44 protein-coding genes (1 of these 44 running past the window's edge) are annotated in these 57,671 nt (G+C 71.8%); 33 read left to right on the top strand and 11 right to left on the bottom strand.

From position 1 onward, the window contains the following. On the bottom strand, positions 1–781 hold the 5' portion of the coding sequence (locus tag HLI28_RS12235; RefSeq protein WP_171247850.1) for a DNA recombination protein RmuC. It extends 749 nt beyond the left edge of the window; the window shows 781 of its 1,530 coding nt (coding positions 1–781); its start codon is at positions 779–781; the stop codon falls past the left edge of the window. A gap of 81 nt (positions 782–862) precedes the next feature. On the opposite strand from HLI28_RS12235, the gene HLI28_RS12230 reads away from it, so the two are divergent. The 8 genes from HLI28_RS12230 (at position 863) to HLI28_RS12195 (ending at position 7,036) form a co-directional block, all read left to right on the top strand. Continuing rightward, positions 863–1,657 carry an ATP-binding cassette domain-containing protein gene (locus tag HLI28_RS12230; RefSeq protein ID WP_171247849.1) on the top strand — a complete coding sequence of 265 codons (795 nt, stop codon included), beginning with the start codon at positions 863–865 and terminating at the stop codon, positions 1,655–1,657. After that, on the top strand, positions 1,627–3,231 hold the full coding sequence (locus tag HLI28_RS12225) for a hypothetical protein (RefSeq protein ID WP_171247848.1): 1,605 nt from the start codon (positions 1,627–1,629) through the stop codon (positions 3,229–3,231). The genes HLI28_RS12230 and HLI28_RS12225 overlap by 31 nt, the downstream gene beginning before the upstream one ends. 75 nt (positions 3,232–3,306) lie before the next feature. After that, a complete protein-coding gene (locus tag HLI28_RS12220; RefSeq protein WP_343035820.1) occupies positions 3,307–4,332 on the top strand; it encodes a GNAT family N-acetyltransferase in 1,026 nt (341 codons plus the stop codon). Positions 4,333–4,449: 117 nt separating this feature from the next. Next, a complete protein-coding gene (ychF, locus tag HLI28_RS12215) occupies positions 4,450–5,535 on the top strand; it encodes a redox-regulated ATPase YchF (RefSeq protein WP_171247846.1) in 1,086 nt (361 codons plus the stop codon). 33 nt (positions 5,536–5,568) lie between these two features. Further along, on the top strand, positions 5,569–5,850 hold the full coding sequence (locus HLI28_RS12210) for a type II toxin-antitoxin system RelE/ParE family toxin (RefSeq protein ID WP_171247845.1): 282 nt from the start codon (positions 5,569–5,571) through the stop codon (positions 5,848–5,850). Then, complete coding sequence (locus HLI28_RS12205) at positions 5,837–6,139, top strand: HigA family addiction module antitoxin (RefSeq protein WP_171247844.1); 303 nt, start codon at positions 5,837–5,839, stop codon at positions 6,137–6,139. Before HLI28_RS12210 ends, HLI28_RS12205 begins: the two co-directional genes overlap by 14 nt. Beyond that, on the top strand, positions 6,136–6,657 hold the full coding sequence (locus HLI28_RS12200) for an AAA family ATPase (RefSeq protein ID WP_171247843.1): 522 nt from the start codon (positions 6,136–6,138) through the stop codon (positions 6,655–6,657). Before HLI28_RS12205 ends, HLI28_RS12200 begins: the two co-directional genes overlap by 4 nt. A 172-nt stretch (positions 6,658–6,829) precedes the next feature. Beyond that, positions 6,830–7,036 carry a dodecin family protein gene (locus tag HLI28_RS12195; protein ID WP_171247842.1) on the top strand — a complete coding sequence of 69 codons (207 nt, stop codon included), beginning with the start codon at positions 6,830–6,832 and terminating at the stop codon, positions 7,034–7,036. Between the two features lie 27 nt (positions 7,037–7,063). Here the strand turns inward: HLI28_RS12195 and HLI28_RS12190 are convergent, their stop codons facing one another. From HLI28_RS12190 to HLI28_RS12165, 6 genes are all read right to left on the bottom strand, one after another. Then, on the bottom strand, positions 7,064–7,864 hold the full coding sequence (locus HLI28_RS12190) for a 2-oxo acid dehydrogenase subunit E2 (RefSeq protein WP_171247841.1): 801 nt from the start codon (positions 7,862–7,864) through the stop codon (positions 7,064–7,066). After that, positions 7,861–9,297, bottom strand: coding sequence for a serine hydrolase domain-containing protein (locus HLI28_RS12185; RefSeq protein ID WP_171247840.1), 1,437 nt, complete (start codon positions 9,295–9,297; stop codon positions 7,861–7,863). Before HLI28_RS12185 ends, HLI28_RS12190 begins: the two co-directional genes overlap by 4 nt. A gap of 61 nt (positions 9,298–9,358) precedes the next feature. Next, entirely contained in the window at positions 9,359–10,039 is a 681-nt protein-coding gene (locus HLI28_RS12180; protein WP_171247839.1) for an SDR family oxidoreductase, read from the bottom strand. Between the two features lie 9 nt (positions 10,040–10,048). Further along, a complete protein-coding gene (locus tag HLI28_RS12175) occupies positions 10,049–10,705 on the bottom strand; it encodes an ArsR/SmtB family transcription factor (RefSeq protein ID WP_171247838.1) in 657 nt (218 codons plus the stop codon). Next, positions 10,698–12,026 carry an MFS transporter gene (locus tag HLI28_RS12170; protein ID WP_171247837.1) on the bottom strand — a complete coding sequence of 443 codons (1,329 nt, stop codon included), beginning with the start codon at positions 12,024–12,026 and terminating at the stop codon, positions 10,698–10,700. The genes HLI28_RS12175 and HLI28_RS12170 overlap by 8 nt, the downstream gene beginning before the upstream one ends. A gap of 75 nt (positions 12,027–12,101) precedes the next feature. Further along, a complete protein-coding gene (locus HLI28_RS12165) occupies positions 12,102–12,809 on the bottom strand; it encodes an MBL fold metallo-hydrolase (protein WP_171247836.1) in 708 nt (235 codons plus the stop codon). A 74-nt stretch (positions 12,810–12,883) separates the two neighbouring features. Between HLI28_RS12165 and HLI28_RS12160 the strand changes: the two genes are divergently transcribed. The 21 genes from HLI28_RS12160 (at position 12,884) to HLI28_RS12060 (ending at position 43,455) form a co-directional block, all read left to right on the top strand. Then, positions 12,884–13,408 (top strand): WHG domain-containing protein, encoded by a 525-nt coding sequence (locus HLI28_RS12160; RefSeq protein ID WP_171247835.1) that lies wholly within the window; start codon positions 12,884–12,886, stop codon positions 13,406–13,408. 429 nt (positions 13,409–13,837) lie between these two features. After that, positions 13,838–15,679, top strand: coding sequence for an ABC transporter substrate-binding protein (locus tag HLI28_RS12155; protein ID WP_171247834.1), 1,842 nt, complete (start codon positions 13,838–13,840; stop codon positions 15,677–15,679). Positions 15,680–15,774: 95 nt separating this feature from the next. After that, positions 15,775–17,292, top strand: coding sequence for an ABC transporter permease subunit (locus HLI28_RS12150; RefSeq protein WP_171247833.1), 1,518 nt, complete (start codon positions 15,775–15,777; stop codon positions 17,290–17,292). Positions 17,293–17,337: 45 nt separating this feature from the next. After that, the gene (locus HLI28_RS12145; RefSeq protein WP_171247832.1) at positions 17,338–18,246 is read left to right on the top strand and encodes an ABC transporter permease; all 909 of its coding nucleotides are present in this window, start codon (positions 17,338–17,340) and stop codon (positions 18,244–18,246) included. Continuing rightward, the gene (locus HLI28_RS12140) at positions 18,246–20,000 is read left to right on the top strand and encodes an ABC transporter ATP-binding protein (RefSeq protein ID WP_171247831.1); all 1,755 of its coding nucleotides are present in this window, start codon (positions 18,246–18,248) and stop codon (positions 19,998–20,000) included. Before HLI28_RS12145 ends, HLI28_RS12140 begins: the two co-directional genes overlap by 1 nt. 8 nt (positions 20,001–20,008) lie before the next feature. After that, entirely contained in the window at positions 20,009–22,834 is a 2,826-nt protein-coding gene (locus HLI28_RS12135; RefSeq protein WP_171247830.1) for an FtsX-like permease family protein, read from the top strand. Continuing rightward, entirely contained in the window at positions 22,831–25,626 is a 2,796-nt protein-coding gene (locus HLI28_RS12130) for an FtsX-like permease family protein (RefSeq protein ID WP_171247829.1), read from the top strand. The genes HLI28_RS12135 and HLI28_RS12130 overlap by 4 nt, the downstream gene beginning before the upstream one ends. A gap of 18 nt (positions 25,627–25,644) precedes the next feature. Continuing rightward, on the top strand, positions 25,645–26,526 hold the full coding sequence (locus HLI28_RS12125; RefSeq protein WP_171247828.1) for an ABC transporter ATP-binding protein: 882 nt from the start codon (positions 25,645–25,647) through the stop codon (positions 26,524–26,526). Beyond that, positions 26,526–27,209, top strand: coding sequence for an ABC transporter ATP-binding protein (locus HLI28_RS12120; protein ID WP_171247827.1), 684 nt, complete (start codon positions 26,526–26,528; stop codon positions 27,207–27,209). Before HLI28_RS12125 ends, HLI28_RS12120 begins: the two co-directional genes overlap by 1 nt. Before the next feature lie 227 nt (positions 27,210–27,436). Then, a complete protein-coding gene (locus HLI28_RS12115) occupies positions 27,437–29,059 on the top strand; it encodes an ABC transporter substrate-binding protein (protein WP_171247826.1) in 1,623 nt (540 codons plus the stop codon). Positions 29,060–29,284: 225 nt separating this feature from the next. Next, the gene (locus tag HLI28_RS12110) at positions 29,285–30,211 is read left to right on the top strand and encodes an ABC transporter permease (RefSeq protein ID WP_171247825.1); all 927 of its coding nucleotides are present in this window, start codon (positions 29,285–29,287) and stop codon (positions 30,209–30,211) included. Continuing rightward, positions 30,204–31,187, top strand: coding sequence for an ABC transporter permease (locus HLI28_RS12105; protein WP_171247824.1), 984 nt, complete (start codon positions 30,204–30,206; stop codon positions 31,185–31,187). Before HLI28_RS12110 ends, HLI28_RS12105 begins: the two co-directional genes overlap by 8 nt. Beyond that, positions 31,184–32,935, top strand: a complete 1,752-nt coding sequence (locus HLI28_RS12100) for a dipeptide ABC transporter ATP-binding protein (RefSeq protein WP_171247823.1) — start codon at positions 31,184–31,186, stop codon at positions 32,933–32,935. The genes HLI28_RS12105 and HLI28_RS12100 overlap by 4 nt, the downstream gene beginning before the upstream one ends. A 103-nt stretch (positions 32,936–33,038) precedes the next feature. Then, the gene (locus HLI28_RS12095) at positions 33,039–34,835 is read left to right on the top strand and encodes a BCCT family transporter (protein ID WP_171247822.1); all 1,797 of its coding nucleotides are present in this window, start codon (positions 33,039–33,041) and stop codon (positions 34,833–34,835) included. Positions 34,836–34,890: 55 nt separating this feature from the next. After that, complete coding sequence (typA, locus tag HLI28_RS12090) at positions 34,891–36,801, top strand: translational GTPase TypA (RefSeq protein WP_171247821.1); 1,911 nt, start codon at positions 34,891–34,893, stop codon at positions 36,799–36,801. Positions 36,802–36,809: 8 nt separating this feature from the next. Further along, positions 36,810–37,772: a PIG-L family deacetylase gene (locus tag HLI28_RS12085; RefSeq protein WP_171247820.1), complete on the top strand. Its 963-nt coding sequence runs from the start codon at positions 36,810–36,812 to the stop codon at positions 37,770–37,772. Positions 37,773–37,782: 10 nt separating this feature from the next. Then, positions 37,783–38,196 (top strand): DUF6113 family protein, encoded by a 414-nt coding sequence (locus HLI28_RS12080; RefSeq protein WP_343035819.1) that lies wholly within the window; start codon positions 37,783–37,785, stop codon positions 38,194–38,196. 99 nt (positions 38,197–38,295) lie between these two features. Next, a complete protein-coding gene (locus HLI28_RS12075) occupies positions 38,296–40,623 on the top strand; it encodes a VanW family protein (RefSeq protein ID WP_216077703.1) in 2,328 nt (775 codons plus the stop codon). Further along, the gene (locus tag HLI28_RS12070; RefSeq protein WP_171247819.1) at positions 40,623–41,513 is read left to right on the top strand and encodes an ACT domain-containing protein; all 891 of its coding nucleotides are present in this window, start codon (positions 40,623–40,625) and stop codon (positions 41,511–41,513) included. Before HLI28_RS12075 ends, HLI28_RS12070 begins: the two co-directional genes overlap by 1 nt. Further along, a complete protein-coding gene (locus HLI28_RS12065; protein WP_343035818.1) occupies positions 41,510–42,445 on the top strand; it encodes a prephenate dehydratase in 936 nt (311 codons plus the stop codon). The genes HLI28_RS12070 and HLI28_RS12065 overlap by 4 nt, the downstream gene beginning before the upstream one ends. Continuing rightward, on the top strand, positions 42,442–43,455 hold the full coding sequence (locus tag HLI28_RS12060) for a prephenate dehydrogenase/arogenate dehydrogenase family protein (RefSeq protein WP_171247817.1): 1,014 nt from the start codon (positions 42,442–42,444) through the stop codon (positions 43,453–43,455). The genes HLI28_RS12065 and HLI28_RS12060 overlap by 4 nt, the downstream gene beginning before the upstream one ends. An 83-nt stretch (positions 43,456–43,538) precedes the next feature. Here HLI28_RS12060 and HLI28_RS12055 read toward each other — a convergent pair whose 3' ends face one another. Then, positions 43,539–43,835 (bottom strand): DUF6725 family protein, encoded by a 297-nt coding sequence (locus HLI28_RS12055; RefSeq protein WP_171247816.1) that lies wholly within the window; start codon positions 43,833–43,835, stop codon positions 43,539–43,541. A 70-nt stretch (positions 43,836–43,905) separates the two neighbouring features. Between HLI28_RS12055 and fdxA the strand changes: the two genes are divergently transcribed. From fdxA to HLI28_RS12040, 3 genes are all read left to right on the top strand, one after another. Then, positions 43,906–44,223 (top strand): ferredoxin, encoded by a 318-nt coding sequence (fdxA, locus tag HLI28_RS12050; RefSeq protein ID WP_171247815.1) that lies wholly within the window; start codon positions 43,906–43,908, stop codon positions 44,221–44,223. A gap of 13 nt (positions 44,224–44,236) precedes the next feature. Beyond that, on the top strand, positions 44,237–45,385 hold the full coding sequence (gene dapC, locus HLI28_RS12045; protein WP_216077702.1) for a succinyldiaminopimelate transaminase: 1,149 nt from the start codon (positions 44,237–44,239) through the stop codon (positions 45,383–45,385). A gap of 171 nt (positions 45,386–45,556) precedes the next feature. After that, entirely contained in the window at positions 45,557–46,858 is a 1,302-nt protein-coding gene (locus HLI28_RS12040; protein ID WP_171247814.1) for a citrate synthase, read from the top strand. 183 nt (positions 46,859–47,041) lie between these two features. Here HLI28_RS12040 and HLI28_RS12035 read toward each other — a convergent pair whose 3' ends face one another. Both HLI28_RS12035 and dapD read right to left on the bottom strand, forming a co-directional pair. Then, a complete protein-coding gene (locus tag HLI28_RS12035) occupies positions 47,042–47,929 on the bottom strand; it encodes a hypothetical protein (protein ID WP_343035817.1) in 888 nt (295 codons plus the stop codon). After that, positions 47,929–48,897 (bottom strand): 2,3,4,5-tetrahydropyridine-2,6-dicarboxylate N-succinyltransferase, encoded by a 969-nt coding sequence (gene dapD, locus HLI28_RS12030; RefSeq protein ID WP_171247813.1) that lies wholly within the window; start codon positions 48,895–48,897, stop codon positions 47,929–47,931. Before dapD ends, HLI28_RS12035 begins: the two co-directional genes overlap by 1 nt. Before the next feature lie 38 nt (positions 48,898–48,935). Here dapD and dapE point away from each other — a divergent pair, with 38 nt between their 5' ends. Further along, positions 48,936–50,081: a succinyl-diaminopimelate desuccinylase gene (gene dapE, locus HLI28_RS12025; protein WP_171247812.1), complete on the top strand. Its 1,146-nt coding sequence runs from the start codon at positions 48,936–48,938 to the stop codon at positions 50,079–50,081. Between the two features lie 95 nt (positions 50,082–50,176). Here dapE and HLI28_RS12020 read toward each other — a convergent pair whose 3' ends face one another. Then, positions 50,177–57,445, bottom strand: a complete 7,269-nt coding sequence (locus HLI28_RS12020) for a SpaA isopeptide-forming pilin-related protein (RefSeq protein WP_171247811.1) — start codon at positions 57,443–57,445, stop codon at positions 50,177–50,179. Positions 57,446–57,671: the final 226 nt, after the last annotated feature.

The raw sequence follows: 57,671 nt of genomic DNA, 5'->3' as shown, positions 1-57,671 counted from the left end.
TGCCGCCGGCCAGGTTCACGACGAGGTCGGGGCGCAACGTCTCGCCGTCGTCGTTGGTCGCCTGGACCTGGACGTCGAAGTCGACCTGCTCGATCATGCCCGCGGCCTCGACGACACGCTGGAGCTGCAGCTCGCCCCAGGCGCCGCGCTCCTGCGAGGAGCGCAGGGCGGTCACCAGGTCGCTGGTGCCCTTGCGCAGCTCGCCCGAGACGTCGGCGAGGCTGCGCATGTTCTCGGTGAGACGAGAGTCGAACTCGATGCGCCGCTTCTCCTGCTCGGCCACCTCCGTGCGGACCTTCTCCAGGCTCTGGCCGATCGGGTCGACGAGCGCCTTGAAGGCCTCCTCGCGCTGGGCGAGGGCCTCGTCGTGCCGGACGGTGGACTGCTTGAGGCGCTGCTCGGCCAGCTCCAGGAACTGACGGTTGGAGGACGACAGGGCCTCGCCGGCCAGCGAGCGGAACTGCTGGGCCATGCGCTCCTGGTCACCCTTGACCTCGGCCACCTGGCGCTCGGCCTGCTCGCGCACCGCGGTCACCTCGCGCTGGTGGCGCTGCTCGGCCTCGGCCACCCGGCGGTCACCGTCGCCGCGCGTCAGCTCCACCTGCTCGCGCAGGTGGGCGATCTCGCGGCGCGCTCCCTCGAGCTCGCTGTGCAGGCGGACGGTCTCGATCTCCTCGGAGCGGTTCCGTCCGACGGCCCGCGAGGAGTGCCAGAGCCACCCGAGCACCACCCCCACCGCGAGGGTGCCGAGTGCGAGCAGCAGAGCGGTCGTCGTCTCCATGCACGCCAGGCTGCCACGGCCCACCGACAGGACGCGGACGACCCACCGTGAGCAGGTGCGACGGAGGGCTACGGTGGGGCCGTGACGCATCCCGCCGTGCCCCCCGACACCACCGCGGCCCTCAGCCTGCGGGGCCTGTGGAAGCGGTTCGGCCAGAAGATCGCCGTGGCCGGGATCGACCTGGACGTGCCCGCCGGCTCGTTCTACGGGCTCGTCGGGCCGAACGGCGCCGGCAAGACGACGGCGCTGTCGATGGCCACCGGTCTCCTGCGACCGGACTTCGGGACGGCGCACGTGCTCGGCGTCGACCTGTGGGCCGAACCGGACCGGGCCAAACCCCTGCTCGGGGTGCTGCCGGACGGTCTGCGGCTCTTCGACCGCCTCACCGGCGCCCAGCTGCTGACCTACGCCGGGCTGCTGCGCGGCCTCGACCGCGACACCGTGGCCCGGCGCAGCGAGGACCTGCTGGCGGCGATGGACCTCACCGCCGACCGCGACACCCTCGTGGTCGACTACTCCGCGGGGATGACCAAGAAGATCGCCCTGGCCGGCGCGATGATCCACGCGCCGCGCGTGCTGGTGCTCGACGAACCGTTCGAGGCCGTCGACCCGGTCAGCGCGGCCAACATCCGCGACATCCTGCGGCGCTACGCCGACGACGGCGGCACCGTGGTCGTCTCCAGCCACGTCATGGACCTCGTGCAGCGCATGTGCACGCACGTGGCGGTCATCGCCGGCGGTCACGTGCTCGACACCGGCACCGTCGACGCCGTGCGCGGCGGGCAGAGCCTGGAGGACCGGTTCGTCGACCTGGTCGGGGGCCGCAAGGAGTCGGGAGGCCTGGAGTGGTTGCGCACCTCGTCCGACTCAAGCTGACCCTGCTCGGCAACACCCTGCGCCGCAGCGTGTGGCACACCATCGGGCTCGTGGTGGCGACGCTGTACGGGCTGTCCCTGGTGTTCCTCGGCGTGGGCGCCGCGGTCGTGGGCGGCCGGGCCGACCCTGTGCTGACCGGGCAGTTCGTGACGCTGGTGGGCTCCGTCGTCGTGCTGGGCTGGTGGGTCGTGCCGTTGTTCGCCTACGGGCTGGACGCGACGCTCGACCCCCTTCGGTTCACGACCTACGCGATCCCGCGCCGGCAGCTCGTCGCGGGGCTGGCCGCGGCCGCGCTCGTCTCGGTGCCGGCCCTGGTCACGTCGCTCGCCGCCCTCGGGGTCTCCTTCGCCTGGGCCTCCGACCCGGTCGCCCTGGTCGCGGCGCTCGCGGGCGCCGTCCTGGGGGTCGGGCTGTGCGTCGTCGGGGCGCGGGCCACCACGGCGCTCTGCGCGCCGTTGCTGGAGTCACGGCGCTACCGGGAGGTCCTCATGGTCGTCGCGGTGATCCCGCTGCTGGCGATCGGTCCCTTCTTCGCCTGGCTGTCGTCGAGGACCGCCGCACGGGGCGAGGTGACGGTCGGTCCCGACGAACTCGTGCCGTCGGCCCTGGCGCCGGCGGCACGCGTCCTGGCCTGGACGCCGTTCGGGGCGCCCTGGTCGATCCCGGCGGCGGTGCACGACGGCGCGTGGGGACTCGCCGGCGCGCGGGTGGCCGTCGCGGCGGGGACCCTGGCTCTGCTCGCCGTGATCTGGGACCGGGCGCTGGCCCGGGCGCTGGTCAGCCCGCGCGGAGGTGCCGCCGCGGGAACGGCCCGGGGGCTCGGATGGTTCGACCGGCTGCCCGCGACGCCCATGGGCGCCGTGGCGGCGCGGTGCGCCACCTACTGGCTGCGGGACCCGCGGTACGCGACGTCGCTGGCGGTCGTCCCGCTCCTTCCGGTGGTCCTCGTGGTCGTCGGAGTCTCCAGCGGGTCGGGTGCCGGGCTGCTCGTGCTCGTGGTCCCGGTCGTGGCGTTCGTCCTCGGCTTCGCGGTGTCGAACGACGTCGGCTACGACAACACCGCCTTCGCGCTGCACGTGGCGACCGGCGTGCCGGGTCGCGCCGACCGCTGGGGGCGCATGCTGCCGGTGCTGGCGCTCGGTGTCCCGCTCGTGGCCGCGCTGTCCGTCACGAGTGCCGGGGTCGCCGGGCGGTGGGACCTGCTGCCCGCGTTGCTCGGCGGCGGCGTCGGGGTGCTCGGGGCCACGCTGGGCACCTCCAGCGTGGCCTCGGCGCGCCTCGTCTATCCCGTACCGAGACCGGGCGAGAGCCCCTTCCGGAAGCCGCAGGGCGCGACCGTGGCGACGCTGGTGGCGCAGATGGCCGCGGTCGCCGTCATCGTGGCCCTGCTCCTGCCGACCGTGGGAGCGGGTGTCGCGGCAGCCGTCACCGGGGCCGGAGCATGGTGGTGGGCCACCGGCGTCGTCGGCGTCGCCACCGGCGGGGCCGCCGTCGTCATCGGTGCGCGGTGGGGCGCACGGGTCTACGAGCGGCGTCTACCCGAGCTGTTGTCGCAGGTCAAGAACTTCGCTTGACGGTCCCCGCGCTCGGGCGTGTCGGGTCGACCTGGAAGAATGGGTGTCGTGAATCCCGAGAACGACCGACCTTCCGTGACGCTGCCCGAGGGCTGGACGGTGGTGGTTCCCGACCTTGCCGACGTGCCCCGGCTGGGCGAGCTCCGGGCGCTGCAGGCCGCACCACACACCGGATCCGACACCGTCGACACCGCCCAGATCGAGAACGAGGTCGCCGGCGCCGCCTCCTGGACGCGGCGGCACCTGGCCGTCAAGGACGCTGACGACGTGATCCGTGCCTGGGCCCACGCCCACGACCGCGCGGCCGGCCGCAGCGTGCTGGGCATCGAGATCGACCGGACGCTGCCCGAGGGCACGCAGGACCTCCTCGCGGCCTGGTGCTACGCCGAGCTCGCCGAGATCGGCCGGGAGATGGCCCAGCTCCGCGGTGAGTCCACCACCCAGCTCGACGCCGGCGCGTTCGCCGGTGACGACCGGCTGCGCGGGTGGCTCACCGACGCCGGGTTCCGGCACGTGCGCACCTGGTGGCAGATGTCGCGTCCGGTCACGCCCGAGGACGCCGAGCCGGGAGCCTTCCCGGAGCCGAAGCCGGGGGTGACGATCCGGCGTGTCGCCCAGCACGACAACGGCATGCCCGTGGCCGAGGACCTCAACGCCGTCCACCAGGTGCTGGAGACCGCGTTCACGGACCACTTCAACTCCTACCAGGAGTACTTCACGGAGTTCGTGCAGCGACTGCGCGAGGACCCGGGCCACCGCTGGGACCACTGGTGGCTCGCCTGCGCTGACGTCCCCGACGACCCCGAGGCCGAGGAGTTCCCGGCCGGTGCCCTCGTGGGGTCGGAGCTGGCGCCCGACGCCTCCGGGGTGCGGGGGACCTACATCGACTACATCGGTGCGCTCGCCGAGGCGCGGGGTCGGGGCGTGGCGACCGCGCTGCTGGCCGCGGTGATCTCCGACGCGGCAGCCCGCGGGCGGAACCGTGTCGGCCTGGAGGTCGACGCGGACAGCCCCACCGGCGCCGAGTCGCTGTACACGAAGCTGGGCTGGCGCACGAAGTACGTCACCGAGTCCTGGCACCGGGACATCGACGTCGACTGACGCCGTCCTCCCCGGGGATCGACCTGTCCGGACCGGGATCGACACGCCGTCGATCCCGGCCCCGAGGGGTCGATCTCACAGGGGTCGGGGTCCGCGTGGCGCGTAGGATGGGCCGACGTGGCACTCACTATCGGCATCGTCGGCCTGCCCAACGTCGGCAAGTCCACGCTCTTCAACGCACTGACCCGGAACTCCGCGCTCGCGGCGAACTACCCGTTCGCGACGATCGAGCCCAACGTCGGGGTGGTCCCGCTGCCGGACGAGCGGCTGGGCAAGCTCGCCGAGATCTTCTCCTCGGACCGCGTGCTGCCGGCGACGGTGTCGTTCGTCGACATCGCCGGCATCGTCAAGGGCGCCTCCGAGGGCGAGGGCCTGGGCAACCAGTTCCTGGCCAACATCCGCGAGGCCGACGCGATCTGCCAGGTGACCCGCGCGTTCGACGACGGTGACGTCATCCGCGTCGAGGGGTCCACCGACGCCTCCGGCGACATCGAGACCATCTCCACCGAGCTCATCCTGGCCGACCTCCAGACGCTCGAGAAGGCGCTGCCGCGCATGGAGAAGGAGGTCAAGATCAAGAAGGGCGACCCCGTCCTCTACGCCGCGGCGAAGAAGGCCCAGGAGATCCTCGAGGAGGGCACCACCCTCTTCCAGGGCGCGGCCGCCGCCGGCCTCGACCTCGCCGAGGTGGCCCCGCTGCAGCTCATGACGGCCAAGCCGTTCATCTACGTCTTCAACACCGACGACGCCGGGCTGGCCGACGAGGCCATGCAGGCGAAGATGCGCGAGCTCGTCGCGCCGGCGGAGGCGATCTTCCTGGACGCCAAGTTCGAGGCCGAGCTCGTCGAGCTCGAGCCGGACGAGGCCGCCGAGATGCTCGCCGAGACCGGCCAGGAGGAGTCCGGCCTGGACCAGCTCGCCCACGTCGGCTTCGACACGCTGGGTCTGCAGACGTACCTCACCGCCGGGCCCAAGGAGGCCCGCGCGTGGACGATCCGCAAGGGCTGGACCGCGCCGCAGGCGGCCGGTGTCATCCACACCGACTTCGAGCGCGGCTTCATCAAGGCCGAGGTCATCTCCTTCGAGGACCTCGTCGAGGCCGGCTCCGTCGCCGCCGTGAAGGCGGCCGGCAAGGCGCGCGTCGAGGGCAAGGACTACGTCATGCGCGACGGCGACGTCGTGGAGTTCCGGTTTAACGTCTAGCGTTATTGACGGACTGCGTCATACACTGGTGTCGTGATCAGATCGTTCGGCGACAAGGAGACCGAACGGTTGTGGCGTCGTGAGCGCGTGCCATCTATCGATCCGAGGATCCATCGCGTCGCGCTGCGCAAGCTTCGTCAGGTGGGATCCGCAGAGGTGCTCGAGGACCTCAGGGTTCCACTCGGCAACCGGCTCGAGGCACTGAAGGGCGACCGAGCTGGTCAGCACAGCATCAGGATCAACGACCAGTGGCGGATCTGCTTCGTGTGGACCGACGCCGGACCGGAGGAGGTGCAGATCGTTGACTACCACTGACAAGATCGAACCGATCCACCCGGGCGAGGTCCTCATGGAGGACTTCATCGAGGGCTTCGGCATCACGCAGAACAAGCTCGCGGTGTCGATCGGGGTTCCGCCGCGGCGGATCAACGAGATCGTGCACGGCAAGCGGGGGATCACAGCGGACACCGCGCTGCGCCTCGCGAAGTACTTCGGCACGTCGGCGGAGTTCTGGATCAACCTGCAGAGTCACTATGAGCTCGACCGCGCAGAGGACATCGCGGGGGAGCAGATCTCTTCGATCACCCCGCTGAAGATCGCGTGACCGGGCATCTCATCGTGATCTCCGGTCTTCCCGGCGTCGGGAAGACGAGCGTTGCCGAGATCGTCGCGGCGCGTACGGGGTCGGTCCACCTGTCCATCGATGCGGTCGAGGAGTCGATCCTCGCCTGTGGTCTGCCGCGAGGTCGGCACGTCGGCGTCGCTGCGTACGAGGCGGTCGGCACGATGGCGGACCTGAACCTGCGACTCGGTCGAAAGGTCATCGTCGATGCGGTCAACGACAGCGAGGAGGCGCGGCAGACCTGGCGTGCCGCGGCGTCGTCCAATGAGTCGCGTATCGACTTCGTGCATCTGGTGATCAGTGATGCGCTGGAGCACGAGCGGCGGGTCACCCACAGAGATCGCGGCTTCGCACATGTCGGCGAACCGACGTGGGCCGACGTGCAGCATCGCCGTGCCAGTTACGCTGCGTGGTCCGATGCCGTGGTGGACGTCGACACCCTGGAGCGGACCACCGACGAGGTTGCTGATGTTGTCGTCGCCCGCCTCAGTGTGCGGTGACGTGGTGTCAACGATGATGGCCGTACGCGTGGGCACGTGGTGGAGTTCCGCTTCAACGTGTGCGGCGACAGCTTCCCCACGCACAGCGTGCAGGGCGGTACCTGACATCATGGAAAGGTCCGAGGGAACAGCAATCATTGACGGATCCAACTCTTAATGGTGAGAGGTTGTCATGAGCGTGTACCGGGTGATCGACGTGATCGGGACGAGCTCCTCCTCCTGGGAGGAAGCTGCGGCAGTGGCCATCAAGACCGCGAAGGGATCGCTGCGCGACATCAGAGTGGCTGAGGTGACCCAGCAGGACGTCGTCATGGGTGATGGCGGGGAGCTGGTCTACCGGACCAGGCTCCAGCTGTCGTTCAAGTACGAGTCGGAGTAGCCAGATCGCCGGTGGCGACCGGGGTGTTCACGAGCCGTCCGGGTCGACCAGTCCGTGGGCCTCGTCGAGCAGGTGCGTGAGGCGGTCGACGAACTGCGCGGCCGGGGCTCCGTCGACGACGTCGTGGTCGAGGCTGACGGTGAGGCTGACGTGACGTCGGTTCACGAGCTCACCGTCGGTCAGGACGGGCCGCGGTCCGATCCCGCCGACGGTGACCATGAGCGGTGCGGGGGCGATGGGGATGCCCCACCCGAGGCTGCGGCCGAACATGCCGACGGAGCTGACCGCGATCGTCCCGCCGAGCTTCTTGGACCAGGAGGGGCGGCGGAAGACCGCGCGCCACAGCGGCGTGCGCAGCACGCGGGGGAGCCGGGCGAAGAGCAGCGTCCCGCGGAGGCGGCGTCGGTCCACCTCGCCGCCGTGCCGGGCGGCACGGATCTCCCGCGTGACCCCCTGCGCCGTCCTGCTCTGCGCCGCACGGATGATGCGGGACTGGACCACCCGGGTGCCGTCGTCCAGCGTCTGGTCGAGCTGGACGTTGACGTCGACGTCGTCGAAGAGCACCAGTCGCCGTGAACCCCACCGGTGGGCCTGGAGCCCCGGGTCCTCGCCGACGGCAGTGGCCACGCAGGCGATGATCCAGCCCGTGACCGAGACGTCCGGGGACCGGTGGATGATGTCCAGGGCGCGGTCGACGTCGACCTCCACGAGCCCGTGGATGGTGTGCTGCCGGTGCCCTGCCTGCAGCACGTCGACGTATGCCCGGCGCACGGGCGGGAACCGCTGGATGCTGTATCCGCGCTGCTCGGGGTTGTCGTGCGACCTCATCGCTGGTCGCGTCCCCGCCGGTACGCCGTCAACGGCATGACCTCCAGGTGCATCGCCATCCGGCCCGACCCGGGATCGGGGCCGAACACCACCCGGATGGGGGAGAGCCCGGCGGGGGACAGGTCGAGGCGGAACGTGAAGGGGTCCGCCGGGTCGTCGGGCGTCAGCTCGACCCCGCGGTAGAGGAACGGAACCGGGTGCAGGCACCGCAGCACGAGCCGGCCCCGGCGGACGAGCACCTGGATCCCGGCCCCGACGACGGAGCGCAGCCGCAGGTCGCCGAGCGCGCCCGGGAGCGTGTACGTGCCGCAGACCTGGTCCCAGACCTCGGGGCGCTGGGCGACATGGGTCCGCACCGCGGCGGGTGGCACGCCCAGAACCTTCCGCAGGAGCGTGCCGGCCTCGTCGGGGACCCAGAACATGCCCAGCCGTGCCCCGGTCACCACGAGGAAGACGGCGGTCCTCGCGTCGGGGGCGAGGACCAGGACGGAGTCGAAACCGGGGATGATCCCCTGGTGCTCGGCGGTCGAGTGCTCGCCCAGGCGCCCGCGGAAGAACGCGAGGCCCATCCCGGGGATCCGTGGGTCCGGCTGGTAGTGCGGAGCGACCATGTCCGCGACGGTCGCGTGTGCCAGCGCGCGGCCGTGCGCGTTCGCCCCGCCGCCGACCAGTGCCTCGGCGTACCGCAGCATGTCGACCGGCGTCGACCAGGCGGCCGCCGCGCCGATGGTGGCCATGTTCGTCACGGGCACCGGGCGTGGCCCGCGCGCCGTCAGGCGGTAGCCGGTGGCCCGCCGCGGGTCCCCGGGCCGGGACTGGTCCAGGTCCGTGCTGGTCATGCCCCACGGCGCGAAGACGTGCTCCGCGAGGTGGTCGGCCAGCGGGGCGTCGGTGACGTCCTCGACGATCTGACCGAGGGTGGCGGGACCGTGATTGGTGTAGCAGAACCGCGTCCCGGGCTCGGCCACGCCGTGCAGGACACCGCCGTAGTAGTCGCCCAGTGACGGCGCGGGGACGTCGGCCGGTGTGCTCTCCCCGAAGTCGGGGCGGACGGCGTGACGCAGCGACAGCGACTCGGGGAGCCCGGCGGTGTGGGTCAGCAGCTGCCGCACCGTCAGGGGCGGGGAGTCCGGCGTCGGCGGTTCGAGGCGGAAGCTGCGCAGGTAGTCGTTCGCCGGGGCGTCGAGGTCGACGAGGCCCCGTTCCACGAGCTGCATGACGGCGACGCCCGTGAAGGTCTTGGTGATTGACGCGACGCGGAAGGCGGTGTCCGCCGAGACCGGGGAGTCGGTGGCCAGGTCGGCGAGGCCGCTCGTCGCGAGCTGCGTCGTGACGCCGTCCTCGACCAGGCCGAGGGCGATCCCGACCGCCGCCCGGCGGTGCCGGATCGCCTCGACCTCCGCGTCGAGGTCGATCGCCGTGGCTGCCGACATGTGGTCAGGATAGGCACCGGCGTCGGCACCCGCCCGTGGCGTGGGCGCCCCCGCGCGGGGGTCAGCCGAGGCTCCACCCGCCGTCGGTGGCGATCACCGATCCCATGACGTACGACGACTCCGGCGAGGCCAGCCACCACAGCGCCGCGGCCGCCTCGTCGGCACCGCCGAGGCGCTGCGCGGGCACCTCGCGGCGCACGGCCTCCTGGAACTCCGGGTCGGCCACCGTCTCGGGCGGGAAGTAGGAGGGGTTCTCGATGAAGTTCGGAGCGATGCCGTTGACCCGCACACCGCGACCGGACACCTCCCACGCCACGCTCCGCACGAGAGCGGCCTGGGCGGCCCGCGCGGCCTCGTACCCCGCGATCGGGTTCGACGCGGTGCGCAGGGCGGTGGCCGACGTCGGCACGACGACCCAGCCGCGCCCGGCCTCGAGCATCGGGGGCAGGCAGGTCGCGAAGATCCAGTACAGCGGCCGCACGAGGCGGGCGTGCAGCTCGTCGACGACCGCGTCGTCGTACGCGGTCACGGGCGCGACGGTGATCGGGGCCTCGAGGTTCGCGACCACGACGTCGAAGGGACCCTCCGCGGCGACGACCGCCTCGAGGTCGGCGCGCGAACGCAGGGGATCGCTCAGCGCGGTGACGTCCTCGCCCTCGGCGGTGAACCGCTCGACGGCGGCCGGCCCGAGGAACTCCTCGGCGTCGGTGATCAGGACGCGGCGGGGTGCGTGCGATGCCATCGTCGGAGGCTACGTCCCCACCAGGAGTCCGGCCAGCCGCCACTCGAGCGCCCCGTCGACGGCCCGGCGGGCCTCGAACCCCTGCTCCACGAGCAGCCGGGCGGCGTCGTGGGCCAGGACGCAGTAGCGGCCGCGGCAGCAGGCGACGATCTCCGCGTCCCGGGGCAGCTCGGCGAGCCGCCCGGCCAGCTCCTCGACCGGGATGTTGCGGGCGCCCGGCAGGTGCGCCGCGTCGAACTCCGCCCGGGGGCGGACGTCGAGCAGCACCGTGTCCGTCTCCTCGAGGCGACGCCGCAGCTCGGCGGTGCCGACGGCCTCGGTGTCCTCCGGTCCCAGGTAGGCGCGGCGCGCGACGTCGGTGTGCGGCCGGCGGTGCTGGGCCACCTGGCGCAGGGTCGCCCACAGCGCGGCGACGTCGTCACCGGCCAGCGCGTAGTAGATCCGCTTGCCGACGCGGCGGGTGGTGACCAGCCCGGTCTCGCGCAATTGCTGCAGGTGCGCCGAGCAGGTGCTCGTGCCGAGCTCGGCGGTGGCGGCGAGCTCCTCGACGCTGCGGGGCCCCTGCGCCAGGAGGTCGAGCAGCTCCAGTCGTCGCGGGCTGCCCAGGACCTTGCCGACGGCGGCGAACTCCGCGAAGAGGGCGTCCTTGGCCCGGCGCTCACCCATGGTGCTCCTCCGGGGTACCCGGGGGCGCCGGGTCCGGCGCCCCGGTGCGCTGAAGGGTCTCGTACATCCGTACCGCGACGACGAGGCCGGACGCCGCGGTCAGCGCGGCGACCGTCCAGACGGCGGCCCGGACGCCGAGGAGGTCGGCCACGGCGCCGGCCAGCAGCGCCCCGGCGACGAAGCCGCCGTCACGCCAGAGCCGGTAGACGCCGACGGCGCGGGCGCGCCAGGCCGGGTGGGCGACGTCGCCGACGGCGGCCAGCAGGGTGGGGTAGACCATGGCCGTGCCGGCGCCGAGCAGGACGGCGGCCACGGCCCAGGCCGAGAAGTCGTCGGCGAGGGCGACGAGTCCGAGGGCGAGCGCCTGGAGCACCATGCCCGCCACGATGAGACGTTTGCGTCCCCACCGGTCGGAGAGGGCGCCGGTGACCAGCTGCCCGACGCCCCAGACGGCCGGGTAGAGCGCGGCGAGCACGCCGATCCGTCCGACGGACAGGCCGGCGCCCGCGAAGAGGATCGGGAACAGGCCCCAGGCGAGGCCGTCGTTGAGGTTGTTGACCAGACCGGCCTGGCTGGCCGAGGACAGCGCGCGCTCGCGGAAGCTGGTCTGGGTGAAGACCTGCCGGTCCGTGAGGTCCGCGTGCAGGTGGTCGTGGCGGCCGTCGGATCGGGGTACGTGCCGGGTCGCCTCGAGCCGGGCGTGCCCCCGGGTCTCGCGCACCAGGAGCGTGGACAGGCCGAGACCGACGGCCGCGAACGCGATGCCGAGCAGGAAGGGTGCCGGGCGCAGCCCGTAGGCCTCGGCGAGGTAGCCGGTGGCCAGCGCGGTGACGCCGACGGCGGCGTACCCGGCCGCCTCGTTGAAGCCCATGGCCAGCCCCCGGCGGGCGGGTCCCACGAGGTCGATCTTCATCACGACGGTGGTGGACCACGTCAGGCCCTGGCTGACGCCCAGCAGGACGTTGGCGGCGATCACCCAGCCCCAGGTCGGGGCCCAGATGAGCAGCAGGGGGACAGGCAGGGCGACGAGCCACCCCGCGATCAGCACCGGTCGGCGGCCCCAGCGGTCGGCCCAGGTCCCCGCGACGTAGTTGACGGCGGCCTTGGCGAGGCCGAAGACCGCGATGAAGGTCAGGCCCGCCGTGTAGGCGCGCAGTCCGAACTCCTGCTCTCCGAGTAGCGGCAGCACGGTGCGCTCCTGGCCGAGCATCCCGCCGACCAGGGCGTTGACGGCGACGAGCAGGACGAACTGGGGCGCGTTCTCGCGCAGCCCGAGGCGGACGGGTCGTGGGGTCGACCAGGGCGGGGTACGGGTGCTCACCGACAAACCTTCGTTTCGTCATTCCATGGATTGATGGAATGACGATATCAGCAGCGTTCCGGGCCGGAGAGTGCCTCAGGCGGCCCGCACCGCGGCGGCGATGTCGCCCGGGGACCCGTGCCACGGAGTGCCGTGCCCGGGCAGGACCCAGGACGCCTCGATCCCCGCCAGTCGTTCCAGGGAGGCCAGGGCCGCTGCCGGGTCGTCCGTGAAGGGGGCGGGCTGGGCGCCCTCGCGCCCGGTGAGCACGTGGCGGGTGGTGAGTGCGTCGCCGACGAACACGGCGTCCACGGCCGGCACGTGCACCGCGATGCTGCCGGGGGAGTGCCCGGGCAGCCCGACGACGACCGGGCGGCCCGGCAGGTCGAGCGTCTCGCCGTCGGTGACCGTCACGACGTCCTGCACGTACCGGGTCCGCAGCCCGTTCTTGGACAGGCTGTAGGCCAGGAAGCCGACCATCGGGCCGAACCGTGCGGGACCCATCGAGACCTTCGGCTTCTCCCCGGTGCGCACCCGGTGTGCATCGGCCTCGTGGACCAGGACCGGGACCCCGGCCTCGCGGCGCAGACGTTCGGCGAAGCCGATGTGGTCGGAGTCGCCGTGCGTGAGCACGACGCCGCGGACGTCGGAGAGCGGGCGGCCGATCGCGTCCAGCTCGCGGTGCAGGTCGCGCCAGTGGCCGGGCAGCCCGGCGTCCACGAGCGTGATCCCCTCCGGCAGGTCGACGAGGTAGGAGGCGACGATGTCGTTGCCCAGGCGGTGCAGGTGCGGTGCGATCTTCATGGCGGACCTCTCTCGATTGACAAGGCTACGGTACGTAGCCATCATGGCTAACGTCAATAGCCAAGGAGGCGGACGTGCCGACACCCCGACGCACGACGAACGAACAGGTCGTCGCCGCCGCGCAGGAGGTCCTCGAGTCCGCCGGGCCGGCGGGCCTCACGATGCAGGCCGTGGCCACGCGTGTCGGTGTCCGCGCACCGTCGCTCTACAAGCGGTTCCACGACCGGGAGGCGTTGGTCGCCGCCGTGAGCCGGGCGTCCGTCGAGGAGCTCGGCCGGTGCCTCGAGGCAGCGGCACCCGAGCTCGAGGCTCTCGCCGTCGCCTACCGCGCCTTCGCCCATGAACGGCCCGAGGCGTTCCGGCTGATCTTCGCCGTCTCGGCCCCGCAGGAGGTCCTGCGGCGCGCAGCGGGGCCCGTCGTGGACGCGTGCGCCCTCGTCGTCGGTGAGGATCACGCGCTCGACGCGGCCCGGTTGTTCACCGCGTGGGCCACGGGGTTCCTGCAGATGGAGCTCGCCGGAGCGTTCCGGATGGGCGGGGACATCGACCAGGCCTTCGACTACGGCCTGCGCCACCTCGTGGCCGGGCTGCGGGCCTGACCTCGCCCGCCTCGGGGCGGGCACCCTCGGCCCGCACCGGACGCCGGTGTCCGGTCAGCGGGACTCGTCCGGCGAGGACGGCGGATCGGCCGTATGGTCACGGAAGGGCGTCGCTGTCAAAGCGGCTCGACAGGCGCAATTCCCTCCATCATCGCCATTCCATAACATGGAAATAGGACGAATATGTGATGGAATCTGAACGGTGTTTCTTCGCGGTTTCGGCGCAACCGCCGCGTTCGTCGCCCGTGATTCTTGGCAGTCTCAGATCCATAACGATCACCGCGAATTCCGAGAAGTGGTATTTCCACCTTCCGGCGGCTGGGTACGGTGTGGCGAACACCACGGACCCTCCGGCGGTGAGGTTGGCCACTCGTAGCCCGAGCGGTCGGTCACGCCTGGCGGGGGGCCCTTCCCATGAGGAGGAACCCAGTGAAGATCAGGCGTGCAAGCGCGGCCGTCGCGGCCGTCGCCACCGGCGCACTCCTGCTGTCGGCCTGCTCCAGCCCGGCAGCGGACGACCAGCCGGAGACCGAGGAGTCGATGGCGGAGGAGTCCGCCGACACCGAAGAGATCAGCGACCCCTGCAAGGTCGACACCGGTGTCACCGAGTCCGCGGACGGCGAGATCCAGTACTCCGCCGGCGAGGTCCAGTGGGCGGGCTACAACGGCCTGCTGCCGGACACCTACTCGACGTACAACTCCGTCGTGAATGACCGCATGATGGGCGGCTTCATGTACTTCGGCGTCGACGGCACCATCTGCCAGGACGAGGAGTACGGCACGTTCGAGGCCATCTCCGAGGACCCGCTGCAGGTGGAGTACACCCTCGCGGACGACGCCGTGTGGTCCGACGGCACCCCGATCACCTACGCCGACTACCTGCTCGACTGGGCCACCCAGGCGATCACCGCCGACGGCGCGGTCACCGAGGACGCCTCGGAGGAGCCGCTGTTCAACCACGTCTCCGGCCTGACCCTGGGCGACTACGTCCCCGAGGGCCCCCAGGCGGACTCGGCGGACGCCAAGTCGTTCCAGTACGACTACGAGCGCGTCTACGCCGACTGGCAGCTCAACGTCTCGAGCGCCTTCCCGGCCCACATCGTGGCCGAGGAGGCCGGCGTCTCCGTCGAGGAGCTCGTCACCGCCATCGAGGAGCTCGACATGTCGGTGCTCGAGCCGGCCGCCGAGTTCTGGAACACCGGCTGGCTGTCCTCGACCCCGGGCGAGCTGCCCGACCCGGCGATGGTCCCGGTCTCCGGTCCGTACATGCTCAAGGAGGACGGCTGGATCGCCGGTCAGTCCATCACCCTGACGGCCAACGAGAACTACTGGGGCACCCCGCCCGCGACGAAGGAGCTCACGTTCCGCTTCGCGGCCGCGGACACCCACGTGCAGGCGCTGCAGAACGGTGACCTCGACGTCATCGAACCGCAGGCCACCGTCGACACGATCCCGCAGCTCGAGCAGATCGGCTCGTCCGTCGAGGTCCTCACCGGTCAGACCCTGATCTGGGAGCACCTGGACTACAACTTCGGTGACAGCTCGGTCTTCACCGACAACCTGGCCGCCCGCGAGGCCTTCGCCTACTGCGTCCCGCGTCAGAAGATCGTCGACGACCTGATCGCGCCGGTCGACGAGAACGCCGTCGTCATGAACGCCCGCGAGGTCTTCCCGTACCAGACCGAGAAGTACGACGAGGTCACGGCCGAGTCCTACGACGGCCGCTACGACGAGGTCGACCTGGAGATGGCCACCGAGAAGTTCGAGGAGGCCGGTCTCGAGGAGGGCACCGAGATCCGCATCGGTTACTCCGCGCCGAACCCGCGTCGTTCCGACGAGGTCGCCGCCATCAAGTCGTCCTGCGACCAGGTGGGCTTCGACATCGTGGACGCCGGTGACCCGGAGTTCTTCGCCGCCGGTGGTGCGCTGGAGACCGGTGACTGGGAGATCGCCCTGTTCGCCTGGGCCGGTTCCGGCCAGATCGCCTCCGGCCAGAACATCTACGCCTCGGGCCGCCCGCAGAACTTCGGCGGGTACTCGAACGAGACGGTCGACGAGGCCTGGGAGACCCTGGCCTCGACGGTCGACGAGTCGGTCCACCTGGAGCAGACCAAGGTGATCGAGAAGGAGCTGTGGGACACCCTGTACGGCATCCCGCTGTTCGCTCACCCGGGTGTCGTCGCGCACTCGGCCGACCTGGAGAACGTCCGCTTCACCGCGGCCCAGGACGGGATCGTCTGGAACGCCGAGCAGTGGTCTCGCGCCTCCTGACGTCCTGACGTCCTGACCGCCTGACAGGCAACGTGTGGGGGCAGGGAAGACCTCCCTGCCCCCACACGCCTGCCTTGACCGTAAAGGGGCACAACGTGCTCAAGTTCATCCTTCGACGCCTGGGGATCTCGTTCCTCGTGCTGTGGGCGGCCTCGCTGCTCATCTTCGTGCTGACGATCAACGCGGGCGACCCCCTGAAAGATCTGCGCGAGTCCAACGCCGAGAACCGCGAGAGCCTCATGGCCCTGCGCATCGAGCAGATGGGGCTCGACCAGCCCTGGTACGAGCGGTACCTGGAGTGGCTGTCCGGCGTGGGCGGCTGCTTCACCGGCAGCTGCGACCTGGGGACGACAGTCAACGGCGCCAACGTCCTCGACATCACCGCACAGGCCGCCGGCTCGACGCTGCGGCTCGTCACGCTCGCCACGCTGCTGGCGATCGTCGTCGGCATCGCCGCGGGCATCGTCTCGGCGATCCGGCAGTACGCCGGCTTCGACTACAGCGTCACCTTCCTCGCCTTCCTCTTCTTCTCGCTGCCCGTGTTCTGGGCGGCGGTGCTCCTCAAGGAGTACGGCGCGATCCGCTTCAACGACTGGATCGCCAGCGGCGACATGGAACCACCGATGATCCTCGGCTTCGCCCTGGTGGCCGCGGTGGTCATCCCCGCGGTGCTCGGCGGCCCCTGGCGCCGCCGCCTCTACACCGGCGCGGCCACGTTCACCTTCGTCGCCGTGCTGCTCTACGTGCTCAACGTCCTGAACTGGTACCGCGACCCGTTCTTCGGTCTCGGCATGGTGCTGCTGACCTCGCTGGGCGCCGCCGTCCTGGTCACGGCGCTCGTCGCCGGGCTGGGCAACCGCCGGGTGCTGTACGCGGCGCTGACGACCGCCGTCGTCGGGACGCTGAGCTACCTGCTCTTCAGCGGGGTGCTGCTCGACCCGACATGGCTGCAGCTCGTCGGCCTGTTCGTGCTGGCGATCGTCGTCTCGATCGGGATCGGCGCCGCCTGGGGCGGGTACGCCCGCAAGCAGGCGATGTTCATCTCCGCGGTCACCGGGATCATCACGTCCGGCGTGATCGTGTTCGACATCCTCGTGGCGCACTGGGCCGGGTTCCTGCAGCTCAAGTCGCGGCCGATCTCGACGATCGGCTCGCAGACGCCGAACTTCACCGGCGACTTCTGGGAGTCGGTGCTCGACTCGGGGCTGCAGCTCATCCTGCCCACGATCGTGCTGACCCTGGTCTCGGTCGCCTCGTACTCGCGCTACACGCGGTCCTCGATGCTCGAGGTGATGAACCAGGACTACGTGCGCACGGCGCGCTCCAAGGGGCTGTCCGAGCGGGCGGTCATCACCAAGCACGCCTTCCGCAACGCGCTGATCCCCATCACGACGATCGTGGCCTTCGACTTCGCGGGCCTCATCGGCGGGGCGATCATCACCGAGCGCGTCTTCGGCTGGCGGGGCATGGGTGCCATGTTCCAGGAGGGGCTGGACCGGGTCGACCCCGACCCGGTGATGGCGTTCTTCCTGGTGACGGGCACCGCGGCGGTGCTGATGAACATGCTCGCCGACATCGCCTACGCCTACCTCGACCCACGGATCCGGCGGTGAGACCCATGACCGGACCCCGTACGCACCACACCCGCGGAGCGCACCATGACTGATCTCCAGAATCCGCCGGCCGAGGAGAAGTCCTACAGCCAGGGCCAGCTCGTGCGGATGCGGTTCTTCCGCCACAAGGGCGCCATCATCTCGATGGTGGTCATGGCGCTCGTGATCCTCGTCGCGTTCACGTCCATCGGCATCGGCCCCCTGCCGGGCTGGTGGGACAAGGTGCCCGAGCTGCAGTACCCGAAGATCGGCGACGGCTCCCCGACGTGGACGCACCCGTTCGGCCAGGACACGGGCGGCAAGGACTACTTCGCCCTCGTCATGCTGGGCACGCAGAAGTCGCTGATCATCGCCTTCGGCGTCGGGATCATCTCGACCGTCCTGGGCACGATCATCGGCGCCCTGGCCGGGTACTTCCGCGGGTGGATCGAGTCGGTGCTCATGCGCATGACCGACCTGCTGCTCGTCATCCCGCTGCTGGTGCTCGCCGCCGTGCTGGGCAAGATGGCCAGCTCCTGGGGCATCTGGGGCCTGACGCTCATGCTCGGCGTCGTCACCTGGACCGGGCTCGCCCGGCTCGTGCGCGGCGAGGTGCTCTCCCTGCGCGAGCGCGAGTTCGTGGTGGCGGCCTACGCCGTCGGCACGAGCAGCAGCCGGACGATCTTCAAGCACATCCTGCCGAACGCCATCGGGACGATCATCGTCTCGGCGACGCTGACGATCTCCGCGGCGATCCTGCTCGAGACGGCGCTCAGCTTCCTCGGGTACGGCGTGCAGGCACCGGACACCTCCCTGGGTCTCCTCATCTCGGAGTACCAGACGGCGTTCACGACGCGTCCGTGGCTCTTCTGGTGGCCGGGACTGATGATCCTCGCCATCGCCCTGAGCGTGAACTTCATCGGCGACGGTCTGCGCGACGCGTTCGACCCCCGCCAGAACAGGACCAAGGCCTGATGACCACCCTCGACCTCTCCTCCGCACCGGACGCCACCATCCCCGGCGAAGCGGTGCTGTCCTTCACCGACCTCGAGGTCACCTTCGGCACCGAGTTCGGCGACGTCCACGCCGTCAAGGGCATCTCCCTGGAGGTGCACCCCGGCGAGGTCGTGGCGCTCGTCGGCGAGTCCGGGTCCGGCAAGTCCGTGACGTCGACGACGGCGCTCGGGCTGCTGCCGGGCAACGCCCGGGTCTCCGGCCGTGTCCAGGTCGGCGACCAGGTCGTCGGCGACCTGGACCAGGCGGGTCTGCGCAAGATGCGCGGCAACGACATCGCCATGGTGTTCCAGGAGCCGATGACGGCGCTGAACCCTGTGCTGACGATCGGTGACCAGCTCACCGAGGCGCTGCAGCTGCACGGCATCGCCTTCGGCAAGCAGGCGATGGCTCGGGCGGCCGAGCTGCTCGAGATGGTCGGCATCCCGGAACCGGAGCGCCGGCTCAAGCAGTACCCGCACGAGCTCTCGGGCGGGCAGCGGCAGCGTGTCGTCATCGCGATGGCGATCTCCTGCGACCCGAAGGTGATCATCGCCGACGAGCCGACCACGGCGCTCGACGTCACCGTGCAGGCCGACATCCTCGACCTGCTGCGGTCGCTGAAGGACAAGCTCGACACCGGCATCCTGCTCATCACCCACAACATGGGCGTGGTCGCCGACATGGCCGACCGTGTCGCGGTGATGTACAAGGGCGACCTCGTCGAGACCGGCAGCGCCCACCAGGTGCTGACCGACCCGCAGCACGACTACACCAAGCGGCTGCTCAAGGCCGTGCCGCACCTCGGAGAGGGCAAGGGGCAGGACGACGAGGCGCTGTCCCGGTCCGCGGAGGCCGAGGACGCCGAGACGTCCACTCCCGCCCTGGAGCTGGACCAGCTCGTCATCGAGTACCACCGGCTCGGCAAGCCGCCGTTCCGTGCCGTCGACGACGTCTCCTTCACCGTCGGTGCGGGCGAGATCGTCGGCCTGGTCGGCGAGTCCGGGTCGGGCAAGTCCACGATCGCCAAGTGCGCGCTCGGACTCATCCCGGCGCGCTCGGGCTCGGTGCGCATCCTCGGGGAGGACTTCGGCGCCCTGCGCAAGAAGCAGCTCAAGGACCTGCGCCGGCGCATCGGTGTGGTGTTCCAGGACCCGGCCGCCTCGATCAACCCGCGGTTCCCCGTGGGCGAGGCGATCAACGAGCCCCTCGCGGTGCACAAGGTCGGCGACCCGGCGTCCCGCGAGAAGCGCGTCATGGAGCTGCTCGACGCCGTCGAGCTGCCGCGGTCGTACTACAACCGGTACCCGCACGAGCTCTCCGGCGGGCAGCGTCAGCGCGTCTCCATCGCCCGGGCCCTCACGCTCGAGCCCGAGCTGATGGTCGCGGACGAGCCGACGTCGGCGCTGGACGTGTCGGTGCAGGCGTCGGTGCTGGAGATGTTCCTCTCGCTGCAGCGCGAGTTCGGGTTCGCCTGCCTCTTCGTCAGCCACGACCTGGCCGTCATCGACCTCCTGGCCCACCAGGTGGTCGTGATGCAGGAGGGGCGCATCGTGGAGAAGGGCACCCGGGACGAGGTGCTGCGCTCACCGCGCGAGGAGTACACCAAGCGGCTGCTCGCCGCGGCCCCGGTGCCGGACCCGGACGAGCAGCGGCAGCGCCGGGAGGACAGGCACCGGCTGCTGGCCGAGTTCGGCGACGAGGTCGCCGAGATCCGGCTGCGCGACCAGGCCTGACCACTCCCATGGTGCGCACCGCGTGGCGGCGTGCCGTCGCGCACTGCGGCCTCCTCGCCCTCGTCACGCTGCTCGTGGCCGCGATCGCGGCCACGAGCGGGGTGACCGCGGGAGCGGTCGCCGCCACGACGACGGACGCCGCCCGGGCGGCCCTCGGCGGCGGCTCGACGGCGTCGCTGCAGGTGACGACCCGACTCGCCGAGGACCCGGCGGCCCAGGACGCCCGGGTGCGCTCCACGGTCGCCGACCTGTTCGGCGACGCGCCGCTGCGCATCGACCGCGCCGAACGCCCCGACGGTGACGACACCCCGTTCGTCGAGTGGACCCTCGTCCCCGTCGTCGGCGAGGTCCTGCCCGCGGACCTGGCCGGGTTCGCCGCGGGCGGTAGCACTCTCCACAGTACGCTGCGTGCCGCCGACGCCGTGGCCGTCCGCGGCCTCACCGTCGAGGGGGACCTGGCGCAGCGCGCGGCCGCCGAGCAGGAGGCCCAGGCCGCCGCCCGGGCGGTGCTCACGGTGCCGGTCGCGCTGCTGGTCCTCGTCGCCCTGGTCGCACTGGTGCAGGTCGCACGCCTGCTCGCCCAGGCGCGGGAGCGGGAGACCGAGATCCTCGTCGCGCGCGGCGCCGACGTCTGGCAGATCACCGCCGCCGCCGGCCTCGAGGCACTCGTCGTCTGCCTGGGGGCCGCCACGCTCGGGACCGCGGCGGCCGCGGCCGCGCTGGCCGCGACCGGGTCGCCCCCGCCGGCGTCGACGGTGCTGGTGGCCGGCGGCGTGCTCACCGCGTTCGCCGGGACCACGGTGCTCACCGTGGTGACCGGCACCCGGGCCCGAGCGGTCGCGGGCCGCCGGGTCGCCGACCGCTCGGGGCGGCTGCGGCGCGCCGCGACGGCAGGCACGGTCGTCGGCGTCGGGCTGCTCGCTGCCGCGAGCACGTGGCGGCTGGTCGACCTGGGGTCGCCGCTCGTGGTGGCCGACGGCGGCACGACCTGGGACCCCCTCGCCGCCGCCGGACCGGCCGTGGCCCTGTCCGCGCTCGGACTGGTCACGCTGGCTCTCCTCGGCCCGGCCGCGCGGGCCGCGGCCCGACTGGCCGCGCGGCGCGACGGGGCCACCGCGGTGCTGGCCTCGCGGCAGGTGTCCCGTGCTCTGGGGGTCGCCGCGGTCCCGGTGGTGCTGCTGGTGCTCGCCGGGGGAGCGTCCGTCCTGGCCGCCGCCTATGCCGGCACGGCTCCGCAGGCCCGCGCCGACCTGGCCGCGCAACGGCTCGGCACCGACGTCCGAGCCGTCGTCGCGCCGGGGGCACGGCTCGCGCCGGGCCGGCCCCCGGCGCGGACCGAGCCGCTCGCCCGGACGGAGGGGGCGGCGGGAGCGATGCCCGTGCTGGCCGAGGACGCGACCGTCCAGGGAGATCCGCTCGGGCTGCTCGCGACCCCGGTCGGGGCCGGCCACGGGGTCGTCCGCCCGGCGTCCGCGGCCGACGCGACCGCCCCCCTGCGCGGTCCGGACCCCTTCGCCGGCGCGCCGTCGCTGCCGGAGGGTGTGACCGCGCTGGAGGTCGACGCGGCGGGGGTCGCGATCGCCGACATGTCGCTGCTGGCTCCCCTCTACCGGGGTCGTGTGGACCCGACCCTGGACGTGGCCGTGACGCTGTGGGTCGCCGACGCGACCGGCAGCCTGACGATGCTCGACGCCGGTCGCCTCGAGCTCGGGGAGGAGCCGGTCGACGCACGGCTCGACGTGCCGTTGCCCGAGGGTCTCGCCGCTGCCGACGACCTGCGGCTGGCCGCCGTGGAGTGGGACGTCGACGGGGTCCTGGTGCCGACGCAGGCCACGGTCGCGGTGCGTGGCGTCGACGCCCGGACCGCCGAGGGCAGCACCCCGCTCGATCTCGCCGGCACGGCCTGGTCCCACGCGGGGACGGCACCGGCCGCCACGGACGGGGACGTCCTGGGTGCGGAGCTGACCCTGGAGGAGCGGGACGGGACGTGGCTGCGCCTGGTGGCCCACGACGGGACGGCCGCCGCCGGGGCCACCGACCGCCCGGTCGTGCCCGCCGTGCTCACCCGCGCCGCGGCGCAGCGGTGGGACGCCGCCGTCGGTGAGGAGCTGGAGATCACGCTGACCGGGACCGAGGTCGTCCTGCAGGTCGCGGGGACCACGGACGTCGTGCCCGGCCGGCCGACGGCGGAGGCGGCCTGGGTCGACCTGGGCCGTCTGGACGCCGTGCTGCTGGCCACGACCGGCCAGCTGCCCCGGCCCGCGGAGGCGTGGGTCGGCGCTGCCCGCCCGGAGGACCCCGCCGCGGTCGGGGACCTGGCGCGGGCCGTCGAGGGCGCCCTGGGTGGTGCCGGTGGGGCGGACGGGACCGAGGTGCGGACCGCCGCCGACGTCATCGGGTCCGACGGCGGCTCCCCGGTCCGGCTCGCCATGGTCCTCGCCGCCGCCGGTGCGACGGCTCTCGCGGTCCTGGGGCTCGCGGTCGTCGCCGCGGCGACGTCCGCCGCCCGCCGGCACGAGGTCGTGGTGCTGCGCGCCCTCGGCGTCGGTCCGCGGTCGCAGGGGCGGGGGCGCGCCGTCGAGCTCGTCGTCCTCGGCGCGGTGGGGCTCGGCGCCGGGGTCCTGGCCGGGGCCGCGGTGGCGGCGGTCACCGTGCCCGGTCTCGCCCACGCCGTGGTCCGCGGCGGTGTCGTCCCCGACCTCGTCATCAGCCCCGCCGTGCTCGCGCCGCTGCTCGCCACGGCCGCGCTCGGGGTCGTCCTCGTGGCGGGTGCGGTCTCGTCACGGGTCGCCGCCCAGGCGCGGGACACCGCCTACCGGACGGAGGTGCGATGAGCCTGCTCCTGCTGGTGCGTCGTCACCTGCGGACCGCCGCCGGTGCGACCGCCGCCCTCGTCGCGGTCACCGTGCTGGCTGCCGGCACGCTCTCGGCGGTGCCGCGCGCGGTGGCGGCCGTGCACGCCGACCAGCTCGCCCACGTGACGGCGCAGTCGTCCCCCCTCGCCGCCGACCTCATCGCCACGACCCCGGCCTTCCCCGGGTACGGGGAGGGGTACGAGACGTACGGCGGCGTGCACCGCGAGGAGACTGGCGACGACGACGCGGGTCCGGTGCCGCCGGCACCGGACCTGGACGGCTACCTGGCCGCGCTGCAGGACGTGGCGGCCGACCAGCCCGCGCCGCTGTCCGCCGTCCTCGGTGCCCCCGACCTGCTCGTGGCGGCGGACCGCACGGTCGTGGAGCGGGTCGACGGCAACGACGTCGCGCAGCCGGGAGTCGTGCCGCAGGCCGGGCCGTCCGCTCCGGAGCACGTGGAGGTCGTCGACGGACGGTGGCCGCAGGTGACGCGCGTGCCGTCCGACACGGCGCAGCTGCTGCCCGGTTCGGACGGTGTCGTCGAGTTCGAGCCGGACCCGATGGAGGTGGCGGTCTCGACCGCCGTCGCCGCCGAGCTCGACTGGACGCTCGGGTCGGTGCACGCCACCGGCGAGCCGCTCCTGCCGCCGCTGCGGGTGGTCGGCCTGTGGGAGCCCCGGGACGGCGACGCCGACTACTGGAGCCACGTGCCGCGCACGACCACTCCCGAGATCGTCTTCGACCCGAACATCGGCAAGATCGTCACGGCGGGCGCGTTCGCCGACCCGGCGACGCTGGGTGCCTGGGTGGACGCCCCGTCGACGCGGATCTGGTACCCGGTCGACACCACCGACGTCTCGGCCCAGGGCGCACCGGCACTGCTGTCCCAGCTGCGGGGGCTGACGGCGCGGACCACGACCGTCGTCGAGGGGGACGCCGCGGTGCTCGAACCGGCGTCCGGCCTGCTCGACGTGCTCGAGACGACCCTGGGGCAACGGGCAGGGGTCGACGCGATCGTCACGGTGCTCGCGGTCGGTCCGCTGGGTGCCCTGGTGGCCGTCCTGGTGCTGGCCGCCGGACTGGTGGTCGACCGGCGGCGTCCGACCCTCGCGCTGCTGCGGGCGCGGGGTGCCTCCATGACCGGGGTCCGTGCCGTGGTGGCGCTGGAGGGTGCGGTCGTCGGGCTGCCCGCCGCCGCCGTCGGGCTGGCCGTGGGGCTCCTCGTCGTGCCCGGTGAGGTGACGGTCGGTCAGCTGGCGGCGACGGCCGCGTGCGGGGTCGCCCCGGCGCTCGTCCTGGCCGCCGTCACCCCGGCCGCCGGGCTGCGCGCCGCCCGCGCGGATCTCGGGACGGTCCCGGCACGGCGCCGGCGGGCCCGCCTCGGCGTGGAGGTCGCGGTCGTGGCGGCGGCCGCGGGGACGTCGTGGCTGGCGGTCGACCGCGGCGTCGTCGCGTCCGGTGCGGGGGCCGGCACCACCGGCGTCGACCCCCTCCTGGCCGTGGCGCCGCTGCTGGTGGGCGTCGCCGTCGCCCTGCTCACGCTGCGGCTCGTGCCGCCCGTGGTGCGCGCCGCCGAGCGGGTCGCGGCGCGACGACCGGGGATCGTGCCGTTCCTGGGTGCGGCGCGTGTGCGGCGCGACCCGGCCGGAGGTCCGTTGCCGGCGGTCGCGCTCGTGCTCGCCGTCGGGGTCGCGATGTCGTCGCTCGTGCTGTCCGGCACCGTGCGCCAGGCGATCACCGAGGAGGCCTGGAGCGAGGTCGGGGGAGACCTGCGGGTCGCGGGCCCCGTCGTCGACGCCGAGACCGTGCCCGCGCTCGAGGCCGTGGCACAGGTCGACGCGGCGGCGTCCCTGGCCGACGCCGGCCGCTACCCGCTGGGTCGCGTCGGCAGCGGCACCCCGGTGACGGTCTGGACGACGGACACCGACGCCCTGGGACGCGTCCAGCGCGACGTCCCGGGTGCCCCGAGCGGCCTGGACCGGCTCTCGACACCCGACGACGGCCGGCTCCCCGTCGTCGCGGCCGGGAACGCCGCGAGCGGACCGACCGAGGGGCAGGTGCTGTCCGGACCCGGCGGTGCCCGCGTGGAGATCGTCGTGGTCGACCGCGTCGACGCGCTGCCGGGCCTGCCCCCGTCGTCGGGTGCGCTGCTCGTGGACACAGCGCTCGCCGCGGAGCTGGCCGGGATCACGCCGGGTACCGCACGACTCGCGCTGCTCGGCCTGGCCGACGGCACGGACCGCGCCGGCCGGGACCGGGTCGAGGCGGAGATCGCCGCCCTGCTGCCGACCGCCGTGGTCGACGACCCCCGGGCGGGGGAGCAGGCGCTGCTCGCCGCACCGGCCACCGGCGGCCTGGCGGCGGCGTTCACCGTCGCCGTGGTGCTCTCGGTGCTGCTGTGCGTCGCCACGGTGGCGCTCATGCTCGTGCTCGGCACGCCCGCGCGCAGCCGGGTGCTCGCGGTGCTGCGCACCCTCGGCCTGCCCCGGCGCGCCGAGCGGGGACTCGTGGCCTGGGAGGTCGGCCCGTGGGCCGGCGCCGCGCTGCTGGCCGGCGGCGTGGTCGGCCTCGCGGTGCCGGCGCTGGTGGTCGCCGTGGTCGACCTGACCCCGCTGACCGGGGGTGACGGCGCCCCGGCGCTCGTCGTCGACCCGTGGGGTCCTGCCGCGCTGGCGACCGGGCTGCTGGTCGCCGTGGTCGCGGGGACGTCGCTGGTGCGGATCACCGGCCGGGGCCGCGGGACCGACGCGTGGCGGACGGCGACGGACTGACGAGGGAGAGGACGGACGATGAGCGAGATCCTGTGCCGCGGTCTGGTGCGCATCTTCGCCACCGACGGCGTGGAGGTGCAGGCCCTCCAGGGCCTGGACCTGGTGGTCGAGGCCGGCGACCTGGTGGCCGTGGTCGGCGCCTCCGGGTCCGGGAAGTCCACGCTGCTGGGCATCCTGTCCGGTCTGGACACGCCGACCGGGGGCTCCGCCGTCGTGGCGGGCACCGACCTGCTGACGATGGGGCGTCGTGACCGGGTCACCTACCAGCGCCGGACGGTCGGCTTCGTCTGGCAGCAGACCTCCCGCAACCTGCTGCCGTACCTGACCGCGGCCGAGAACGTCCGCCTCGTGCTCGACCTCGGTGGCGGCTCCCGGTCGGAGCGGGCCGAGCGCACGGCCGAGCTCCTCGACCTGCTGCAGGTGGCCGACGTCGCCGACCGGTACCCGGCGGAGATGTCCGGCGGGCAGCAGCAGCGGGTGGCGATCGCGGTGGCCGTGGCCAACCGGCCCCGGGTGCTGCTGGCCGACGAGCCGACGGGGGAGCTCGACGAGGCCACCAGCGCGGACGTGCTGGAGGCGCTCCGGGCCGTGAACGCGGCCACGGGCACCACGACCCTCATCGTCACCCACGACCCGGCGGTGTCGGAGCACGTGGCCCGCACCGTGCAGATCCGTGACGGCCGGACCTCCACGGAGGTGCTGCGCCGTACCGCGACGGACGCGGACGGCGTGCAGCGGGACGTCGCCGAGGAGTTCGCCGTGCTGGACCGCGTCGGCCGCCTGCAGCTGCCGCACGACGTGGTCGAGACGCTCGAGCTGCGCGACCGGGTCCGGCTGCGGCTCCGTGACGACCACGTACAGGTCCGCCCGGACCGTGACCCGACGGGGGAGAGGCAGTGATGACGACGCCGGTGGTGCGGACCGAGGACGTCCGCCGCACGTTCGGCCGGGGGGCCGGTGAGGTGCACGCGCTGCGCGGGGTCTCCGTCGCCGTCGCGCCGGGCGAGCTCCTGGTGGTGCGGGGCCCGTCGGGCTCGGGCAAGACGACGCTGCTCAACGTGCTCGGCGGCCTGGACCGCCCGACGTCGGGCCGCGTGTGGCTCGACGACCGCGAGCTGACCGCGATGGACGAGGACGCGGTGCTCGCCCTGCGCCGGGACGAGATCGGCTACGTCTTCCAGTCGTTCGGCCTGCTCCCGGTGCTCTCGGCCGCGGAGAACGTCGAGGTCCCCCTGCGACTGCGTCGGGTCCCGGCCGCGGAACGGGCCGAGCGGGTGGCCGAGGCGCTGGACCGGGTCGGCCTGGCCGAGCACGCCGACCAACGCCCCTACGAACTCTCCGGCGGGCAGCAGCAGCGGGTCGGTATCGCGCGCGCCCTGGTGGCCGCGCCGCGGGTGCTCCTGGCGGACGAACCCACAGGTCAGCTCGACACGGCGACCGGTCGCCGGGTGATGGACGTCCTCGCGGAGCTCGTGCACGCCGAGGGCGTCGCCGCGGTGGTCACGACGCACGACCCCGAGCTGGTCCGGCGGGCCGACCGGGTCGTGGACCTGCACGACGGAGCGGCCGACGTCACGTTGTGAGGTGCGTCACATTCCGGTGCCACGGAGTGCATGGGAACGCTCCCAGATGTACGCCACGTTCCGATCAGGTCACGATCGCGCCATCAATTCCGGCAGATGGTGACCGGGGCCACGATCCAGGGGTTAGGCTCCTTGGCGCATCTTGTGCTGCGGGAGCGGATCAGCTCCCGCCCCCCTCGCTGCCGGAGCATCCCTCCGGTGGCGTGCACACCAACTCAGGAGGACACGTGACACCTCGAGGACGTTTGGCAGGCATCGGGGCCTTCACCCTGGCCTCGGCCCTGCTTCTCTCCGCCTGCGGCGGCTCCGGAAGCTCCGAGGAAGGCGACTCGACCGCATCGGGCGACGGCGAGAGCGCCGGCATCGTCTCGATCAGCAGCGGTGAGCCGCAGAACCCGCTGACCCCGGGTATGACCAACGAGGTCTACGGCGGTCTGGTCGTCAAGAACATCTACTCCGGCCTCGTCTACTACACGGCGGACGGCGCGATCGAGAACGAGGTCGCCGAGTCCATCGAGTCGGAGGACAACAAGACCTGGACGATCACCATCCAGGACGGCTGGACCTTCTCGGACGGCACGCCCGTCACGGCGAGCAGCTTCGTCGACGCGTGGAAGTACGTCGCGAACCTGGACAACGCCCAGAACCAGCAGTACTTCTTCAACGGCTTCGAGGGCTTCAGCTTCGAGGAGCCCTCCGACATCGCCGTCGAGGTCGTCGACGACCTGACCTTCACGGCCGAGCTGTCGGAGCCCGCGTCGGACTTCCCGCTGTGGGTGGGCTACTCGGCGTTCAACCCGATGCCGGAGGCCTTCTTCGAGGACCCCGAGGGCTTCGGTGAGGACCCGATCGGCAACGGCCCCTACGAGCTCGAGTCGTGGGAGAACGACAGCCTCATCACGCTCGTGCCCCGCGAGGGCTACGAGGGTCCGCGCCAGCCGGCCAACGGCGGGCTCGAGATGGTCGCGTACGTCGAGGAGGACACGGCGTACAACGACATGCTCGACGGCAACCTCGACGTGCTGCCGAACGTGCCGTCGTCGGCCTTCGCCACCTTCGAGGACGACCTCGGGGAGCGTGCCGTCAACCAGCCGGCCGCGGTGATCCAGGTCATCAACGTGCCCGAGTGGCGCGAGGAGTTCCAGGGTGAGGCCGGCGTCATGCGCCGCAAGGCCATCTCCATGGCGATCGACCGCCAGACCATCACCGAGCAGCTCTACGGTGGCGCTCGTACCCCGGCCAAGGACTTCACCTCCCCGGTCATCGACGGCTACTCCGAGGACATCCCGGGCTCCGAGATCCTCGATTACGACCCCGAGGCCGCCAAGGAGATGTGGGACGAGGCCGAGGACATGGACCCGATCGGCGACTACACGCTGCAGATCTCGTCCAACGCCGACTCCGACCACCAGGACTGGATCGACGCGGCGTGCAACACCATCCGCGCCGACCTGGAGATCGGTTGCGAGTTCGCGCCGTACACCACGTTCGACGAGTTCCTCGACGCGCGTGACAACGAGTCCGTCGAGGGCATCTTCCGTGGTGGCTGGCAGGCCGACTGGCCGTCGATGAGCAACTTCCTGGGGCCGATCTACGGCACCGGGGCCGGCTCCAACGACATGAACTACTCGAACGAGGAGTTCGACGCCAAGCTCGCCGAGGCGGCCGCCGCCGAGGACCAGGAGACCGCCGTCGAGCTGTACAAGGAGGCCCAGGAGATCCTGTTCCAGGACGTCCCGGGCATCCCGCTCTGGTACCAGAACGCGACCGGCGGCTACGCCGAGACCGTCGAGAACGTCGAGTTCGGCTGGGACAGCGACCCGATCCTGTACCAGATCACCAAGGAGTGATCCACCGCTGACACGGACGGGGCACCCGCCTCGGGTGCCTCGTCCGTCGTCTGTTTTCGAGTAGTCGACCCGATCCGGTACGGTCTGCGTCGACCACTCGTCGCGAGGGGCGGGGGTGCCCATCGGCACCCCCGCCCCACCGCTGTCCGCGTCCTCCTTCGGTCGCGGCACGATGAAAACCCGTAGCCTGGGGGGACCCCCTGGGCACACGAGGAGACAAATCGCATGCTCTGGTATCTCGGACGCAGGCTCCTACAGGTGATCCCTGTGTTCCTCGGGGCCACCCTGCTGCTCTACGCCATGGTGTTCCTGCGGCCCGGTGACCCGGTGGCCGCGCTCGGTGGTGAGCGCGGGCTTCCCGAGGCGGTGCAGGAGCAGATCCGGGCCGAGTACAACCTGGATCAGCCCTTCATCATTCAATATCTGTTGTTCCTCCGCGGTGTCGCGACGCTGGACTTCGGCGTCGACTTCCGCGGCCGCGAGATCACCGAGGTGATCGCCAACGCCTTCCCCGTCACGATCCAGCTCGCTCTGATGGCTCTGGTCATCGAGGCGGTCTTCGGCATCGGCTTCGGGCTCGTCGCCGGGATGCGCAAGGGTGGCATCTTCGACGCGACGGCGCTGGTCGTCAGCCTCGTCTTCATCGCGGTCCCGACGTTCGTCGTCGGTTTCGTCCTGCAGATCGTGGTCGGCGTCCAGCTCGGCTGGCTGCCCGTCACCGCAGGACGAGATCCCGACTTCATCAGTCTGCTGATGCCGGCGATGGTGCTGGCGGCCGTGTCCTTCGCGTACGTGCTGCGACTGACGAGGACGTCGGTGGCCGAGAACCTCTCGGCCGACTACGTGCGCACGGCGCGCGCCCGCGGTCTGCGTCGCACGCAGGTCACCGGCCGGCACGTGCTGCGCAACTCCCTCATCCCCGTCGTGACGTTCCTCGGTGCCGACATCGGCGCTCTGATGAGCGGTGCGATCATCACCGAGGGCATCTTCAACATCAACGGTGTGGGCGGGACGCTCTACGACGCGATCATCCGTGGCGAGAGCATCACCGTCGTGTCGCTGACCACCGTGCTGGTGCTGGTCTACATCGGAGCGAACCTCCTGGTCGACCTGCTCTACGCCGCCCTCGACCCGAGGATCCGTTATGCCTGAGAACCGTTACGAAGAACCGCTCGGCGCGCCGGCGGTCCCGGCCCCGCGCCCCGGGCAGGAGCACTTCACCGCACCGAGCGACGAGGGCGGCCTCGGCGCCGTCGACGCGGTCAAGACCGACGAGACACCCACCAGCCTCTGGCGCGACGCGTGGAACCAGATGCGCCGACGGCCGCTGTTCTGGATCGCCGGGACGGTCATCGTCGTCGTCGTCCTGGTGGCGGCGTTCCCCGGGATGTTCACGTCGATCAACCCGCGTGTGTGCGACCTGTCGAAGGCTCTGGAGGGCGCCCAGCCGGGCCACCCGTTCGGCTTCGACCGGCAGGGCTGCGACATCTACTCGCGCACGATCTACGGCGCCCGCGCCTCGGTCGTCGTCGGCGTGCTCGCCACGTCGATGGTCGTGATCCTCGGCACCACGATCGGTGCGATCGCCGGCTACTACGGCAAGTGGTTCGACACGATCCTCAGCCGCGTCACGGACATCTTCTTCGCGATCCCGCTGGTGCTCGGTGCCATCGTGATCATGTCGGTGTCCAGCAACCGCACGAGCCTCCTGGTCGCCGGTGTCCTGGCGATCTTCGGCTGGACGCAGATCGCCCGCATCACCCGCGGCACCGTGCTGTCGGTGAAGAACAACGAGTTCGTCACCGCCGCGATCTCGCTGGGCATGGGGCGCGGCCAGATCCTGCTGCGGCACGTGCTGCCGAACTCGGCCGCTCCGATCATCGTCTACGCGACCGTGGCCCTGGGCCAGTTCATCGTCGCCGAGGCGACGCTGAGCTTCCTCGGCATCGGTCTCCCGCCGGACGTGGTCTCCTGGGGTGGCGACATCAACGCCGCCCAGGGTGCGATCCGGACCGACCCGGAGATCCTGCTCTACCCGGCAGGCGGCCTGGCCGTGACGGTGCTCGGCTTCATGATGATGGGCGACGTCGTGCGCGACGCCCTCGACCCGAAGGCTCGGAAGCGATGACGACACAGTTCCCCGTGAGCAACGGCGACGCGAAGTCCGAGAACGGTCCCGCGGTCGTCGACCCCAACACGCCCCTGCTGGAGATCAGCGACCTGCAGATCTCCTTCACCACCGGGGTCGGTGAGGTGCACGCCGTGCGCGGCGCGAACCTCACCGTCTATCCCGGCCAGAACGTGGCCATCGTCGGCGAGTCCGGATCGGGCAAGTCGACCACCGCGGCCGCGATCATCGACCTGCTGCCCGGGACCGGCAAGGTCACCGGCGGTTCCATCCGCTTCGCCGGCCGTGAGCTCGTCGGTGCGTCCCGCGCCGAGAAGGAAGCGCTGCGCGGCCGCGCGATCGGCATGGTCCCGCAGGACCCGATGTCGAACCTCAACCCGGTCTGGCGCATCGGCACCCAGGTGACCGAGGCGCTCAAGGCCAACGGGTTCAAGGGATCCAAGGCCGAGCTGCGCACCCGCGTCGCGGACGTGCTGGCCGAAGCCGGCCTGCCCGACGCCGAGCGCCGGGCGCGCCAGTACCCGCACGAGTTCTCGGGCGGCATGCGCCAGCGCGCGCTCATCGGCATCGGTCTGGCCTCCCGGCCGCAGCTGCTCATCGCGGACGAGCCGACCTCGGCCCTGGACGTGACCGTGCAGCGTCAGATCCTCGACCACCTGGGCGAGATGACCCGGGACCTCGGCACCGCCCTGCTGTTCATCACGCACGACCTCGGGCTCGCCGCCGAGCGGGCCGAGCACCTCGTGGTGATGTTCAAGGGGCAGATCGTCGAGTCGGGCCCGGCCCAGCAGATCCTCGCGGACCCCCAGCACCCCTACACCAAGCGACTGGTGGCCTCGGCGCCGTCGCTGGCGTCGCGCCGCATCCAGACGGCGCACGTGCAGGGGCGGGAGTCCGAGGAGCTGCACGCCCACCACCTGGGGCAGAAGCCGCCGGCCTCGAACGAGGCGGTCAAGGTCACCGACCTGACCAAGGTGTTCCAGATCCGCGGGGCGCGCCCCGGGTCATCGACGGACTTCACCGCGGTCGACGACGTCTCGTTCACGCTGGGACGCGGCCGGACCCTCGCCCTGGTCGGGGAGTCGGGCTCGGGCAAGTCCACGGCGGCCAACATGGTGCTGGGGCTGCTGGAGCCGACGTCGGGCACCGTCGAGTTCGACGGCACCGACGTGTCCACGCTCAACCCGAAGCAGGCGTTCGAGTTCCGGCGTCGGATCCAGCCGGTCTTCCAGAACCCCTACGGGTCCCTGGACCCGATGTTCTCGATCTTCCGCTCCATCGAGGAGCCCCTCAAGCTGCACGGCGTGGGGTCCAAGAAGGGACGGGAGAAGCGGGTCCGCGAGCTGCTCGACATGGTCTCGCTGCCGCAGTCGGCCATGCGCCGGTTCCCGAACGAGCTCTCCGGCGGTCAGCGCCAGCGCATCGCGATCGCGCGTGCCCTGGCGCTCAAGCCGGAGGTGGTCGTGCTCGACGAGGCGGTCTCCGCCCTCGACGTGCTCGTGCAGGCCCAGATCCTGGACCTGCTCGACGACCTGCAGTCGGACCTCGGTCTGAGCTACCTGTTCATCACCCACGACCTCGCCGTCGTGCGGCAGATCGCCGACGACGTGGTGGTCATGCAGAACGGCAAGGTGGTCGAGCAGGCCACGACCGACGAGGTCTTCGACAACCCGCGCAAGCAGTACACGCGCGACCTCCTCGACGCGATTCCCGGCGCTCACCTCGTCGGGAACGTCGCGGGCGGCTGACCAGCGCCGCACCGCACCCGCGCGACCCAGGACGCCGCGGACCCCCCGGGTCCGCGGCGTCCTGCGGTTGCCGTTCTTCCCTGATGCCGACAGTCTGAGAGTTATGCCACGCCGACCATCGACCCTCGCACCCGCTGTCTTCTATCCCGCAGGTGGACTGATCCTGGTCTTCGTCCTCCTGGGAATCTTCGCCACCGACTGGTTGGCGGAGGTCATGTCGAACCTCCAGTCCATGGTCATCAACGGCTTCGGCTGGTACTACGTCCTCATCGTGGCGCTCTTCGTGGTGTTCGCGATCTACGTCGGGCTGAGCCGCTTCGGTGACATCACGCTCGGCAAGGACGAGGAGACCCCCGACTTCAAGCTCCCCGTGTGGTTCGCGATGCTCTTCGCGACCGGTATGGGCATCGGCCTCGTCTACTTCGGCGTGGCGGAGCCGCTGTGGCACTACACCGATCCCAAGCCGGGCGTCACCGGTGACTCCGCCTCCCTCGCCGGTCAGGCGATGGGGCAGACCTACCTGCACTGGGGCTTCCACGCCTGGGCGATCTACGTCGTCATCGGCCTGGCCCTGGCGTACGCCATCCATCGCAAGGGCCGCCCGGTGTCCATCCGCTGGGCCCTGGAGCCCCTGCTGGGGGAGAAGCGCGTCAACGGCTGGCTCGGCAACCTCATCGACGTGCTGGCCATCTTCGGCACCGTCTTCGGTGTGGCCACGTCGCTCGGTCTCGGCGTGCTGCAGCTCTCGGCCGGCCTCGAGTACCTCGGCGTCGCCGAGTCCACCGTCGCCCTGCAGATGGGTCTGATCGTCGCCATCACGGCGACCGCGGCGCTCTCCGTGGCCTCCGGCCTGGAGCGCGGCATCAAGTGGCTGTCCAACGGCAACATGATGCTCGCCGGCGCCCTGGTCGTCGTCGTGCTGCTCCTCGGCTCCTCGCTGTTCGTGATGCGCGAGTGGGTCCAGTCCCTCGGCTTCTACCTGCAGAACGTCATGCAGATGACCTTCGACACCCTGGCGTTCCAGGGGCAGGACGGACTCGCCTGGGAGTCCAGCTGGACCATCTTCTACTGGGGCTGGTGGATCTCCTGGGCGCCCTTCGTGGGGCTGTTCATCGCGCGCATCTCCCGCGGCCGGACCGTGCGTGAGTTCGTCCTCGGCACGCTCCTCGTGCCGATGCTGGTGACGACCGTCTGGTTCAGCGTGTTCGGTGGCGCCGCCCTGCGGCAGGAGATGATGGAACCGGGTTCGATGCTGGACCCGGAGACCGGGACCGTGAACTCGGACACGGCGATGTTCCAGCTGTTCGACACGTTGCCCGGCGGGGGTGCCTGGCTCGCCGTCATCGCGATGATCCTCGTCGTGGTCTTCTTCGTGACCTCGTCCGACTCGGGCTCGTTCGTCGTGGACATGCTGGCCAACGGCGGCGACCAGAACCCGCCGCTGTGGAGCCGTCTGTTCTGGGCGATCCTCGAGGGCGGTGTCGCGGCGGCCCTGCTGTACGCCGGTGGGCTCGCCACCTTGCAGACCGCCTCGATCCTCACGGCCCTACCGTTCTCGGTGGTGCTCCTCGCCATGATGGTCTCCGTGTGGAAGGCCCTGGAGACCGAGCATCGGGCCATCATGCGCGCCGAGCGTCGGCTGCGGCAGCGCGAGTTCAAGCAAGAGGTCACCGAGCACGTGACGGAGCACGTGACGGTGCACGTCAACGAGCAGCTGTCCGAGATGACCGGGCAGGTCCCCGTCGTGGACAACGCGGAGCGTGAGGGTGCCGGGACGCCCGTGACCGCGCGCGGTCGCGGACCGAAGGCGTGGCGTCGTCGCACGTCGGGCCAGGGGCCGAAGGGCTCCGGCCCGGGGGCCGAGGGCTCCGGCCCCGGCACGACGGACACCTCCGGGTAGGATGGTGCGGCCCCGGGATCCCGGGGCCGCACCCCCCACGGAAAGAGAACCCTTGATGTCTGTGCGCTCCGACCTGCGCAACGTGGCGATCGTCGCCCACGTCGACCACGGCAAGACCACCTTGGTCGACGCCATGCTGCGTCAGGCGGGTGCCTTCGCCGCGCACCAGCAGGTGGACGACCGGGTCATGGACTCCGGTGACCTGGAACGTGAGAAGGGCATCACGATCCTCGCCAAGAACACGGCGATCCGGTACGCCGGACCGTCGGCGGCGGAGGCCGGGGAGTCCGACGGCGTCACGATCAACGTCATCGACACCCCCGGCCACGCCGACTTCGGCGGCGAGGTCGAGCGGGGCCTGTCCATGGTCGACGGCGTCGTGCTGCTCGTGGACGCCTCCGAGGGACCGCTGCCGCAGACCAGGTTCGTGCTGCGCAAGGCGCTGGCCGCCAAGCTGCCGGTGATCGTCGTCGTCAACAAGGTGGACCGCCCGGACTCGCGCATCACCGAGGTCGTCGCCGAGACGACCGACCTGCTGCTCGGGCTGGCGAGCGACCTGGCCGACGAGGTCCCCGACCTCGACGTGGACGCCGTCCTCGACGTGCCGGTGGTCTACGCCTCGGCCAAGGCGGGGCGTGCCTCCACCGAGCAGCCCGCCGACGGCGAGCTGCCCGCGAACGAGGACCTCGAGCCGATGTTCTCCACGATCCTGCGGACCGTCCCGGCGCCGACGTACGACGAGACGATGCCGCTGCAGGCGCACGTGACGAACCTCGACGCCTCCCCGTTCCTCGGCCGTCTGGCCCTGCTGCGGGTCCACAACGGCACGCTGCGCAAGGGCCAGACGGTCGCCTGGGCGCGCCAGGACGGCACGCTGAGCCAGGTGCGGATCACCGAGCTGCTCGAGACGAAGGCGCTGGACCGCGTCCCCGCGGAGTCGGCCGGCCCGGGCGACATCGTCGCGGTGGCGGGGATCGCGGACATCATGATCGGCGAGACCCTCACGGACGCCGACGACCCGCGCCCGCTGCCGCGCATCACGGTCGACGACCCGGCGATCTCGATGACGATCGGCATCAACACGTCCCCGCTGGCCGGCAAGGGCGGCAAGGGGCACAAGGTCACCGCCCGGCAGGTCAAGGACCGCCTGGACGCCGAGCTCATCGGCAACGTCTCGCTGCGGGTCCTGCCCACCGACCGGCCGGACGCCTGGGAGGTGCAGGGACGCGGCGAGCTCGCCCTGGCGATCCTCGTCGAGCAGATGCGCCGCGAAGGGTTCGAGCTGACCGTCGGCAAGCCGCAGGTCGTCACCAAGCAGATCGACGGCAAGACCTGCGAGCCGATGGAGCGCATGACGATCGACGTGCCCGAGGAGTACCTCGGCGCCGTCACGCAGCTCATGGCGGCGCGCAAGGGCCGCATGGAGACGATGGCGAACCACGGCACCGGCTGGGTCCGGATGGAGTTCGTCGTGCCGGCCCGCGGCCTCATCGGGTTCCGCACCCGGTTCCTCACCGAGACGCGCGGCACCGGCATCGCCTCCTCGTACGCCGAGGGCTACGAGCCGTGGCACGGGACCATCGAGTCCCGCCTGACGGGGTCCCTGGTGGCCGACCGTGCCGGTGCCGTGACGCCGTTCGCCATGATCAACCTGCAGGAGCGCGGCACGTTCTTCGTGGACCCCACCCAGGAGGTCTACGAGGGCATGATCGTGGGCGAGAACTCCCGCAACGAGGACATGGACGTCAACATCACCAAGGAGAAGAAGCTGACGAACATGCGGTCCTCGACCGCCGACAGCTTCGAGAACCTGGTGCCGCCGAAGAAGCTGACGCTCGAGGAGTCGCTGGAGTTCGCGGCCGAGGACGAGTGCGTCGAGATCACGCCCGAGATCGTCCGTATCCGCAAGGTCAACCTCAACGCCACGGAGCGCGCCCGGGCCGCCGCACGGGCCAAGCGTTCCTGAGTCCGGTCGTGCGTCCGGGGGAGACCACGCCGGGGACCCGGCCGGCTGATCCGTCGGTCGGGCCCCTGCTGGCGGTGCACGCGCACCCCGACGACGAGACGCTGGCGACGGGTGCGTTGCTGGCGACCTGGGCGGCCGCGGATGCGCCGGTGACCGTGGTGACGTGCACGCGCGGCGAGCGGGGCGAGGTGATCGACACGCCCACCCATCCCACCGGGGTGGCGCACCTGGAGGGTGACGGCCCGGCCCTGGCCGCCCACCGGGAGCAGGAGCTCGCCGCCGCTCTCGACGCGCTCGGCGTGACGGACCGGTTGTTCCTCGACACCGTCGGCGGACCCGGGCGCCTGGAGGACTCGGGGATGGCCTGGGTCGCCCCGGGCATCGCCGGTCCGGCACCGGACTCCGGTCCGACGGCGTTCACCCGCGTGCCGCTCGACGCGGCCGCGGGCCGCCTGGCCGCCGTGCTGCGCGACCGCCGTCCCGCCGTCGTCGTCACGTACGAGGCCGGCGGCGGCTACGGGCACCCCGACCACGTGCGCACCTACGAGACCACCGTGCGGGCGCTCGACCTCGCGGCGGACCCCGGCGCCGACGTCGACGGCGAGCCCTGGCGGGTCCCCGAACGCTGGGAGGTCGTGGTCCCGGCGGACCGCTGGCACGCCGGGCGTGCCGAGGTCGCCGCGTCCCCACGGCACCGCGCCCTCGCCGCGGAGGCGGGGCTGACCCTTCCCGCACCGGACGTGGACCCGCCGCCGCTCGCCGTCCCCGCCCCCGAGCTGGCGGCCGACGAGGTCGTCACCGTCGCGGTGGAGCCGGTGCTCGACCGGGTCCTCGCCGCCCTGCGGGCCCACGCCACCCAGGTGCAGCACGCCGGGGCCACCGACCTGCCGGGGGTGTGCGCGCACTACGCGCTGAGCAACGGCGAGCTCGCCCCGGTTCTCGTCGACGCGACCGTCCGGGTGCGCCGGTAGGGTCTGTCCGGTGATCTCGCCCCCGCCCCACCACGTGCAGCGCGCGCCCCGCGCGGGCAGCCCCCTGCTGGTCGTCTGGCGGCTGCTGCTCGGGCTCCTGCTCGGCGCCGTCGTCGGGCTCATCGGCACCGTCGGTCACCGGATGCTCTGGGGCGACCTGCCCGTCGGTCCGGTGCTGGGCCTGGCGCTGACGTTGTCCGCGGCGGTGCTCTGCCGCGCGTGGTCCGGTGTCGGCACGCTGCTGGCGTGCGGTGCCGGGTGGCTCGTGACCGTCCAGGTGCTGGCCGCCGAGGGGCCGGGCGGTGACGTGCTCGTGCCGGCCGACGCGATCGGGTACGTCTGGACCTACGGCGGCCTGGTGCTCTTCGCCGTGGCGGCGTTCCTGCCCCGGCGATGGTTCGTGGACGACCCCGACGCGGGGTGACCTGGGCCGAGTAGGATGCCTACTCGCGTGGCGTCCGCCACGCCCAGGACGTCCCGGGGGTCGTGGGACCCCCACGAGAGACCAGCACGGAGCGTGTCGATGGGCCAGCCGACCGACGGTGACGACCGGGTTCCCGAGCAGCGGGACCCAGGGCGGTCGCCCGCCGACGCCCCCGACGAGGACGTCCCGTACCAGCCCCCGGTGCGCGCGTGGGAGGAGCCCGCGACGTCGCCGCCCGACGCCGCGCCGACGGAGCCCACCGGCTCCGACGAACCGGTGACCGCGGCGGACGAACCGGACGCGACCCGAGCCGCACCCGACCAGCAGCAGCCGGAGCAGCCGCAGCCGGACGAGTCGCAGCCGGAGCAGCCGCAGCCGGAGCAGCCGCAGCCGGTGCAGCCGGGGACGCCGGGTCCCGCCGACGCGGCTCCGGAGCCCTCCGAGTCCTCGTCGCCCGCGACGGCCACCCCGCCGTCCGGCGCCTCGTCACCGGATCCCGAGGAGTCCGAGGTCCCCTACGAGCCGTCCGTGCGCGCCTGGGAGCGTCCTCGTCAGGTCGGGACCGTCCGCGCGCCCGGCGGAGCGCCCGCCGCCCCCACCGAGGCCATCCCCGCCGTGTCGTCGACGTCGGCGGGCAGCTCCACGAGCCCGTCCTCGGCGGACGGGGCCACCGGCTCGCGGTCCGGCGGCATCGGCGCGACCCTCGGCGGCCTGCTCGGCGACGGCGCACCCAGCCGCACCCCGAAGGTGCTGCTGGGTGTGCTGACCGGGCTCGTCGTCCTCGCCGGCCTGTACGTCGGCGCGCAGTGGATGGTCGCGGACACCGTGCCGAAGGGCACGACGGTCGCCGGCGTCGACGTCGGCGGTCTGACCGCGCCGGAGGCGGCCACGGCACTGGACGAGGGCCTCGGACCGCGTGCCGCCGAGCCGCTGACCGTGCGTGCCGGCGACGCCACGAGCACGATCGACCCGGGCGAGTCGGGGCTGCGGCTCGACTCCGCGGGGTCGGTGGAGGACCTCACCGGGTTCACGCTGGACCCCTCCCGGTTGCTGGAGCACCTCGTCGGCGGCGACGAGGTGGCGCCGGTCGTGACGGTCGACCGCGGTGCCCTGACGGCGACGGTGAACGGTGTCGCCGAGTCGCTGGCGACCGAGCCGGTCGACGGCAGCGTCCGGTTCACCGACGGCGAGGCGGTGGCCACCGAGGCCGTCGCCGGGACGCAGGTCGTCGTCGCCTCCGCCGACGACGCGATCGTCGACGCCTGGCTCGTCTCGGAGGGTCCGGTCGACCTGCCGACCGAGTCGGTGGACCCCGCGATCGACCAGGCCGACACCGACGCCGCCCTCGTCGAGGCCCGGGAGATCGTCTCGGGTCCGGTCACGGTCCAGGTGGACGCCCAGAACCCGGAGCTCCCCGCCCGGGTGCTGGCCCGCTCCACGTCCTTCGCCGCGCAGGACGGCGAGCTCGTCGCGCGGTTCGACGGTGACCGGCTCACGTCCGCCATCGTCGAGCGGACCAACGACCTGCTGCGCGAACCGAACGACGCCCACTTCGAGTTCTCCGACGGCAGGCCGGTGATCGTCGGCGGGGAGACGGGCACGACCCTCGACCCGCAGCAGGTCGCCGAGGCCGTCGGCGGCGCGGCGCGCGCCGCGGAGCGCTCCACGCAGGTGGAGCTCGTCGAGTCGGACCCCGAGGACTCGCGGGCCTCGCTCGAGGAGCTCGGCGTCCAGGAGGTCGTCTCCGAGTTCTCGACCCCGCTGACCGCCGAGCCGATCCGCACCAAGAACCTGGTGCGCGGTGCCGAGCTGGTCAACGGCACCCTGGTCCGGCCGGACGAGACCTTCTCGCTCGTCGACACGCTCTCGCCGATCGAGGAGTCCAACGGCTACTTCGCGGCCGGTGTGGTGAGCAACGGCGTGCACGTCGACGCCGTCGGCGGCGGCCTCTCCCAGATGGCCACCACCACCTACAACGCCGGTTTCTTCGCCGGGTTCGACGACGTCGAGCACCGCCAGCACAGCTACTGGTTCAGCCGGTACCCGGCCGGACGCGAGGCGACGATCTACGTCGGCGCCATCGACATGAAGTTCCGCAACGACACCCCGTACGGCGCACTGCTGCAGAGCTACGTCTCGGGCGGACGCCTGCACGTGAAGGTCTGGTCGACGAAGTACTACGACGTCGAGGCCTCCGACTCCGGCAAGCAGGACGTGGTGCCGGTCTCCACGGTGAACAAGTCCGGCGACCCCGACTGCGAGCCGTACTCCGGGGGCGAGGCGGGGTTCGCCATCACCGTGTACCGCAAGGTGTACCACGACGGTGACCTCGTCAAGGACGAGTCCGACTTCTGGCGCTACAAGCCCGACGACGCCGTGAGCTGCGAACCGGAGAAGGACTCCGAGAAGAAGGACGGGGGCGACTGATGCTCGGACGCGTCTCCCGAGAGTCGTCGGCGCACGCCGCGGCGGCCGCCCACGAGGCCGGCTGGTCCGGTGTCGCGCCGGGCTCGACGGTGGTGTCGGCCGTGCGTGACGAGTCGACCGAGCTGCTGGACCTCGGGACCATCGCGCAGGCGCTGGCGACCGTGGCGGGCATCGACGACCTGGCGGCCGTCGTCCACCTCGGGCACCCGGAGCAGCCGTCGCCCGCCCTGGAGCAGGCGCTGCTCGCCGGTGACCCACGGCTGATCCTCACCGCTGCCACCACCGTGCGGACGCGGTGGACCTGGGTCGCGCCGCCGGGCGTCGTCGGTGGGCAGGTCGTCGTCGACGAGGCCGGCATGCGGGACTGCGCCGACGTGCTGCGCACCATGGGTGTCAGCCCGCGGCTGGTGCCGACGGCGACGCCCGTCGCGGAACGGGCGGCGCTGGCGGGGGAGCAGGGGTCGCTGGTCGTGGAGCGCCCCCGTGTCCCGGCCGGCTGGACCGAGGTGCCCGGCAGCGAGCACCTGAACGAGCTGGCGCCGGTCTGGTACGGGCTGCTCGAGGCGCGGGCCGCGTGGCCGCGGTTCACCGCACCGGCCCAGGTCTGGCTCGCGTTCGGCCCGAGCGACGACCACCGCGGGTCGCTGCGCCAGACGCTGGGGGTGCTCGTCGACGCCGGCGTCGACCTGCAGCACCTGCGCAGCCACCCCTCGACCTACGGCCCGCACGTGTTCTTCACGTCGTTCCGGTGCCCGGACGTCGCCGTGCTCGACGGCCTCGTCGCGGAGCTGGACGCCCGCTCGGTCGCGCACCGCACGCTCGCGGTCCTGCCGGGCGGCCGCTTCGCGCCCGGACCCGAGGGACTGACCCCGCGATGGGTCGGCGCGTGAGAGTCGCCTACCTGGGCCCGGAGGGGACCTTCACCCACCAGGCGGCCCGGCTCTGGACCGACCGTGCGGCCACGGGTGCCGACATCGTGCCCTGCGCCGACGTCCAGGGCGTGCACGACACGGTCGCCGCCGGGTCCGCCGCGGTCGGCGTGGTGGCGATCGAGAGCTCGGTCGAGGGCTACGTGGTGCCGTCCCTGGACGCCCTGCTCGCCAGCGCGGACGTCGTCGCCGTCGACGAGGTCGTCCTGGACATCACCTTCGACGCCTTCGTGCGCCCCGGCCACGGCGAGCTCGTCGAGGCGACCGCCCACCCGCACGGGCTCGCGCAGTGCCGCCGGTTCGTCGAGGCGCGCGGCCTGGCACCCGTCCCGGCGCCGTCCAACGCGGCCGCGTGCCGGGACGTGGGCGACCACCAGGTCGCCCTCGGGCCGCCCGTGGCCGGGGAGCTGTACGGCCTGGAGACGCTCGCGCGGTCCGTGGCCGACTTCGCCGGTGCGCGCACCCGCTTCCTCGTCCTGGACCGGCGCGACCGGGCCCGGGACCGTCTCGCCGTGGACGCCGGACGGGCCACCACCTGGCGCACCATGCTGGCCGTCACGCCGACGATCACGGGGCCCGGTGTGCTCGCCCGCGTCACGGACGCGTTCGCCGTGCGCGACGTCAACATGTCGAGCCTCGTCACCCGCCCGCTCAAGGCGCGCGAGGGCCAGTACGTCTTCGTGGTGACCCTGGACGCCGCTCCGTGGGAGCCCGCCGTGCGGGACCTCTTCGGCGACCTGCTGGCCGCCGGGGACGCCCTGAAGGTGCTGGGTGCCTACGCGGCCTCGCCGGGCGAGGGCGGGCTCGACGGCGCGCTCGCGGACGAGGCGCCCACGGGGTCGGTGCGTGCGGGCGACCCGGAGGCCGTCCTGGCCGAGGGGCTGCTGTGGTGACCGGCGACGCCGGCCCGACCGGGCGTGTCGCGGTCGTCGGCCTGGGGCTCATCGGGGGGTCGCTGGCCCGGCTGCTGGTCGCGCGCGGAGCCGACGTGGTGGCCACCGACGCCTCCCCGTCCGTCCGTGGGGCGGCGCGTCGGGCCGGGATCGCCGTGACGGACGACGTGGCCGGCTGTGTGGCGGGGGCCGACCTCGTCGTGCTGGCGGTGCCGCTGCGCGCCATGGCGTCGGTGGCGGAGCAGGTGGCCGTCCACGCGTCGCCGACCGCCACGATCACCGACGTCGGCAGCGTCAAGACCCCGGTCCGCGCGGCGATGGCCGACGCCGGGCTCGCGGGCCGCTACGTGGGCGCCCACCCGATGGCGGGGACCGAGCACAGCGGGTTCGGGGCGTCCGACGCCGGGCTGCTCGACGGGGTCGTGTGGGCGGTGACCGTCGACGACGCCGTCGCGGCCGACACGGAGCGTGTGGCCGAGGTCCTGACCTGGGTGACCGGGCCGTGCGCCGGCCGCGTGGTCGTCCTCACCGACGACGTCCACGACGAGGCCGCGGCGCTGGTCAGTCACGTGCCCCATGTCGTCGCCACCCAGCTGCTCAACGCGGTGGCCGGTGCGCCGGTGGGCCCGGTGGCCCGACTGCTGGCGGCGGGCAGCTTCCGCGACGGCACCCGGGTGGCGCTCACCGACCCGGCCCGGACCGAGGCGATGGTGACCGAGAACGCGACCTGGGTGGCACCCGCGCTGCGCAAGGTGGTGCGCGACCTGGAGCTGGTCGTCCACCGGCTCGAGTCGAACGCCTCGGTGCACGACTACTTCCACGCGGCGGACTCCCTGCGCGCGGAACGCCGGGACGCGGCGGGGAAGGGTGCCGACGCGCCGGGCGAGCCCGTCGCCGTGCCGCGGACCGCCGGGTGGCCGGCGGTGCTGGTCGAGCGGTGCACCGCGGGAGCGGTCGTCGTGGGTCTGGACGACGACACCGTCCGGCTGACGGCGCCGCGACACGCCTGACGCGGCACGCCCCCAGCCGCGAGTCAGGACGGTCTCTCGCGGGTCAGGGTGCTCGGCCGCGAGTCAGGATGGTCTCTCGCGAGTCAGTCCTGGCTGCGAGGACGCCGTTCCGGGCGTGGCGGCAGGATCCGCGTCGCCTCGATGTCCTCGGCGGCGATCCGGACCTCGACACCGGCGTCGGGGGCCGACGGCCGCGCCGGGTCGCGGCGCAGCGTGATGCCCGAGGTGTCGCATCTCACCACCACGCCGATGACGTCCGTCCAGCGTTTGCCGCTGGTCAGCGCCTCGTCGGGGGAGAGCCGGCGTCGCACCACGGCGCGGGTGCCGACCGGCCAGTCTCGCCAGTCGGACGGACCGTCGGCGGCGTGCTGGTTTCTCACGTGAGCGATACTAGAGTGAGCCCCCGAACCACCGGAGCGTTGCTCCCCGATCCCCCGGAAGGGAACTGCAGTGACCTACGTGATCGCTCAGCCGTGCGTCGACCTCAAGGACAAGGCGTGCATCGAGGAGTGTCCCGTGGACTGCATCTACGAGGGGAAGCGGTCGCTCTACATCCACCCGGACGAGTGCGTGGACTGCGGTGCGTGCGAGCCGGTCTGCCCGGTCGAGGCCATCTACTACGAGGACGACGTCCCCGAGGAGTGGACCGACTACTACCGGGCCAACGTCGAGTTCTTCGACGACCTGGGCTCCCCGGGCGGCGCGGCGAAGATGGGCGTCATCGAGAAGGACGACCCGATGATCGCCGCCCTGCCCCCGCAGGGCTGACCCCGGACGCCGGATGGGTTTCGCCGACCTGCGTGACCTGCCCTATCCCTGGGACACCCTGGGCGACGTCCGCGCGACGGCGGCCGCTCACCCCGGCGGGATGGTCGACCTGTCCGTCGGCACCCCCGTGGACCCCACGCCCCAGGTCGTCCAGGACGCCCTGAGAACGGCGGCGGACGCCCCCGGCTACCCGACCACCCACGGCACCCCGGCGCTGCGCGAGACGGTCGTCGACTGGTTCGCGCGGCGCCGGGGCGTGCCCGGGCTGGACCCCGCCGGCGTGCTGCCGACGGTCGGCTCCAAGGAGCTGGTCGGTCTGCTCCCGTCCCTGCTGCGCCTCGGCCCGGGTGACGTCGTCGTCCACCCCGCGGTCGCCTATCCCACCTACGACGTCGGCGCGCGGCTCGCGGGGGCGACGGCGCTGCCGAGCGACGACGTCGCCACGTGGGCCGGGCGCGCCGACGTGCGTCTGGTGTGGGTCAACTCCCCGTCCAACCCCACCGGCGCCGTGGCCGACGTCGAGCACCTGCGCGCCGTGGTCGCGGCGGCCCGCGAGATCGGCGCGGTCGTGGTGTCCGACGAGTGCTACGCCGAGCTGGCGTGGGACGCGCCGTGGGCGGGTGCCGACGGCGTCAGCACGGTGCCCAGCCTGCTCGACCCCCGGGTGACCGACGGCTCGCTCGACGGCCTGCTCGTCGCCTACTCCGCGTCGAAGCAGTCCAACATCGCGGGGTACCGGGCGGCGTTCGTGGCCGGGGACTCCCGCCTCGTCGCGGACCTGGTCGCCACCCGCAAGCACCTGGGCATGATCATGCCCGCACCGGTGCAGGAGGCGCTGCGCGCAGCCCTGCGTGACGATGCGCACGTCGACGCGCAGCGGGAGCGGTACCGGCGTCGCCGTGCTGCCCTCCTGCCGGCGTTGCGGCAGGCCGGGTTCGTCGTCGATCACTCCGAGGCCGGCCTCTACCTGTGGACGGGGCGTCCCGACGGCGCCGCCGGCGGGACGACCTCACGCGACCTGGCGCGGTGGTTCGCGACCCGTGGGATCCTGGTCGGACCGGGAGAGTTCTACGGAGTCGCGGGCGGGTCGCACGTGAGGGTGGCCTTGACGGCTGCCGACGATGCCGTGACCGATGCTGTGGCACGGCTCACATCTCCTTGACGTGACGATTGGAACCGCATGGGATGAGGGGGGTATTTTGATCTGCAGGCCGAGGCTGCTCTGCGGTGACACCGTCCAGGCGGGCACGTCAGGTAGTCCGTGACCATGCCATGAGTTCACGTGCCGGAGCCTCCGACGACGGAGGCCGAGGGCCCGTCAGGGAAGGAAGACATGACGTCAACCCAGCAGACCGCCACGGTCGAGCTCAGCGTCGACGGCACGCGCCGAGAACTGCCCGTGGTGGCCGCGACGGAGGGTAACGACGGCATCGTCGTGTCCTCCCTGCTCAAGGACACCGGGATGGTGACCGTCGACCCCGGTTTCACCAACACGGCCTCCTGCGAGTCCGCGATCACCTACATCGACGGCGGCCAGGGCATCCTGCGCTACCGCGGCTACCCGATCGAGCAGCTCGCCGACTCCTCGTCGTTCCTCGAGGTGTCCTACCTGCTGATCCACGGCGAGCTGCCGTCGCCCGCCCAGCTCGAGGCGTTCACCGACCGCATCAACCGCCACACCCTCGTCCCGGAGGCCTTCCGGACCTTCCTGGGGACCTTCCCGCGCGGCGGTCACCCGATGGCGATCATGGCCTCGGCCGTGAACGCGCTCGCCACGTACTACCCCGAGTCGCTCGACCCGCACGACGACGAGGCGGTCGAGCTGGCGACGGTGCTGATCCTCGCCAAGATCCGCACCATCACCTCCTACGTGCACCGCTCCATGCGGGACGAGCCGCTGCTGTACCCCGACGCCGCCCGCGGGTACGTCGACGACTTCCTGCGGATGACCTTCGCCCGGCCGTACGAGGAGTGGCAGGCCAACCCGACCCTCGTGGCGGCGATGGACAAGCTGCTCATCCTGCACGCGGACCACGAGCAGAACTGCTCGACCTCGACGGTGCGCGTCGTCGGTTCCTCGAACGCGACCCTCTACGCCTCGGTGTCGGCCGGCATCAACGCCCTGTCCGGCCCGTCGCACGGCGGTGCCAACGAGGCCGTGCTGCTCATGCTGGAGAACATCCGCTCGGGCGAGGACTCCGTGGAGACCTTCATGAAGAAGGTCAAGAACAAGGAGGACGGCGTCCGGCTGATGGGCTTCGGCCACCGGGTGTACAAGAGCTACGACCCGCGCGCCGCGATCGTCAAGAAGCACGCCGACGCCGTGCTCGACGAGCTCGGTGCCAAGGACGAGCTGCTCGACATCGCCCGGGGCCTCGAGGAGATCGCGCTCAACGACGACTACTTCGTCGAGCGCAAGCTCTACCCGAACGTCGACTTCTACACGGGCCTCATCTACAAGGCGATGGGCTTCTCGCCGGCCATGTTCACCCCGCTGTTCGCGCTGGGTCGCATGCCGGGCTGGATCGCCCAGTGGCGCGAGATGATGAAGGACCCGCAGACGAAGATCGGCCGTCCCCGCCAGATCTACACGGGTCCCACCGAGCGGCCCTACGTGCCGCTCGACCAGCGCTGATCCTCTCGGCATCAGGGGCACGCCCCACGGCGTCGCGTTCACGGTCGCTGCGCGACCTGCACTTCGCGGCTGACGACGCCGTGGGGCGTGCCCCTCTTCCGTTCCCTGCACGCAGCCAGGGCGGCACCCGCCCGCTCTGACGCTTCCTCGTGTCCCGACGGGCGTCCGGCGCCCGGCCGGTCGTCAGCCGGCGGGCTGGATGACGCGGATGCGCACGACGCCGTCACGCGGGGGGTCCTCGTCCGCGCCCAGGGTGGACCACGTGCCCGACTCGCGGGTCCAGACCTGGTCCGCGGCGCGGACCTCGGTGGCCCCGGTGGCGTTGGCCGTCGCCACGGCCCAGTGCGCCACCGTCCACGTCCCGCGGTCCGTGTCCCCCTCGTGCAGTCCGGCGGTGTCGACGCGGACCGTGGCGCCGGTCGAACGCACCGCGTCGGCCCCCAGGCCCAGATCCCGGTCCAGCCGCTCGGGGACGCCGACGTGGGCCGTGGCGGGATCGGCCGGTCTCAGCGTGCAGGTGACCGACCCGGGGGAGTGGCCCGTCAGCGACGACGCCCACGCCCGGGCACGGGACTCGTGCTGGGCGTACGCGGTCGGGAACGCCGAGCGCTGCACGGCCTGCGCGGCATCGGTCACCGCCATGGTCGGCCACCCCTCGACCTCGACGAGCCCGTCGTAGAAGGCTCCGGTGGAGTAGACGGGGTCCAGGATCTCGTCCGGGGTGCCCCATCCCTGCGAGGGGCGCTGCTGGAACAGGCCGAGGGAGTCACGGTCCCCGTAGTCGATGTTGACCAGCTGGGACTCCTGCAGCGCGGTGGCCACCCCGATCGTGCCGGCGCGCGCGGGCAGGGACCGCTGGATCGTGGTGCCCACGATCAGCGCGGCGTTGTGCGCCTGGACGGTGCTGAGCGACCACTCCGTGCCGTCGAGACGGGCCGTGCACTCCTGCGCGCCGGGGCGGCCGTCCTTGACCCCCTGGTAGAGCAGCGTGCCGGTCACCGCGGCGGCGCCGACGGCGAGCACCGCCACGACGGCGCCGGCCCCCGGGGCCGGCCGCCGCCGCGTCGACATCAGTTCGCGTGCAGCGCGGCGTTCAGCTCGACGCCGACGCCGCTCCGCGTCAGGGCCTCCACGGCGCCGGTGCGCGAGTTGCGCCGCAGCAGCAGGCCGTCACGGCCGGAGAGGTCACGGGCCTTGACCACGCGGGGTTCGCCCTCGTCGCCCATCTCGTCCAGGACCGTGACCTTGGTGCCCGCGGTGACGTAGAGACCGGCCTCGACGACGCAGTCGTCGCCCAGCGCGATCCCCAGACCGGCGTTCGCTCCCAGCAGGCAGCGCTCGCCGAGGGAGATGACCTCCTTGCCGCCACCGGACAGGGTCCCCATGATCGAGGCGCCGCCCCCGACGTCGGACCCGTCGCCGACGACCACGCCCGCGGAGATCCGCCCCTCCACCATCGAGGAGCCGAGCGTGCCGGCGTTGAAGTTCACGAAGCCCTCGTGCATCACCGTCGTGCCCTCGGCCAGGTGCGCGCCCAGGCGGACACGGTCGGCGTCCGCGATGCGCACGCCCGTCGGGACGACGTAGTCGACCATGCGCGGGAACTTGTCGACGCCGTAGACGGTGACCGGGCCGTCGCCGGCGGCGCGCAGCCGGAGCCGCGTGGTCTCGAAGTCGGCCACGGCGCACGGCCCGCGGGACGTCCACACCACGTTGGTGAGCTTGCCGAAGATGCCCTCGACGTTGAGCCCGTGCGGCCGGACCAGGCGCGCGGAGATCAGGTGCAGACGCAGGTAGGCGTCCGCGGTGTCGGCCGGCGGCGCGTCCAGGTCGATCTCGGTGCGCACCACCGAGACGTCCACGCGGCGGGCGTCGTCGCGCCGGGTGAGCGCGGCCAGGTCGACGGGGACGTCGACGTCGTCGGGCGCGGTGCCGAGCACGGGCGCCGGGTACCAGACGTCGAGCGTGCTGCCGTCGTCGGCGACCGTGGCGAGGCCGAGGCCCCAGGCGGTGCGGGGAGAGGTGCTGGGCGTCGTCATGGGCCCAGCCTATCCGCGCGAGGTGGCACGATGACGGGGTGACCGACACGCAGACACGACTCGACCCGGCCCTGACGGATCCTGCGACGCTCCCGAGCTCCGACCTCGTGGACCTGCTCGCCGCGGTCTGCGACATCGAGTCCGTCTCGGGCGGCGAGACCGCCCTGGCCGACGCGGTGGAGGCGCTGCTGCGCGACCAGCCCCACCTCGAGGTGCACCGGGATGGCGACGCCGTCGTCGCCCGCACCATGCTGGGCCGGGACCGTCGCGTCGTGCTCGCGGGGCACCTCGACACCGTGCCGCTCACCGATCCGCCGAACCTGCCCACGCGGCTGACGGGTACCGGGGACGACCGGGAGCTCTGGGGACGCGGCACCGTCGACATGAAGGCCGGGATCGCGGTCATGCTGGCGCTCGCCGTCGAGCTGGGCCGTCCGGGCGCCGAGCCGGTCGCCGACGTGACGTACGTGTTCTACGACCACGAGGAGGTCGAGGAGTCCAAGAGCGGGCTCGGGCGCCTCGCCCGGAACCGTCCGGACCTGCTCGCGGGAGACTTCGCCGTGCTCGGGGAGCCGACGTCGGCGGACATCGAGGGTGGTTGCCAGGGCACGCTCCGCGTCGACGTGCGCACCCGCGGCGTGGCGGCCCACTCCGCGCGGTCGTGGCGGGGCGAGAACGCCATCCACGCCGCGGCACCGATCCTCGCGCTGCTCGCCGGCTACGACGCCGCACAGGTCGAGGTCGACGGGCTCGTGTATCGCGAGGGGCTGAACGCCGTGGGCATCACCGGCGGCATCGCCGGCAACGTGGTGCCCGACGCCTGCACCGTGACGGTCAACTACCGCTTCGCTCCGTCGCGGACGCTCGCCGAGGCCGAGCAGCACCTGCGTGAGCTGTTCGCCGACCACGAGGTCGTCGTCACCGACGCCTCCCCGGCGGCTCGCCCGGGCCTGGACGACCCCCTGGCCGCCGAGTTCGTCGCTGCTGTCCTGGCGCGGACCGGGGGAGAGCCGAAGCCGAAGTTCGGCTGGACGGACGTGGCGCGCTTCGCCGAGCTGGGGATCCCCGCGGTCAACTTCGCCCCCGGGGACCCGCTCCTGGCGCACGCCGACGACGAGCGGGTGCGGGTCGCCGAGCTGGCCGTCTGCCGCGACGCCCTGCGCGACTGGTTGCGCGGCGCGTAGACACCCGGACACCCGGTCACCGCCGGACGCGACGAAGCCGGTGGCGCCACCCCCGAGGGGGCGGTGCCACCGGCTTCGTCGCGTCCGGCGGTCCCTCAGCCCTGCATGCGGCGGCGGGCGAACATGATCCCGGCGCCGGTGCCGATGAGCAGCAGGGTGGCGATGATGGCCATGGCCGGGTCGGCACCGGTTCGCGGCAGCGGCGGCGTCGGCGGCGTGACCGGGACGTCGCGGCAGATCTCCACCGACGCCGAGTCGCGGTCGAGCTCGGTGTCACCGTCGAGGAGGTAGGCCTCGTTGGTGACGTCCAGGCACTCGCCCTGCTCGACCATGACGGTCGTGCTCACCGGGAACTCCGTGACGGCTCCGGGCTTGCTCGCCTCCACGGTCCCGAGCAGCACCGGCGGGAGGCTGGGGCTGGTCACGCCGCCCCAGATGGTGAAGTCGTCCCAGACCTCCACCGACGTCGGCCCGTTGTCGGTCACCGTCGGGTCGATGTCGACCTGGTCGGAGGCCATGTCGGTACCGGCGTTCTCCGGGTCGTCGACGTCGTCCTGGGTCTGCGGGTACTCCCCGAGGTCCCAGGTGACGGTGGCCCCGAGCGTGCCCTCGAAGTCGTTGACGTTCTCGCAGGTGAACGTCAACGCCGTCTCGCCCGGCCCGAACGAGTACGGGCCGTCGAGCACGACCTCCTCCTCGCCCTGGCCGGCCGTGATCGTGCACGAGCTGGCCTCGAACATCGCCGCGACGGTGCCCATGACCGGGTGGTCGTTCGGGTTGGACACCACGGCACCGGCCTCGAGGGTGGCGTCGTCGACGGTCGTCGGTCCCTCGACGACCCGCACCGTGAACTCGACGGTGGTGTGGGCCTGGTCGGCGGGCAGGGTGACCGGGTGGGTCTCGGCCTCCTTGTCGACGGTGAAGGTGCGGCTGACGAACTGCTCACCCATCCCCATCACCTCGATGTCCAGCGGCTCCCAGGCCAACGGGTCGACGAAGGTGAGGGCCTTGTCATCGCCCGTGGCCAGGGTGACCATCTGGCTGCGCTGCGCCGGCAGCAGGTAGCCGTCGGGGGCGACCGTCTCGGTGACGGTGTACTCGCCGAAGTAGACGACGTCCTCGAACGTGTACATCCCGGTCTCGCCGGTGCTGAACTCGTAGGGCTCCTCGCTCTCGGGGTCCATGGGGTTCGGGAAGATCGTGAACGTCGCACCCGGCAGGTAGACGTCGTCCGCGTCCTCGTGCATCTTCTCGGCGGCCTTGTAGACGGTCAGGTCGGCTCCGTCCTCGCGGCAGACCTCGACGACCTCGGTGGCGGAGTCGATGCGTTCGCCGTCGGCGCCCGCCTCGACCTCGACGATGTAGCCGTCGTTGACGACCTCGACGCACTCGCCCAGCGGGACCTCGATCACTCGCGTGACCGGGAACCGGGTGGTGTTCTCGCTCCCCGTCGCGTCGACGGTGCCGAGGAACTCGGGCTCGAAGTCCGGGCTGGTGAAGTCGTCCCAGACGTCCACGGACTGCAGGCCGTTGTCGGTGGTGACGGTCTCGAGGTCGAGGCTGTCGGAGGCCTCGCCCGCAGGAGCGTTCTCCGGGTCGTCGACGTCGTCCTGGGTCTGCGGGTAGTCCCCGCGGTCCCAGGTGACGGTGGCGTCGACCGTGCCGAACAGCGGCGGGTTCGGGCACTCGACCATGAGGACCGTGTCGCCCGAGGTGAACGAGCTCTCCCACTGGTTGAGCTCAGTGCCCATGTAGGTGCAGTAGGCGCCGTCGATGGTGACGTCCACCAGGCCGGTCACCGAGCCCGCGTTGGGGTTCGTGACCGTGACCGCGACCGAGCGGTTGGGGTTCTCCGCCGGGTCGAGGAACGTGTCGCTCTCGTACACCTCGACGGTGTACTCCAGCTCGATCGACTCCTGGTCGGCCGGCAGCAGGACGGTGTCGTTGCCGTCGACCTGCTTGTCGTTGGTCCAGGTCCGGGTCACGAACTGGTCGGCTGAGACGTCGACCGTGAGCGGCTCCCAGATCAGCGGGTCGACGAAGGTCAGGGCCTTGTCGTCGCCGGTGGCCAGGGTGACCATCTGGCTGCGCTGCGCCGGAAGCAGGTAGCCCTCGGGGGCGACCGTCTCGGTCACCGTGTACTCACCGAAGTAGACGACGTCCTCGAACGTGTACATCCCGGTCTCGCCGGTGCTGAACTCGTACGGCTCCTCGCTCTCGGGGTCCGTGGGGTTCGGGCTGATCTCGAAGGTTGCGCCGGCCAGCGGCTCGCCCTGCTCGTCCTCCTTGTAGATGGTCAGGTCGGCTCCGTCCTCGCGGCAGACCTCGACGACCTCGGTGGCGGAGTCGATGCGTTCGCCGTCGGCGCCCGCCTCGACCTCGACGATGTAGCCGTCGTTGACGACCTCGACGCACTCACCCAGCGGGACCTCGATCACCTGGGAGACCGGGAACTGGGTGGTGTTCTCGCTCCCCGTGGCCTCGACGGTGCCGAGGAACTCGGGCTCGAAGTCCGGGTTGGTGAAGTCGTCCCAGACGTCCACGGACTGCAGGCCGTTGTCGGTCGTGACTTCCTTGAGGTCGAGGCTGTCGGACGCCTCACCCGCGGGGGCGTTCTCCGGGTCGTCGACGTCGTCCTGGGTCTGCGGGTAGTCCCCGCGGTCCCAGGTGACGGTGGCGTCCACCGTCCCGAACAGCGGCGGGTTCGGGCACTCGACCATCAGGACCGTGTCACCCGAGGCGAACTCGTTCTCCCAGGCATCGAGGTCGGTGCCCATATAGGTGCAGAACGCGCCGTCGAGCTCGACGGTGAGCATGCCCATGACCGCACCCGCGTTGGGGTTGTTGACGGTGATCGTGACCGAACGGCTCGGGTCCTCGTCCGGGTCGAGGAACGTGTCGCTCTCGTAGACCTCGATCATGTAGTCGAGCTCGATCGACTCCTGGTCGGCCGGCAGCAGGATCTGGTCCTCGCCGTCCACCCGCTTGTCGTTGGTCCAGGTCCGGGTCACGAACTGCTCCGCCGACAGTTCCAGGTCCAGCGGCTCCCAGATCAGCGGGTCGACGAAGGTCAGGGCCTTGTCGTCGCCGGTGGCCAGGGTGACCATCTGGCTGCGCTGGGCGGGCAGCAGGTAGCCGTCGGGGGCGACCGTCTCGGTCACCGTGTACTCGCCGAAGTAGACGACGTCCTCGAACGTGTACACGCCGTTCTCGTCGACCGTGAACTCCAGCGGGTCGTCACCGGACGGGTCGACCGGGTTCGGGCTGATCTCGAAGGTTGCGCCGGCGAGGGGCTTGCCCTGCTCGTCCTCCTTGTAGATGGTCAGGTCGGCGGGGGCTTCACGGCAGATGTTGACGATCTCGGTGGCGGAGTCGATGCGTTCGCCGTCGGAGCCTGCCTCGACCTCGACGATGTAGCCGTCGTTGACGACAAGGATGCACTCGCCCAGCGGGACGAAGATCTCCTGGGTGACGGGGAACTGGGTGGTGTTGGCGCTGCCGATGGCGTCGACCGTCCCCAGGTAGGTCGGGGGCAGGTCCGGGTTGGTGAAGTCGTCCCAGACGTCGACGGACTGCAGGCCGTTGTCGGTGGTGACGGTCCCGAGGTCGAGGCTGTCGCTGGCCGAGTCGGTACCGGCGTTGTCGGGGTCGTCGATGTGGTCCTGGGTCTGCGGGTAGTCCGCCAGCTCCCAGGTCACCGTGGCATCGACCGTGCCGAACAGCGGCGGGTTGGGGCACTCGACCATGAGGACGGTGTCGCCGCTGGCGAACGCGTTCTCCCACTGGTTGAGCTCGGTGCCCATGTAGGTGCAGTAGGCGCCGTCGATGGTGACGTCCACCAGTCCGGTCACCGGGTCCGCGTTGGGGTTGTTGACGGTGACCGCGACCGAACGGTTCGGGTCCTCCGCCGGGTCGAGGAACGTGTCGCTCTCGTACACCTCGATCATGTAGTCGAGCTCGACGGACTCCTGGTCGGCCGGCAGCAGGAGGACGTCCTCGCCGTCGACCTGCTTGTCGTTGGTCCAGGTCCGGGTCACGAACTGGTCGGCTGTGACGTCGACCGTGAGCGGCTCCCAGGCCAGCGGGTCGACGAAGGTGAGCGCCTTGTCGTCGCCCGTGGCCAGGGTGACCATCTGGCTGCGCTGCGCCGGAAGCAGGTAGCCCTCGGGGGCCACGATCTCCGTCACCTCGTACTCGCCGAAGTAGACGACGTCCTCGAACACGTAGACGCCGTTCTCGTCGACCGTGAACTCCAGCGGGTCGTCACCGGCCGGGTCGACCGGGTTCGGGCTGATCTCGAACGTGGCGCCCGGCAGCGGCTGCTGGTCCTCGTCGACCTTGAAGATGGTCAGGTCGGCGGGGGCTTCACGGCACACGTCGACGACCTCGGTGGCGGAGTCGATGCGTTCGCCGTCGGCGCCCGCCTCGACCTCGACGATGTAGCCGTCGTTGACGACCTCGACGCACTCGCCGAGGCCGACCTCGATCACCTGGGAGAACGCGAACTGGGTGGTGTTCTCGCTGCCCGTCGCGTCGACCGTCCCCAGGTAGGTCGGGGGCAGGTCGGGGTTGGTGAAGTCGTCCCAGACGTCGACGGACTGCAGGCCGTTGTCGGTGGTGACCTGCTCCAGCTCGAGGCTGTCATTGGCCGAGTCGGTACCGGCGTTGTCGGGGTCGTCGACGTCGCCCTGGGTCTGCGGGTAGTCCCCACGGTCCCAGGTGACGGTGGCGTCGACGGTGCCGAACAGCGGCGGGTCGTCACAGACGACCATGAACACGTTCGCGCCGCTGGCGAACTCGTACTCCCACTGATTCAGTTCGGTGCCCTCGAAGGTGCAGTACGCGCCGTCGAGAGTGACGTCCAGCAGGCCCGTGACCGGGTCCGCGTTGGGGTTGTCGACCGTGACCGTGACGGAGCGGTTCGGGTCCTCGTCCGGGTCGAGGAACGTGTCGCTCTCGTACACCTCGATCATGTAGTCGAGCTCCACGGACTCCTGGTCGGCCGGCAGCAGGACGGTGTCGTTGCCGTCGACCTGCTTGTCGTTCGTCCAGGTCCGGGTGACGAACTGCTCCGCCGACAGCTCCAGGTCCAGGGGCTCCCAGATCAGCGGGTCGACGAAGGTGAGCGACTTGTCGTCCCCGGGAGCGAGCGTGACCACCTGGTCGCGGTCGGCGGGCAGCAGGTAGCCGTCGGGGGCGACCGTCTCGGTGACGGTGTACTCGCCGAAGTAGACGACGTCGGAGAAGGTGTACTCACCGTTCTCACCCGTGCTGAACTCCAGCGGGTCGTCACCGGACGGGTCCACCGGGTTCGGGCTGATCGTGAAGGTCGCCCCGGGCAGCGGCTGCTGGTCCTCGTCCACCTTGAAGATGGTCAGGTCGGCCGGGTTCTCGCGGCAGACCTCGACGACCTCGGTGGCGGAGTCGATGCGTTCGCCGTCGGCGCCCGCCTCGACCTCGACGATGTAGCCGTCGTTGACCACCTCGACGCACTCGCCGAGGCCGACCTCGATCACCTGCGTGACCGGGAACTGCGTGGTGTTCTCGCTGCCCGTCGCGTCCACGGTGCCGAGGAACTCGGGCGGCAGGTCGGGGTTGGTGAAGTCGTCCCAGACGTCCACGGACTGCAGGCCGTTGTCGGTGACGTCCACGACGATCTCGGCCGAGTCCGAGGCCGAGTCGGTGCCGGCGCTCCCCGGGTTGTCGACGTGGTCCTGGGTCTGCGGGTAGTCCCCGAGGTCCCAGGTCACGGTCGCCGTCACGGTGCCATCGGTGATGTCGTTCGGGCACGTGACGCCGAAGACGGTGTCACCGCCGGCGAAGTCGAGCTGGAGCCCGTCGGCCACCGGGTCGACGTCCACCGCCCCGTCCACGGTGCAGTCGGTGCCGTCCATGTCGACCGCGAGCGTGCCCCGTACCGGTGCGTCGTTCGGAGCCTCGTTCGGGTTGTTCACCGTGAGCTCGATGGTGCGGTCCTCGTCGGTCACGACGGTGGGGCCCTCGTACACCTCGACGATGTAGTCGAGCTCGACGGAATCCTGGTCGGCAGGCAGCAGGACGGTGTCGTCGCCGTCCACCTGCTTGTCGTTCTCCCAGGTGCGGGTGACGAACTGCTCGGACGCGCCGGTGACGTCGATCTCCAGCGGCTCCCACGGGAGCGGGTCGACGAACGTCAGGGACGCGGACTCGGCCGGGCCCACGGTGATCAGCTGGGTCCGTTCGGCCGGCAGCAGGTAGCCCGCAGGGGCCTCGGTCTCGGTGACAGTGAACTCCTCGTCCCAGAGGTTCTCGCCGATCGTGTCGAAGGTGTAGGTGCCGTCCTCGCCGGTGGTGAACTCCAGCGGGTCGTCACCGGACGGGTCGACCGGGTTCGGGCTGATCGTGAACGTTGCGCCGGGCAGCGGGATCCCGTCCTCGTCCTCCTTGAGGATCGTCAGGTCGGAGCACAGGCTCGGCACGTCGATCTCACCGGTGGCGAGGTCCTTGAGCGCGGAACCTCCGGCCTCACCGGTCTGGGTGCGCATGTTCAGCGTGCTGAACCCGGCCGCCGGGCACAGGGTGCCGATACCGAGGTCCGTGAGGTTGAGCGAGGCCTCGACGAACCGGTCGGCGCTGATCTCGCCGTTCACCGCGTTCGGCGAGTTGAAGTAGTCGGTGATCGACGTGGTGTTCACGGCGACGTCGGAGAGGTCACCCGAGCACGACTGCCGGTCGGACCAGTCCGAGCCGTCCCAGGTGTCGACGCCGATGCACGTGAAGCCGGCGTTTCCGTCCTCCTCGACGACGATCCGGATGTCACCCACCGTCCGGTCGGGGTTCAGGGCGTCGAGGTTCGGCTCCTGGTTCAGCTCGATGAAGTAGTTCACCGACCCGGAGTCGCCGTCGCGGTCCCAGGCGAGGTGCAGCCACTGGGTGTAGTCCCCGTTGTCCTCGACGATCTCGCTGTCGACCAGGACGTTGCCGAGGTCGGACTTGCCGGAGTTCGTCCCCGGGTTGCCGGTCGACCAGTTCGGCCAGCCCTGGGCGGGGTTCTGGGGGTCCTCCTTGCTGGACCCGGAGAACGTGGTGGTGTCGGCGTTGCCGATCGGGTCGGGCACGACGTCGGGGTCGGCCGTCTGCCAGTCGAGGGTGGCGTCGGTGGTCTGGTTGCCGTCGATCTCGAACGTGCTCGGGACGGCGGTCGCCGGCGTGCTCAGCGCGACGACGGACCCGAGGGCGAGCGTCGTGGCGGCCAGGGCGGCGACGGGACGGGAGAGCCTGCCCCTCCGGAGGGCTGTCGCGGCCTTGCGGTGTGAACTCCAGGAGCGCATCTTCTGTCCGATCCATCCGGGGCCGCCGTGGCCGGCAGGCGTGGTGAACGTCACATCCTCAAGGAGCGTATCCCCGCACTGACGGCACTCACAGGGCAGGACGCAGATATCACCCGCTCGTCACGCGCAGGGGTCGTGAACGGTGTGATGCCGGGCCTCCGGAGTCCTGCTGGGCGAGCTGGTCGAGGCTCTTCCGGACGCCCTGGACCGACCGGTAACCGCTGATGGCGAGCGGGGGAGCGGCCGGGCACGACGAAGCCGGTGGCCCCGCCCCGAGGGA

Origin of the sequence: Isoptericola sediminis (assembly GCF_013085345.1) — a bacterium.
GTDB classification, from domain to species: domain Bacteria; phylum Actinomycetota; class Actinomycetes; order Actinomycetales; family Cellulomonadaceae; genus Isoptericola; species Isoptericola sediminis.
Note: the sequence above shows the minus strand (reverse complement) of the source record. Positions and strands in the feature narration are given on the sequence as shown.

What these genes read in the sequence shown, in the direction of transcription:
- HLI28_RS12195 (WP_171247842.1), top strand. Translation starts at nt 6,830, where the DNA reads ATGAGCGTGTACCGGGTGATCGACGTGATCGGGACGAGCTCCTCCTCC.
- HLI28_RS12190 (WP_171247841.1), bottom strand. Translation starts at nt 7,864, where the DNA reads ATGAGGTCGCACGACAACCCCGAGCAGCGCGGATACAGCATCCAGCGG.
- HLI28_RS12185 (WP_171247840.1), bottom strand. Translation starts at nt 9,297, where the DNA reads ATGTCGGCAGCCACGGCGATCGACCTCGACGCGGAGGTCGAGGCGATC.
- HLI28_RS12180 (WP_171247839.1), bottom strand. Translation starts at nt 10,039, where the DNA reads ATGGCATCGCACGCACCCCGCCGCGTCCTGATCACCGACGCCGAGGAG.
- HLI28_RS12175 (WP_171247838.1), bottom strand. Translation starts at nt 10,705, where the DNA reads ATGGGTGAGCGCCGGGCCAAGGACGCCCTCTTCGCGGAGTTCGCCGCC.
- HLI28_RS12165 (WP_171247836.1), bottom strand. Translation starts at nt 12,809, where the DNA reads ATGAAGATCGCACCGCACCTGCACCGCCTGGGCAACGACATCGTCGCC.
- HLI28_RS12145 (WP_171247832.1), top strand. Translation starts at nt 17,338, where the DNA reads ATGACTGATCTCCAGAATCCGCCGGCCGAGGAGAAGTCCTACAGCCAG.
- HLI28_RS12140 (WP_171247831.1), top strand. Translation starts at nt 18,246, where the DNA reads ATGACCACCCTCGACCTCTCCTCCGCACCGGACGCCACCATCCCCGGC.
- HLI28_RS12135 (WP_171247830.1), top strand. Translation starts at nt 20,009, where the DNA reads ATGGTGCGCACCGCGTGGCGGCGTGCCGTCGCGCACTGCGGCCTCCTC.
- HLI28_RS12130 (WP_171247829.1), top strand. Translation starts at nt 22,831, where the DNA reads ATGAGCCTGCTCCTGCTGGTGCGTCGTCACCTGCGGACCGCCGCCGGT.
- HLI28_RS12125 (WP_171247828.1), top strand. Translation starts at nt 25,645, where the DNA reads ATGAGCGAGATCCTGTGCCGCGGTCTGGTGCGCATCTTCGCCACCGAC.
- HLI28_RS12120 (WP_171247827.1), top strand. Translation starts at nt 26,526, where the DNA reads ATGACGACGCCGGTGGTGCGGACCGAGGACGTCCGCCGCACGTTCGGC.
- HLI28_RS12110 (WP_171247825.1), top strand. Translation starts at nt 29,285, where the DNA reads ATGCTCTGGTATCTCGGACGCAGGCTCCTACAGGTGATCCCTGTGTTC.
- HLI28_RS12105 (WP_171247824.1), top strand. Translation starts at nt 30,204, where the DNA reads ATGCCTGAGAACCGTTACGAAGAACCGCTCGGCGCGCCGGCGGTCCCG.
- HLI28_RS12100 (WP_171247823.1), top strand. Translation starts at nt 31,184, where the DNA reads ATGACGACACAGTTCCCCGTGAGCAACGGCGACGCGAAGTCCGAGAAC.
- HLI28_RS12095 (WP_171247822.1), top strand. Translation starts at nt 33,039, where the DNA reads ATGCCACGCCGACCATCGACCCTCGCACCCGCTGTCTTCTATCCCGCA.
- typA (WP_171247821.1), top strand. Translation starts at nt 34,891, where the DNA reads ATGTCTGTGCGCTCCGACCTGCGCAACGTGGCGATCGTCGCCCACGTC.
- HLI28_RS12075 (WP_216077703.1), top strand. Translation starts at nt 38,296, where the DNA reads ATGGGCCAGCCGACCGACGGTGACGACCGGGTTCCCGAGCAGCGGGAC.
- HLI28_RS12070 (WP_171247819.1), top strand. Translation starts at nt 40,623, where the DNA reads ATGCTCGGACGCGTCTCCCGAGAGTCGTCGGCGCACGCCGCGGCGGCC.
- dapC (WP_216077702.1), top strand. Translation starts at nt 44,237, where the DNA reads ATGGGTTTCGCCGACCTGCGTGACCTGCCCTATCCCTGGGACACCCTG.
- HLI28_RS12040 (WP_171247814.1), top strand. Translation starts at nt 45,557, where the DNA reads ATGACGTCAACCCAGCAGACCGCCACGGTCGAGCTCAGCGTCGACGGC.
- HLI28_RS12035 (WP_343035817.1), bottom strand. Translation starts at nt 47,929, where the DNA reads ATGTCGACGCGGCGGCGGCCGGCCCCGGGGGCCGGCGCCGTCGTGGCG.
- dapD (WP_171247813.1), bottom strand. Translation starts at nt 48,897, where the DNA reads ATGACGACGCCCAGCACCTCTCCCCGCACCGCCTGGGGCCTCGGCCTC.